General features: G+C 73.8%; 43 protein-coding genes (1 of these 43 only partly in view). 18 read left to right on the top strand and 25 right to left on the bottom strand.

Annotated features, from left to right (window positions below; genetic code table 11):
- Positions 1-1,029 (top strand): M4 family metallopeptidase (locus tag K7G60_RS13625; RefSeq protein WP_225801132.1); only part of this gene is annotated, 1,029 nt, incomplete at its 5' end.
- 97 nt (positions 1,030-1,126) lie between these two features.
- Here K7G60_RS13625 and K7G60_RS13620 read toward each other — a convergent pair.
- Entirely contained in the window at positions 1,127-1,726 is a 600-nt protein-coding gene (locus tag K7G60_RS13620; RefSeq protein WP_225801131.1) for a TetR/AcrR family transcriptional regulator, read from the bottom strand.
- On the bottom strand, positions 1,714-2,442 hold the full coding sequence (locus tag K7G60_RS13615) for an enoyl-CoA hydratase family protein (protein WP_225801142.1): 729 nt from the start codon (positions 2,440-2,442) through the stop codon (positions 1,714-1,716). The genes K7G60_RS13620 and K7G60_RS13615 overlap by 13 nt, the downstream gene beginning before the upstream one ends.
- Positions 2,443-2,718: 276 nt before the next feature.
- Between K7G60_RS13615 and K7G60_RS13610 the strand changes: the two genes are divergently transcribed.
- Positions 2,719-3,039, top strand: a complete 321-nt coding sequence (locus K7G60_RS13610) for a hypothetical protein (protein ID WP_225801130.1) — start codon at positions 2,719-2,721, stop codon at positions 3,037-3,039.
- 258 nt (positions 3,040-3,297) lie between these two features.
- Here K7G60_RS13610 and K7G60_RS13605 read toward each other — a convergent pair whose 3' ends face one another.
- Entirely contained in the window at positions 3,298-3,750 is a 453-nt protein-coding gene (locus K7G60_RS13605) for a hypothetical protein (protein WP_225801129.1), read from the bottom strand.
- A 143-nt stretch (positions 3,751-3,893) separates the two neighbouring features.
- On the opposite strand from K7G60_RS13605, the gene K7G60_RS13600 reads away from it, so the two are divergent.
- On the top strand, positions 3,894-4,763 hold the full coding sequence (locus K7G60_RS13600; RefSeq protein WP_225801128.1) for a sporulation protein: 870 nt from the start codon (positions 3,894-3,896) through the stop codon (positions 4,761-4,763).
- On the opposite strand, the gene K7G60_RS13595 is transcribed toward K7G60_RS13600, so the two are convergent.
- From K7G60_RS13595 to K7G60_RS13560, 8 genes are all read right to left on the bottom strand, one after another.
- Entirely contained in the window at positions 4,721-5,854 is a 1,134-nt protein-coding gene (locus tag K7G60_RS13595; RefSeq protein ID WP_225801127.1) for an acyl-CoA dehydrogenase family protein, read from the bottom strand. The two genes, K7G60_RS13600 and K7G60_RS13595, sit on opposite strands and share 43 nt — an antisense overlap.
- Positions 5,851-7,830: a biotin carboxylase N-terminal domain-containing protein gene (locus K7G60_RS13590; RefSeq protein ID WP_225801126.1), complete on the bottom strand. Its 1,980-nt coding sequence runs from the start codon at positions 7,828-7,830 to the stop codon at positions 5,851-5,853. The genes K7G60_RS13595 and K7G60_RS13590 overlap by 4 nt, the downstream gene beginning before the upstream one ends.
- A 7-nt stretch (positions 7,831-7,837) precedes the next feature.
- Positions 7,838-9,436 carry a carboxyl transferase domain-containing protein gene (locus K7G60_RS13585; protein WP_225801125.1) on the bottom strand — a complete coding sequence of 533 codons (1,599 nt, stop codon included), beginning with the start codon at positions 9,434-9,436 and terminating at the stop codon, positions 7,838-7,840.
- Positions 9,433-11,133, bottom strand: a complete 1,701-nt coding sequence (locus K7G60_RS13580) for an acyclic terpene utilization AtuA family protein (protein ID WP_225801124.1) — start codon at positions 11,131-11,133, stop codon at positions 9,433-9,435. Before K7G60_RS13580 ends, K7G60_RS13585 begins: the two co-directional genes overlap by 4 nt.
- Positions 11,130-11,921: a TIGR03084 family metal-binding protein gene (locus K7G60_RS13575; protein ID WP_225801123.1), complete on the bottom strand. Its 792-nt coding sequence runs from the start codon at positions 11,919-11,921 to the stop codon at positions 11,130-11,132. The genes K7G60_RS13580 and K7G60_RS13575 overlap by 4 nt, the downstream gene beginning before the upstream one ends.
- Positions 11,922-12,706: 785 nt before the next feature.
- A complete protein-coding gene (locus K7G60_RS13570; RefSeq protein ID WP_225801122.1) occupies positions 12,707-13,078 on the bottom strand; it encodes a hypothetical protein in 372 nt (123 codons plus the stop codon).
- 11 nt (positions 13,079-13,089) lie between these two features.
- Entirely contained in the window at positions 13,090-13,272 is a 183-nt protein-coding gene (locus tag K7G60_RS13565; protein WP_225801141.1) for a DUF1272 domain-containing protein, read from the bottom strand.
- A gap of 135 nt (positions 13,273-13,407) precedes the next feature.
- The gene (locus K7G60_RS13560) at positions 13,408-13,785 is read right to left on the bottom strand and encodes a VOC family protein (protein WP_225801121.1); all 378 of its coding nucleotides are present in this window, start codon (positions 13,783-13,785) and stop codon (positions 13,408-13,410) included.
- A gap of 110 nt (positions 13,786-13,895) precedes the next feature.
- On the opposite strand from K7G60_RS13560, the gene K7G60_RS13555 reads away from it, so the two are divergent.
- Positions 13,896-15,806, top strand: a complete 1,911-nt coding sequence (locus K7G60_RS13555) for a serine/threonine-protein kinase (RefSeq protein WP_225801120.1) — start codon at positions 13,896-13,898, stop codon at positions 15,804-15,806.
- Here the strand turns inward: K7G60_RS13555 and K7G60_RS13550 are convergent.
- The gene (locus K7G60_RS13550; protein WP_374115628.1) at positions 15,803-16,720 is read right to left on the bottom strand and encodes a DMT family transporter; all 918 of its coding nucleotides are present in this window, start codon (positions 16,718-16,720) and stop codon (positions 15,803-15,805) included. The two genes, K7G60_RS13555 and K7G60_RS13550, sit on opposite strands and share 4 nt — an antisense overlap.
- A 232-nt stretch (positions 16,721-16,952) precedes the next feature.
- Here K7G60_RS13550 and K7G60_RS13545 point away from each other — a divergent pair, with 232 nt between their 5' ends.
- Positions 16,953-17,828: a LysR family transcriptional regulator gene (locus tag K7G60_RS13545; protein ID WP_225801119.1), complete on the top strand. Its 876-nt coding sequence runs from the start codon at positions 16,953-16,955 to the stop codon at positions 17,826-17,828.
- Positions 17,829-17,836: 8 nt separating this feature from the next.
- On the top strand, positions 17,837-18,268 hold the full coding sequence (locus K7G60_RS13540; protein ID WP_225801118.1) for a YfbM family protein: 432 nt from the start codon (positions 17,837-17,839) through the stop codon (positions 18,266-18,268).
- Between the two features lie 73 nt (positions 18,269-18,341).
- Here the strand turns inward: K7G60_RS13540 and K7G60_RS13535 are convergent, their stop codons facing one another.
- Together K7G60_RS13535 and K7G60_RS13530 are read right to left on the bottom strand one after the other, a co-directional pair.
- Positions 18,342-19,280: a DUF2199 domain-containing protein gene (locus tag K7G60_RS13535; RefSeq protein ID WP_225801117.1), complete on the bottom strand. Its 939-nt coding sequence runs from the start codon at positions 19,278-19,280 to the stop codon at positions 18,342-18,344.
- Positions 19,281-19,397: 117 nt separating this feature from the next.
- Positions 19,398-22,199 (bottom strand): FAD-binding and (Fe-S)-binding domain-containing protein, encoded by a 2,802-nt coding sequence (locus K7G60_RS13530; RefSeq protein ID WP_225801116.1) that lies wholly within the window; start codon positions 22,197-22,199, stop codon positions 19,398-19,400.
- Between the two features lie 51 nt (positions 22,200-22,250).
- Between K7G60_RS13530 and serC the strand changes: the two genes are divergently transcribed.
- Positions 22,251-23,369, top strand: coding sequence for a phosphoserine transaminase (gene serC / locus K7G60_RS13525; protein ID WP_225801115.1), 1,119 nt, complete (start codon positions 22,251-22,253; stop codon positions 23,367-23,369).
- A gap of 64 nt (positions 23,370-23,433) precedes the next feature.
- Here the strand turns inward: serC and K7G60_RS13520 are convergent, their stop codons facing one another.
- A complete protein-coding gene (locus K7G60_RS13520) occupies positions 23,434-24,432 on the bottom strand; it encodes an esterase-like activity of phytase family protein (protein ID WP_225801114.1) in 999 nt (332 codons plus the stop codon).
- A 71-nt stretch (positions 24,433-24,503) separates the two neighbouring features.
- On the opposite strand from K7G60_RS13520, the gene K7G60_RS13515 reads away from it, so the two are divergent.
- Together K7G60_RS13515 and K7G60_RS13510 are read left to right on the top strand one after the other, a co-directional pair.
- Entirely contained in the window at positions 24,504-25,349 is an 846-nt protein-coding gene (locus K7G60_RS13515) for an alpha/beta fold hydrolase (RefSeq protein ID WP_225801139.1), read from the top strand.
- A 71-nt stretch (positions 25,350-25,420) separates the two neighbouring features.
- The gene (locus K7G60_RS13510; RefSeq protein WP_225801113.1) at positions 25,421-26,101 is read left to right on the top strand and encodes a GDSL-type esterase/lipase family protein; all 681 of its coding nucleotides are present in this window, start codon (positions 25,421-25,423) and stop codon (positions 26,099-26,101) included.
- Between the two features lie 4 nt (positions 26,102-26,105).
- Here the strand turns inward: K7G60_RS13510 and K7G60_RS13505 are convergent, their stop codons facing one another.
- Positions 26,106-26,507 (bottom strand): carboxymuconolactone decarboxylase family protein, encoded by a 402-nt coding sequence (locus K7G60_RS13505; protein ID WP_225801138.1) that lies wholly within the window; start codon positions 26,505-26,507, stop codon positions 26,106-26,108.
- A 48-nt stretch (positions 26,508-26,555) separates the two neighbouring features.
- Here K7G60_RS13505 and K7G60_RS13500 point away from each other — a divergent pair, with 48 nt between their 5' ends.
- Positions 26,556-27,083 carry a MarR family winged helix-turn-helix transcriptional regulator gene (locus K7G60_RS13500; RefSeq protein WP_225801112.1) on the top strand — a complete coding sequence of 176 codons (528 nt, stop codon included), beginning with the start codon at positions 26,556-26,558 and terminating at the stop codon, positions 27,081-27,083.
- 90 nt (positions 27,084-27,173) lie between these two features.
- Here the strand turns inward: K7G60_RS13500 and K7G60_RS13495 are convergent, their stop codons facing one another.
- The 3 genes from K7G60_RS13495 to K7G60_RS13485 form a co-directional block, all read right to left on the bottom strand.
- Positions 27,174-28,163: an aldo/keto reductase gene (locus tag K7G60_RS13495; protein WP_225801111.1), complete on the bottom strand. Its 990-nt coding sequence runs from the start codon at positions 28,161-28,163 to the stop codon at positions 27,174-27,176.
- 176 nt (positions 28,164-28,339) lie between these two features.
- A complete protein-coding gene (gene thpR, locus K7G60_RS13490) occupies positions 28,340-28,924 on the bottom strand; it encodes an RNA 2',3'-cyclic phosphodiesterase (protein WP_225801110.1) in 585 nt (194 codons plus the stop codon).
- 67 nt (positions 28,925-28,991) lie between these two features.
- Positions 28,992-31,244 carry a VCBS repeat-containing protein gene (locus K7G60_RS13485; RefSeq protein WP_225801109.1) on the bottom strand — a complete coding sequence of 751 codons (2,253 nt, stop codon included), beginning with the start codon at positions 31,242-31,244 and terminating at the stop codon, positions 28,992-28,994.
- A gap of 83 nt (positions 31,245-31,327) precedes the next feature.
- Here K7G60_RS13485 and K7G60_RS13480 point away from each other — a divergent pair, with 83 nt between their 5' ends.
- Positions 31,328-31,828, top strand: coding sequence for a GNAT family N-acetyltransferase (locus K7G60_RS13480; RefSeq protein ID WP_225801108.1), 501 nt, complete (start codon positions 31,328-31,330; stop codon positions 31,826-31,828).
- Between the two features lie 74 nt (positions 31,829-31,902).
- Here the strand turns inward: K7G60_RS13480 and K7G60_RS13475 are convergent, their stop codons facing one another.
- The 3 genes from K7G60_RS13475 to K7G60_RS13465 all read right to left on the bottom strand — a co-directional run bounded on the left by K7G60_RS13475 (position 31,903) and on the right by K7G60_RS13465 (position 34,383).
- Positions 31,903-32,400 (bottom strand): lamin tail domain-containing protein, encoded by a 498-nt coding sequence (locus K7G60_RS13475; protein ID WP_225801107.1) that lies wholly within the window; start codon positions 32,398-32,400, stop codon positions 31,903-31,905.
- A 166-nt stretch (positions 32,401-32,566) separates the two neighbouring features.
- Positions 32,567-33,913, bottom strand: a complete 1,347-nt coding sequence (locus tag K7G60_RS13470) for an MFS transporter (RefSeq protein WP_225801106.1) — start codon at positions 33,911-33,913, stop codon at positions 32,567-32,569.
- Between the two features lie 26 nt (positions 33,914-33,939).
- Positions 33,940-34,383 carry a MarR family winged helix-turn-helix transcriptional regulator gene (locus K7G60_RS13465; RefSeq protein ID WP_225801105.1) on the bottom strand — a complete coding sequence of 148 codons (444 nt, stop codon included), beginning with the start codon at positions 34,381-34,383 and terminating at the stop codon, positions 33,940-33,942.
- A gap of 227 nt (positions 34,384-34,610) precedes the next feature.
- Here K7G60_RS13465 and K7G60_RS13460 point away from each other — a divergent pair, with 227 nt between their 5' ends.
- Entirely contained in the window at positions 34,611-34,838 is a 228-nt protein-coding gene (locus K7G60_RS13460; RefSeq protein WP_030693585.1) for a hypothetical protein, read from the top strand.
- Here K7G60_RS13460 and K7G60_RS13455 read toward each other — a convergent pair.
- Complete coding sequence (locus K7G60_RS13455) at positions 34,808-36,253, bottom strand: NCS2 family permease (RefSeq protein ID WP_225801104.1); 1,446 nt, start codon at positions 36,251-36,253, stop codon at positions 34,808-34,810. The genes K7G60_RS13460 and K7G60_RS13455 overlap by 31 nt on opposite strands.
- Before the next feature lie 151 nt (positions 36,254-36,404).
- Between K7G60_RS13455 and K7G60_RS13450 the strand changes: the two genes are divergently transcribed.
- Together K7G60_RS13450 and K7G60_RS13445 are read left to right on the top strand one after the other, a co-directional pair.
- Entirely contained in the window at positions 36,405-36,689 is a 285-nt protein-coding gene (locus K7G60_RS13450; RefSeq protein WP_225801103.1) for a DUF2530 domain-containing protein, read from the top strand.
- An 85-nt stretch (positions 36,690-36,774) separates the two neighbouring features.
- Entirely contained in the window at positions 36,775-39,195 is a 2,421-nt protein-coding gene (locus K7G60_RS13445; protein ID WP_225801102.1) for an HAD-IC family P-type ATPase, read from the top strand.
- Positions 39,196-39,271: 76 nt separating this feature from the next.
- Here the strand turns inward: K7G60_RS13445 and K7G60_RS13440 are convergent, their stop codons facing one another.
- Both K7G60_RS13440 and K7G60_RS13435 read right to left on the bottom strand, forming a co-directional pair.
- Positions 39,272-42,415: a sacsin N-terminal ATP-binding-like domain-containing protein gene (locus tag K7G60_RS13440; protein WP_225801137.1), complete on the bottom strand. Its 3,144-nt coding sequence runs from the start codon at positions 42,413-42,415 to the stop codon at positions 39,272-39,274.
- Between the two features lie 626 nt (positions 42,416-43,041).
- A complete protein-coding gene (locus K7G60_RS13435) occupies positions 43,042-43,971 on the bottom strand; it encodes a DUF3027 domain-containing protein (protein WP_190157628.1) in 930 nt (309 codons plus the stop codon).
- A gap of 382 nt (positions 43,972-44,353) precedes the next feature.
- On the opposite strand from K7G60_RS13435, the gene K7G60_RS13430 reads away from it, so the two are divergent.
- From K7G60_RS13430 to K7G60_RS13415, 4 genes are all read left to right on the top strand, one after another.
- Positions 44,354-45,751, top strand: coding sequence for an MFS transporter (locus K7G60_RS13430; protein ID WP_225801101.1), 1,398 nt, complete (start codon positions 44,354-44,356; stop codon positions 45,749-45,751).
- Between the two features lie 173 nt (positions 45,752-45,924).
- Positions 45,925-46,404, top strand: a complete 480-nt coding sequence (locus K7G60_RS13425) for a DUF2771 domain-containing protein (RefSeq protein WP_225801100.1) — start codon at positions 45,925-45,927, stop codon at positions 46,402-46,404.
- Positions 46,405-46,411: 7 nt separating this feature from the next.
- Positions 46,412-47,146 (top strand): futalosine hydrolase, encoded by a 735-nt coding sequence (locus K7G60_RS13420; RefSeq protein WP_225801099.1) that lies wholly within the window; start codon positions 46,412-46,414, stop codon positions 47,144-47,146.
- A protein-coding gene (locus K7G60_RS13415) for a 1,4-dihydroxy-6-naphthoate synthase (RefSeq protein WP_225801098.1) crosses the window boundary here: on the top strand, positions 47,143-47,594 show its 5' portion. It continues 403 nt past the right edge of the window; 452 of the gene's 855 nt are visible here — the first part of the coding sequence; its start codon is at positions 47,143-47,145; the stop codon falls past the right edge of the window. The genes K7G60_RS13420 and K7G60_RS13415 overlap by 4 nt, the downstream gene beginning before the upstream one ends.

Below are 47,594 nucleotides of genomic sequence, written 5' to 3'. Positions count from 1 at the left end.
ACCTCTCGTGGCCTGGCCGCCGCGGCCGCCGTCACCGTGGCCGCCGCCACCGCGGCGCTGCTCCCGTCCGCGGGAGCCTCCGCCGCCACCGCCGCGCCGCAGGCCCGCGTCTTCATGGTGAACCCGGTCCAGTCCTCGGGCGACCAGACCCTCACCGACCACAAGGACGCGGTGGGCGACGTCCCCGCCTCCGCGTACGCCACCGCCGCGCTGCGCAACCTCGACGCGAGCGGCGGCCTGTCCGGCAAGTGGGCCGTCGTCCGCTCGGAGACCGGCAATCCCGCGAAGGTCGCCGACGCCGCCTCGTACGACCGCTCCGACGACGAGTTCGAGCAGGTCATGGCGTACTTCTGGGTCAACGAGGCGCAGGAGTACCTCCAGGGCCTCGGCTTCGGCACCGAGCTGCGCGGGGCGAACGACCGGGTGCAGCCGGTCCGCCTCAACCAGTGGGGCGCCGACAACTCCTTCTTCACCGACAAGAAGGCCGAGATCCGCTTCGGCAAGGGCGGCGTGGACGACGCCGAGGACGCCGAGGTCATCGTCCACGAGTACGGCCACGCCGTGCACCACGCCCAGGTGCCCGGCTTCGGCACCTCCCCGGAGGCCGGCGCGATCGGCGAGGCCTTCGGCGACTACCTGGCCGTGGAGGTCGGCGCGCACGCGGACGCCAAGTACGGCTGGCCGCTCAAGGCCGACCTGGCCTGCGTCGCCGACTGGGACTCCACCGGCTACAGCGCGGCCCCGCACTGCCTGCGCCGCATCGACGGCACCAAGACCTACGCGGACCGCGAGGGCGAGGTCCACGCCGACGGCGAGATCTGGTCCCGGGCGCTCTTCGACATCCGGAACAAGCTCGGCGCCCGCACGGCCGACCGGATCATCGTGAACGCGCAGTTCGGCTTCGCCGCCGACACCAGCTTCAAGGACGCGGCGCTGACGACGGTCGCGACCGCGCAGAAGATGTACGGCACGGCGGCGGCGGACGCCGTGCGCGACGCCTTCCGGGCCCGCGAGATCCCGGGCGTCTGATCCCGGGCGGCCGAGGGCCCTGGGGTCCGGGACGGCCGAGGGCCCCCGAGGCCCCGGGCGACCGGGAACCCCTGAGGCCCCGGGCGGCCGAGGGCCCCTAAGGGCTCAGTGCCTCGCTCACCAGCCGCGCCCACTGGGACACCACGCGTTCCCGGCGGGCGCGGTCGTCCGTCAGGAGGGTGGCGAGGCCCAGGCCGCGGGCCATGTCCAGGAGGCCCTGGACGGTCTCGCGGACGCCGGGCCGGGACTCGTCGGCGCCCAGGACCTCGACGGCGACGCGGTGGGACTCGCGCCCGACGCGGGCCTCCAGCTCCGTGACCCGCTCGCGGAGCTGCTCCTCGCCGGAGGCCGCGACCCACAGGTGGAGCGCGGCCCGGAAGAGGGGGCCGGTGTAGAGGCCGACGAGGGCGGCGACGGCCTGTTCGCGGTCGTCCGTGCGGACCGCCCGCAGGGCCTGCGAGCGCTCCTCCGCGACGTACTCGACGGCGGCCGTGAAGAGGTCCTCGCGGGTCGGGAAGTGGTGCTGGGCGGCGCCCCGGGAGACGCCGGCCCGTTCGGCGACGACGGCGACCGTGGAGCCCGCCCAGCCGTGTTCGGCCAGGCAGGACACGGCCGCCTCCAGGAGCCGCTGCCGGGTGGCGCGGCTCCGGTCCTGCTTGGGGTTCCGGTCCGGTCTTGGTGCGGTCAGAGCCGCCATGCGGGGTCCCGTCGTTCGAGGAAGGCCGTCATCCCCTCGCGCGCCTCGGCGGAGGCGAAGAGCGTGGCCGATCTCCGCACCAGGTCCTCCGCGTCGCGTTCGAAGGTCTCCAGGACTCTAGCGGTGACCAGTCGTTTCGCCTCCCGCAGGCCCTGCGGGGAGGCGGCGCGCAGCGCGTCGAGGATGCCGGGCAGCTCCTGGTCGCCGGCGGTCACGAGGCCCATGCCGATCGCCTCGGGGACGCCGAACCTCTCTCCCGTCAGGTAGTACCGGGTGGCCGCGCGGGGTTCGAGGCGCGGCAGGAGGGTGAGGGAGACGACGGCGGGCGCGACCCCGATCCGCACCTCGGTGAGCGCGAAGTCCGCCCCCTCCCCCGCGAGGACGAGGTCGGCCGCGCCGAGCAGGCCGAGGCCGCCGGCGCGGGTGTGGCTGCCGGCGGTGACGTGGGCGACGACCGGTTTCGGCAGCTCGACGACCTGCCGGAGCAGGTCCACGAAGGCGTACGGACTGGGCGGCGCCTTCAGGTCGGCGCCCGCGCTGAACGTGGAGCCGGTGTGGGTGAGGACGACCGCCCGGACCGCCGGGTCCTTGCCGCAGGCGGTGAGCACGTCGGCGAGTTCGGCGACGAGCGGGGCGGAGAGGGCGTTGCGGGTGGCCGGGGAGTTCAGGGCGAGGGTGGTGATGCCCCGCTCCTCGGTGACGTCGATCAGGGGCATGGTCATGCGCGCTCCCTCGGTTCCCTTCGGAGGATTTCCCCGGACGCTGCCCGGGGGACGGTGTCGATGAACTCCACGGCGCGGACCTTCTTGCTCACGGGGAGACCCTGTCAGCACCCCGAAGAACAATCAAGCGCGCATGCATGGTTTTGGAGGGGTGGCTCGGGCTGACGACCAGCGGGCCGGTCAAAGGTTGTACGCGGGGGGATCTCTTTCCGCTCCCCGCCCTCCTCGGGATCCGGACGCCCACGGTCCACCCCCGTCCCGGGAGGGACTTTGCCCCGCACGCACCACCAGCACCACACGCACCACCGGCACCACACGCGCCACCGGCACCACACGCGCCGGCCGGCGGCCTGCACGACCTTCGCGCTCGCCATGGGTCTCGTGGCCGCCGGCCCGGTCTCCACGGCCGTCGCGGCACCCCTGGCCGCCGACGACCTGTGGGGCACCGGCGCCCCCGACCTGCTGACGCTCCGCTCCGACGGCACGCCGCGGCTGCACTCCACCACGAGCCCCACGGCCACCGACCCGGGGCTCGTCCGGCAGGGGAACGGCTGGCAGATCTACAACAAGGTCCTCGCCCCGGCGACCTGACCAAGGACGGATTCCAGGACCTGCCGGCCCGCGCCCCGGCCGGCACGCTCCACCTGTACGCCGGCAAGGGCACGACGTCTCACCGGCGACGGTCGCCCCGACCTGGTCTCCCGCTCGAACGACCGGCTGTACGTGCACCCGGGCACCGGCTCGGCCACCGGGCACGGCGGCGCCGCCACGTTCGCCGCCCGCGTCAAGGTCGCCACGGGCTGGAAGTACGAGCACGTGAGCTGAGACGGACCGGCGCCTCGCAGTGCGTCACGCGGCGAGGCGCCGGTCCAGGGCCCGCTGGCCCGCGGCGAGCGAGCGGACCGGCCAGCGGAGGAGGACGGCGAGGCACAGCAGCCAGCCGCCGGCGTGGACGGCCCAGACCCCGGCCATCGTCGGGCCGCCCCAGGCCTGGTGGTAGTCGGTGTCCAGGTACCAGATCGGGTAGCCGAAGTTCCGGACCGAGTTGAACAGCGCGTACCCGACCAGGACGAAGGCCGCCGCGTCCAGCGGCAGCCCCAGCACGGTCCGGCCGAGCACCCGGCCACCGGTCCAGGCCGCCGCCGGGCCGTCGCCGCCGGTGAGCCGGGCCCGCAGGCGGGCGGCCCGGCCCGGCTGCCCGGCCAGGGTCAGCACGACCGCCGCGAGGCCGGCCGGCAGCGCCAGGAACGCGCGGGCGGCGGTGTGGACGGTTCGGCGGATCGGGGTCATCGACGGAGACATCGACGGGCTCCTCGGCTCGTTCGGCGGATGCCCGTACCCTCACGGTCCGCCGGCGTCCCCGTCGTCACACCCCGGAGCCAATCTCCCTGTCATACCTGGGTACTGGCCCGTGCCAAGGGGGCACCAGTGGTTAGCCTGCGCCCATGGTGTTCAAGAGACTGTGGGGCAAGGGCGGGGACGGCGGCGGGATTCCGCTGCTGGTCGACACCGTCATACCGGACGAGCCGGTGCAGCCGGGAGGCCTGCTGCGCGGAGAGGTCGTGCTGCGCGCGACCGACCGTGACGTGAACGTGCGGCGCGTGAAGGTCAAGCTCGTCGCCAACGCGTCGCCCGCCCTCGGCAAGAACGCCGAGGTGGACACGGAGTCGGGCTACGTGTTCTCGCTCTTCCTGGGCACCGTCTCGCTCACCGTCGAGAAGGGCCGGGAGCGGCGGGTGTCGCTCGAGTACCGGCTGAAGTGGGAGACCCCGGTCTCCGAGGCGCGCGGGAAGCGGCTCGACGGGGTGCGGCTGGCCGCGTACACCGAGGTCGAGGCGGACGGGATCGAGGAGCGGACGGACAGCGACCCCCTCCGCGTCGGCGCGACGCCGCTGCACGAGGCCGTACTCGACGCCTTCGCCGCCGCGGGTTACGCCTGCGACAGCGCCCAGATCGACGAACTGGGGGACATTCCGCGCGCCGAGCGCCACTTCTCCCTGCGGCAGAGCTTCCGCCTCGTCGACACGCTGGCCGTGGACCGGCCGGACCGCCCGCAGCACCTGGAGGTCACCTTCCACACCAACGCGGTGGGCTGCGAGATCTTCGTCCGCAAGGCGGCCCTCTTCCAGAAGAAATGGAACGAGAAGCCGCCGTGCGAGTACTACACGGCCGCCCACCACGAGGTCGGCCGGGTCGACTTCGAGGCGAAGGTCCGGCAGTGGATCGACGAGGTCGCGGCCCTGCCCGAGGAGCGCGAGGACCCCCGGCTCGCTCAGTACGACTTGGGCAGGCCCAGCGTCTGGTGCGAGACGTAGTTCAGGATCATCTCCCGGCTGACGGGAGCGATCCTGGCCACGCGGGCGGCCGTGACCAGGCGGGCGAGGCCGAACTCCTTGGTGAGGCCGTTGCCGCCGAGGGTGTGGACGGCGGTGTCCACGGCCTTCACACAGGCCTCGGCCGCCGCGTACTTCGCCATGTTCGCGGCCTCGCCCGCCCCCATGTCGTCGCCCGCGTCGTACAGGTGCGCCGCCTTCGCCATCATCAGCCGGGCCAGTTCGAGCTCGATGTGCGCCTGCGCGAGCGGGTGCGCGATGGCCTGGTGGGCGCCGATGGGGGCCTTCCAGACCTGGCGCTCCTTCGCGTACTTCACCGCCTGCGCGAGGGCGTACCGGCCCATGCCGATCGCGAAGGCGGCCGTCATGATCCGCTCGGGGTTGAGGCCCGCGAAGAGCTGGAGCAGGCCCGCGTCCTCGTCGCCGACGAGCGCCTCGAAGGGGAGGTGGACGTCGTCCAGGGTCAGCTCGAACTGCTTCTCGTTCGCGTCGAGTTCCATCTCGATGTGCCGGCGCCCGAAGCCGGGCGCGTCGCGCGGGACGACGAACAGGCAGGGCTTCAGGCTCCCCGTGCGGGCGTCGGACGTGCGGCCCACGACGAGCGTCGCGTCGGCGATGTCGACGCCCGACACGAAGACCTTCCGGCCGTTCAGGACCCAGCCGTCCTCGGTGCGGGTGGCGGTGGTCGTGATGCGGTGCGAGTTGGAGCCCGCGTCGGGCTCGGTGATGCCGAAGGCCATCGTCTTCGACCCGTCCGCGAGCCCCGGCAGCCAGGTCCGCTTCTGCTCCTCGGTGCCGAAGCGGGCGATGACCGTGCCGCAGATCGCGGGCGAGACGACCATCATGAGCAGCGGCGCGCCGGCCGCGCCCGCCTCCTCCAGGACGACCGACAGCTCGGCCATGCCGCCGCCCCCGCCGCCGTACTCCTCGGGCAGGTTCACGCCCAGGTAGCCGAGCTTGCCCGCCTCGGCCCAGAGCTCGGCGCGGTCGAAGCCGGGGCCGTGGCGGTGTCCGAGCGCGGAGACGGCGGCGCGGAGCGCGGTGAGCTCTTCGGTCTCGATCATGGTGCTCATACGGTCTTGTCCTCCTGTGCTTCGGTCTGTACGACGGCGAGCAGGGCGCCGACCTCGACCTGGCGGCCGGGGGCGGCGTGGAGCGCGGTGAGCGTGCCGGAGGCGGGGGCGGTGACGCGGTGCTCCATCTTCATGGCCTCCAGCCAGAGGAGCGGCTGCCCGGCGGTGACCCGGTCGCCGACGACGAGGCCGTCCGCGACCCGGACGACGGTGCCGGGCATGGGGGCGAGCAGGGAGCCGGGCTCCCGGAGGCCGGCGGGGTCGGTGAAGCGGGGGCGGGCGGTGAGGCGGTGCCGGCCGACGTGGACGGTGTCCTCGTAGGCCGTGACGTCGAAGGTCCTGGCCACCCCCGCCACTTCGAGGCGTACGGCATCCGGGCCCGCCGCAAGCACCCGTACGCCCTCCGGGGACGCGACCTCGTAACCGCCGTCCCGGGTCGGCCGGTAGCGGACCTCGTGGTCGCCGTACGTCCTCGTCTCGTCCTGGGAGCGGACGTTGCGCCAGCCGCCGCCGAAGCGGCCTTCGCCGGCGGCCGCCGAGGCGAGGGCGGCGGCCACGGCCGCGTGCTCCCCGCCCGGCGGAGGCGTGATCAGGGCGGGCAGGTTCCGCTCGTAGAAGCCGGTGTCGAGGGCTGCCGGGTCGGTGTACTCCGGGTGGCGGAGGGACGCCACGAGCAGGTCCCGGTTGGTGACGGGGCCGTGGAGGACGGCCCGCTCCAGGGCGTGGGCGAGCTTCCGGAGCGCCGCCTCCCGGGTCGGGGCATGGACGATCACCTTGGCGAGCATCGGGTCGTAGTGGACGCCGACCGTGTCCCCGGAGACGTACCCCGTGTCGACGCGCAGGCGCCCGGGGGCGGTTCCGGCGCCGTCGCGCACGATCCCCGGGGCGGCTCCGGCGCCGTCGCGCACGATCCCGGGCACGTCGAAGCGGTGCAGGACGCCCGTCTGCGGGGCCCACTCGCGCGCCGGGTCCTCGGCGTAGAGCCGGGCCTCGACGGCGTGGCCGCGCGGGGCCGGCGGCTCGGGCGGCAGGGCGCGGCCCTCGGCGACGGCGAGCTGGAGCGCGACGAGGTCGACGCCGTACACCTCCTCGGTGACCGGGTGCTCGACCTGGAGGCGGGTGTTCATCTCCAGGAAGTGCGCCTTGGGGGTCCCCCCTGCTCGAGCGAAGCCGGGAGCTGGGGGGACATCGGCGACCAGGAACTCGACCGTGCCCGCGCCGACGTAGCCGACGGCCTTCGCGGCGGCCGCCGACCGCTCGTACAGCTCGTCGAGGAGCGGAGCGGGCAGGCCGGGCGCCGGGGCCTCCTCGATGACCTTCTGGTGCCGGCGCTGGAGGGAGCAGTCGCGGGTGCCGAGCGTCCAGACCGTGCCGTGGGTGTCGGCCAGGAGCTGCACCTCGACGTGCCGGCCGTTCTCCACGTACGGCTCGACGAACACCTCGCCGTCCCCGAACGCGCTCGCCGCCTCCGCCGACGCAGCCCGCAACTCCCCTTCCAGCGCGTCCAGTTCGCGCACGATCCGCATGCCCCGGCCGCCGCCGCCCGCCGCCGCCTTCACCAGGACGGGCAGGTCGGCCTCGGTGACGTCGCCCAAGGGCTCGATCCCCAGGAGCTGCTTCGCGCGGGTCTTCGAGGCCATGGCCTCGATCGCCTCGGGCGGCGGCCCGATCCACACCAGGCCGGCGTCGGTCACGGCCCGCGCGAAGGCGGCGTTCTCGGAGAGGAAGCCGTAGCCGGGGTGGACGGCGTCGGCGCCCGCCGCGAGGGCCGCCGCCACCACGAGGTCGCCGCGCAGGTACGTCTCCGACGGCGCGGCTCCCGGCAGCCGTACCGCCGCGTCGGCCTCCCGGACGTGCAGGGCGCCGGCGTCCGCGTCGGAGTACACGGCGACGGTGGAGATGCCCAGCTCACGGCAGGTGCGGAAGACCCGGCAGGCGATCTCGCCCCGGTTCGCGACCAGTACGGTCGAAATCATCAGTGCCTCACATTCGGAAGACGCCGAAGCCGCCGCGCGCGCCCTCGACCGGTGCCGTGTGGATCGCGGAGAGGCACAGTCCGAGGACCGTGCGGGTGTCGCGGGGGTCGATGACCCCGTCGTCGTAGAGCCGGCCGGAGAGGAACATCGGCAGCGACTCGGACTCGATCTGCGCCTCGACGAGGGCGCGCAGCCCGGCGTCGGCCTCGTCGTCGTACGGCTGCCCCTTCGCGGCGGCGCTCGCCCGCGCCACGATCGAGAGGACCCCGGCGAGCTGCTGCGGGCCCATGACGGCGGACTTCGCGCTCGGCCAGGCGAAGAGGAAGCGCGGGTCGTAGGCCCGGCCGCACATGCCGTAGTGCCCGGCGCCGTACGACGCCCCCATGAGGACGGAGAGGTGGGGGACCTTCGAGTTCGACACCGCGTTGATCATCATGGCGCCGTGCTTGATGATGCCGCCCTGCTCGTACTCCTTGCCGACCATGTAGCCGGTGGTGTTGTGGAGGAAGACCAGCGGGATGTCGCGCTGGTTGGCGAGCTGGATGAACTGGGCGGCCTTCTGCGACTCGGCGGAGAAGAGGACGCCCTGCGCGTTGGCGATCACGCCCACCGGGTAGCCGTGCAGCCGCGCCCAGCCGGTGACGAGGCTGGCCCCGTACAGCGGCTTGAACTCGTCGAAGTCCGAGCCGTCGACGATCCGGGCGATCACCTCGCGCGGGTCGAAGGGCGTCTTGAGGTCGCCGGGGACGATTCCGAGCAGCTCCTCGGGGTCGTACTTCGGGGGCTCCGCGAACTCCGGGTCGGGGTGGGCCTTGCGGTGGTTGAGACGGGCGACGATCCGGCGGGCCTGGCGGATCGCGTCGGCCTCGTCGACGGCGTAGTGGTCGGCGAGGCCGCTCGTCCGCGCGTGCATCTCGGCGCCGCCGAGGGACTCGTCGTCGCTCTCCTCCCCCGTCGCCATCTTCACCAGCGGCGGCCCGCCGAGGAACACCTTCGACCGCTCCCTGATCATCACGGCGTGGTCGGACATGCCGGGCACGTACGCGCCGCCCGCCGTCGAGTTCCCGAAGACGACGGCGACGGTCGGGATGCCGGCGGCGGAGAGACGGGTGAGGTCGCGGAAGAGCGCCCCGCCCGGGATGAAGATCTCCTTCTGGGAGGGCAGGTCGGCCCCGCCGGACTCGACGAGCGAGACGACGGGCAGCCGGTTGGCGTACGCGATCTCGTTGGCCCGCAGCGCCTTCTTCAGCGTCCACGGGTTGGAGGCTCCGCCGCGCACGGTCGGGTCGTTGGCGGTGATCAGGCACTCCACGCCCTCGACGACCCCGATGCCGGTGACGAGCGAGGCGCCCACGGTGTGATCGCTGCCCCAGGCGGCGAGCGGCGACAGTTCCAGGAAGGGGCTGTCGGGGTCGACGAGCAGCTCGATCCGCTCGCGGGCGAGGAGCTTGCCGCGCTTCTTGTGACGGGCGGTGTACTTCTCGCCGCCCCCGGCGAGTGCCTTGGCGTGCTCGGCGTCGAGGGCGGCGAGCTTGTCGAGCATGGCGGCGCGGTGGGCGGCGTAGTCGGGTCCGGCGGTGTCGAGGGCGGAGGCGAGGACGGTCACAGGAGTTCCTCCGGGAGGTCGGACAGGAGGGTGGCCGGAATGTCCACGTGGCGGGAGCGGAGCCATTCGCCGAGGGCCTTGGCCTGGGGGTCGAAGCGGGCCTGGGAGGCGACGCCCTCGCCGAGGATCCCGGCGATGGCGAAGTTGAGGGCGCGGAGGTTCGGGAGGAGGTGCCGCGTGACGGTCAGGCCGGCGGTCTCCGGGAGGAGTTCACGGACCTTCTCCACGGTCAGGGCGTGGGCGAGCCAGCGCCACTCCTCGTCCGTACGGACCCAGACGCCGACGTTCGCGTCGCCGCCCTTGTCGCCGCTGCGGGCCCCCGCGATCCGGCCGAGGGGCGCCCTCCGGGTGGGCCCCTCGGGGAGGGGCGGCGGAAGCTCCGGATCGGGTACGGGTGCCGGCTCGCGGGTCCTCGGGGGTGCGGGGATCTCCCGGCGGGTCCCGTCGGGGAGCACGGCCGTGTGCGGGACCTCGGCGGCCGGCACGTACGCGGTCTCGAAGACCCCGTAGGGGGCGCCCTTGCCGGGCGGGGCGGTGACGTGGAAGCCGGGGTAGCTCGCGAGGGCCAGTTCGACGGCGGCCCCGGTGACGGCGCGGCCGACCCTGTCGGGGTCCCGGTCGCGGACGACGAGGCGGAGCAGGGCGCTCGCGGTCTCCTCGGTGGGGGCGTCGGGGCGGTCGGTGCGGGCCAGTTCCCAGCGGACCTCGGCGGGCGGGTTCTTCGCCAGGGCGTCGTGGATCTGCTCCCGGAGGAGGGCGGCCTTGGCCTCGATGTCGAGGCCGGTGAGGACGAAGACGACCTCGTTGCGGAAGCCGCCGAGTCTGCTGAGCCCCACCTTGAGCGTCGGGGGCGGGGCCTCTCCCCGGACTCCCGAGATCCGGACCCGGTCGGGGCCCTCCCGGGTGAGCCGGACGGTGTCGAGCCGGGCCGTCACGTCGGGGCCGGGGTAGCGGGCGCCGGCCGTCTCGTAGAGGAGCTGGGCGGTGACCGTGCCGGTGTCGACGAGGCCGCCGGTGCCGGGGTGCTTGGTGACGACCGCGCTGCCGTCGGCGTGGAGTTCGGCGACCGGGAAGCCGGGGCGGCGCACGTCGTGGCCCCGGAAGAAGGAGTAGTTGCCGCCGGTGGCCTGGGTGCCGCACTCCAGGACGTGACCGGCGACGACCGCGCCCGCCAGTTCGTCGTACGCCTCGGGGCCCCAGCCGAAGTGCCACTGCGCGGGCCCGGTGACGAGGGCCGCGTCGGTGACGCGGCCGGTGACGACGACGTCGGCGCCGGCGGCGAGGCAGGCGGCGATGCCCGCGCCGCCGAGGTAGGCGTTGGCGGCGAGCGCGCCGTCCCGCGCGGGCAGCCGGTCGCCCTCGACGTGGGCGACACGGGTGGGCAGACCGAGCTTCGCGGCGAGGGCTCGCAGGGCGTCGGCGAGCCCGGCCGGGTTGAGGCCGCCCGCGTTGGCGACGATCCGGACCCCGCGCTCGTGGGCGAGGCCGAGGCCCTCCTCCATCTGGCGCAGGAAGGTCTTCGCGTAGCCGGCGGAGGGGTCCTTGAGCTGGTCGCGGCCGAGGATGAGCATGGTCAGCTCGGCGAGGTAGTCGCCGGTGAGGACGTCGAGCCCGCCGCCGGTGAGCATCTCGCGGACGGCGTCGAAGCGGTCGCCGTAGAAGCCGGAGGCGTTGCCGACGCGGAGGACGCCCGTCATGCCTCCCCCCTGGCGGCGCGGCCGCCGCCCGCCGGGCCCGCGAAGGCCTGGGCGATGCCGAGCCACCGCTCGGCGTCCTCGCCCTCGGCGACCAGGGCGGTGTCGTCGCGGTGGAGGCGCTGGGTGACGAGGAGGCAGAAGTCGAGGGCGGGGCCGGTGACCCGCTGGGCGGCGTCCTCGGGACCGTACGCCCACGACTCTCCGTCCGGCGCTTCCAGTTCGACGCGGAACGGCTCGGCGGGCGCCGGGAGGCCCCGCACCAGGAAGGCGTGGTCGCGGGCCCGGTGGCCGATCCAGGCGACGTGCCGGAGCCGGGCCGTGGGCGTGCGGACCGCCCCGAGGGCGTCGGCGACGTCCTGGCCGTGCGCCCAGGTCTCCATCAGCCGGGCGGTGGCCATGGCGGGGGCGCTCATCGGCGGCCCGTACCAGGGGAACCTGGCGCCGGGCGGGACCGCGCGCAGGGCCTCCTGGAGCCGCTCGCGGCCGGTGCGCCAGCGGGCGAGGAGCTCGGCGGGCGGCAGCTTCGCGCCCTCCTCGGCGCCCTCGTCGACGAAGCGGTCGGGAGCGGCGAGCGCCTTCTCGGTCTCGGCGGCGAAGGCGTCGGCGTCGGTGGCGGCGAGGAGGGCGGCCCGGTCGGTCCAGGCGAGGTGGGCGATCTGGTGGGCGATCGTCCAGCCGGGCGCGGGGGTGGGGGCGGCCCACTGCTCCTCGCTCAACTCTCCTACGAGACGGTCGAGTTCCGCACTCTCGTCGCGCAGGTCGTCGAGGACTTCGACGGGGTCGGACACGGGGCGCTCCCCTCGGGGGACGGGCGGTCACGGGCCTTCGCGGAGGAGCATGCCAGCGCGACCAGAAACAATCAAGCGTGCTTGCTTTACTTTCCGGAGAGCGGGGTGGGCGGCCGTCCCGTTGGACGGCGCCCACCCGCGCCCCGTTGCGGGCAGTCGCTCCGCAGGGGCGGTGCCCCCGCCGCCCCCGTTGTGGGCAGTCGCTCCGCAGGGGCAAGGGGGTCCCCCTGCTCGAGCGAAGCCGAGAGCTCGGGGGAGGGTGGGCACAACGGACGGCGCCCTTGCCGGCGCCCGAGACTCGCGCACCTGAACCCGCACCCCGTGCACAGCTCCCTGCCGGTGCGGGTCCAGGCGCGGAACGCGGAGGCCCCGCTGAAGGGCGCCGTCCCGTGCGCCCACCCGTCCCGCCCAGCGGGACGACCGCCCACACGGCGGTGGGCCGGGGCACCGCTCCGCAGGGCGCGGGCCCGCACGGGCGGGTGGGCCGGGGCACCGGCCTGGCGGACGCGGGCGCGGCGAAGAGGAGCGCGGCGACCAGCTGGTGCGGCGTCGGCGAGGGCGGTCCAGCCGCCCGGGTGGGCCCCGGGACGAGCCGGCCGTGTCGCCGCCTCCGGAGTGGAGCTGGTGGATGCGGTCATGGACCCAGGAGATGAAAAACCTTCGCGAAGGTATCGACTGTCACCAGCGACGCTGATGGACCCCTGCGGGGACACCCCCTTCGACCTGCGCGGGTGCCGGGGACCCCGCCGATACGGATCCCGGCACTCCGGCGCTGACCGCCCCGCCTACTTCATGAGGGTCTCGAAACCGGCCCGGTTGCAGGAGGACACGACGCGCCCCTCGGCCACCAGGTCGGCGCCCGTGACCGCGGCGACGGTGTCGTCGAGGACGCGGGCGCTGTCCTCGTCGTGTCCCTTCCGGTCGAGCACCTGGGCGGCGGAGATCACCGTGGGGGCGAGCACCCCGGCACCTCCGTCCGCGGGGCCGCCGGGCTTCTTCGGGAAGGCGTCCACGGAGTTCCTCGCCTCCTGCCAGGTGCCCAGCCTGGTGCAGTAGTCCTGCCAGTACGCCTTCGTCTCGTCGGCGTCGGACGACGAGCAGCCGCCCAGCAGGACGGCGGCGACCACCGCGGTCAGCGCCCGACTCCCCCTCCGCACGTCCCGGCCCCCTATCCGCGGGCGCGCCGCGGGCGCGCCACCAGCTCGCCGCCGCAGTTGGGGCAGACGTCGTTCATGGCGTCGGCGCAAGGGACGCAGAAGCTGCACTCGAACGAACAGATCCGGGCGGGCCCGTCCGGCGCCAGGGCCTCGGTCTCGCAGCGCTCGCACCGGTCACGCATCTCCAGGGCCACGATCGGCTCCCCCTCCTCGTACGACTGACGTCTGACGACTGACGACTCCTCCATGATCGACGCCCGCCCGGGCCCCCTCAACAGGCGGGCGGCCAAAGACCGACGGAATCGGGTCAGCCGGGCGGGGCCCGACGGTCAGTGCCTGACCAGGCAGAACGGATGCCCCGCCGGGTCCGCGTACACCCGCCAGCTCCGCGTGCCGGCCCCGTCGTCGAGCAGCGTCGCGCCCTGCGCGAGGACCTGCTCCTGGGCCGCGTCCAGGTCGGCGACGCCGAAGTCGAGGTGGAACTGCTGGGGGCGCTCCGGGTCCGGCCACGTCGGCGGGCGGTGGTCGGCGACGCCCTGGAAGCAGAGGACGAGTCCGCCGGGGGTGTGCAGCGTGGACCAGGCCTCGTCGAGGGACCAGCGCGGATCGGGCCGGTCGACGTCCCCGCCGAGCAACGCCCGGTAGAAGACGGCGAGTTCGCGGGGCGCGGAACAGTCGAGGACGACGCACTGCAGGTCGGCGATCATGCGCGGATCATAGACACCCCACCGGGCTCCGCTCCTCCCGAAACCCCCTCCCCGGCGCCTCGCACCGGGGAAGAATGGCCGTGACCGGAGCGACCAGGGGGGGAGCGGGCGTGCCACAGGCGGGGGACGTGCTGGACGGACGGTACAGGCTGGACGCGGAGCTGGGGGCCGGCGGCTTCGGCACCGTGTGGCGCGCCCGCGACCTGCGCATGAACCGCGAGGTCGCCGTGAAGACCGGGCTTCCCGCGACGGCGGACGAGGCCCGTCGCTTCGTGCGGGAGGCCGAGCTCGCGGGCTCCCTCAGCCACCCCAACATCGTGACCGTCCACGACTTCGCCCACATCACCGTCGGCGGGCGCGAAGTGATCTACCTGGTCATGGAGTTGGTACGGGGGGAGAGCCTGGCCACGGTCCTCGGCCGGGGCCTCCCCGACTTCCAGGCCTCCCTGGCCTGGGCCGAGCAGATCTGCGCGGCCCTCGGAGCGGCCCACGCGGCGGGCATCGTGCACCGCGACATCAAGCCGCCGAACGTGATCGTCGGGGAGTCGGGTCCCGTCAAGGTCCTCGACTTCGGCATCGCGAAGCACCGGCTCTCGCAGACCAACCTCACCGGCACGGGCAACCTCATCGGCAGCTTCGCCTACATGGCCCCCGAGCGCTGCCGGGGCGGCGCGGTGGACGGACGCTCGGACCTGTACGCGCTCGGCTGCCTCCTGATGGAACTGTGGACCGGGCGACTGCCGTTCCTCGGCCGCGAGTGGCCCGAGCTCTCCGTCCAGCACATGACCGCCCCGCCGCCCACGCCGAGCGCGTTCGCCCCCGCCCTCACCGCGACCGCCGACCGGCTGGTCCTCGACCTCCTCGCCAAGGACCCGGGCCGCCGGCCCCCGAGCGCGGCCGCCGTGGCCCAGCGGCTCGCCGTCATCGCCCGGGAAGCCCGGCAGACACGTGCGGCTCACGGGCTCCATGGCCCCCACGGGACCCACCGGGTCCAGGACGCCCCGCCGATCCCTGCGACCCCGGCGATCCCTGCGATCCCCACGGCCCGCGAGCCCCAGCCCCAATCACAACCGGACCCGCAACCGCGCGACCGTGCCGTCGAACCGCCGCCCCTCCCCCCGTACACGCCCACCGTCCTCGACGCGACCGCCGAACCGGTGCGCGCCGCGCTGCGCCGCCGCCTCGACCAGATCCTCGCCCTGCCGGACGACGCCGACACGGGCGAGTTCCAGGAGCTCCTCGACGCACTGGTCCCCGAGGCACAGCGCGAGCTGGGCCCGGACGATCCGCTGACCACCGAAGCCGTCCTCGTCCGCGCCCGGCACCTGTGGCGGCGCGACCCGGCCGACCCCGGCCTGTCCCGGGTCGTGCCGAAGCTCGTCAGGGTCTTCGGCGAGCGGGACCGGCGGACGATCGAGGCGCGGGCGCTGCTCCTCTCGTACGAGGCGAACGCCGAGCACCCCGGGCGCGAGGGCCGGGCGGCGGCGCGGGGCGAGCTGCGCGGACTCGTCGACGTCGCCCGGCTCGCCCTCGGCCCGTACGACCCGGTCACCCTGCACGCCCGGGCCGCGCTCGCGAGGAGCCTGTGCTGGAGCATGTCCCGGGACCGACAGGAGGACGTGAAGCGCCGCCGGGCCCTCGTGGAGCCCCTCCTGCCCGACCTCGCGGTCGGGCTCCCCGCCGACGATCCCGAGCGCCTCTACGCCCACGAGACCGTCGCGCACGACGCTTACCTGCTCGCGGACTACGCGGCGGCGGCGCGGTACTACGACGAGCTCGCGGCCTTCACGGGCGGCGACGACCGCGACTGGCTGGTCCAAGCCGTCCTCGCGCACGGCCGCAGCCTCGGCGAGTCCGGCGAGTTCACGCGCGCGGCCGAGACGCTGGCCCGGCTGAAGAAACGGCTCGCCGCCGAGCCCGGCCCCATGAGCCACCTCGTGGACGAGGTGCACCGCCTGGAGACCCGCTACCGCCGCAAGGCCCGCCGCCAGGACCGCCCGGCCCGCAGCTGGTTCCGCTAGCCGGTCACCCGCCGGGCCTTCCGGGACTGGGTGCGGACCGCGCCCATGCTCGCCCCGATGACGAGGGCGATCGCGAGGGCGTCGGTCGGGGAGAGGGCCTGGCTGAGGACGAGGAAGCCGGCCGTGGCGGCGATGGCCGGTTCCAGGCTCATCAGGATCGCGAAGGTGGGCGCGGGCAGCCGGCGCAGCGCGAGGAGTTCCAGGGTGTACGGGAGGACCGAGGACATCAGCGCGACTGCGAGGCCCAGTCCGATCGTCGACGGTACGAGGAGCTTGCCGCCTGCCTCCGCGATGCCGAACGGCAGGCTGAGGACGGCGCCGAAGGCCATGGCGAGCGCGAGCCCGTCGGCCTGCGGGAAGCGGCGTCCCGTACGCGCGCTGAAGACGATGTACGCGGCCCACATGGCGCCCGCCGCGAGCGCGAAGGCCGCGCCGAGCGGGTCGAGGCGGTCGAAGCCGCCGCCCCCGAGCAGGACGACGCCGCCGAGGGCGAGTCCGGCCCACAGGAGGTTCATCAGCCGGCGCGAGGCGGCCACGGAGAGGATCAGCGGGCCGAGGACCTCCAGGGTCACGGCGGCGCCCAGGGGGATCCGGTCGGCGGCCTGGTAGAAGAGGATGTTCATGCCGGCCATGGCGGTGCCGAAGGCGACGACCGTCCCCCAGTCGGCGCGGCCGTAGCCGCGGACCCTGGGCCGACAGGCGATCAGCAGGACGGCGGCGGCGAGCACGAGCCGCAGGGTGACGACCCCGAGCGCGCCCGCGCGGGGCATGAGCAGGACGGCGACGGCGGAGCCGAACTGCACGGACAGCCCGCCGGCGACGACGAGGGCGACGGGCCCGAGCCGGCGCCCGGCGACGGACCGGGCCGGCCCCGCCCCCGGCTCCGCCACGGGGCCCGCGGCCCGGGATCCCACGGGCGCTGCGGCCGGGGCCCCTGCGGGCGTCACTGCCGGGGCCACCTCCTTGACGGGACTGTCCACCGACGACTCCTTCACCCGCGCGACCCACGCGCTAGTCCACTGAACTGAACCCCCAGTCCAGAATATTGCACCCCCGTCCGGTCCACACCCGGAATTCCCCTCCCACGCTACGAGCCCCCGCGCCGCACCGGAAATGCCGATTGCGCTGCGGTTATGCTCCGGACGCATGAGCATCGAGCTGCGCCATCTCCGCTGCTTCCTCGCCGTCGCCGAGGAATCCAGCCTCACCAGGGCGGCCGCCCGGCTCCACCTCACCCAGCCCGCCGTCTCCCGCACGCTCGCCGCCCTGGAGCGGCACCTCGGCGCCCGGCTCGTCGACCGCTCCACGCACCACCTCGCGCTCACCGCCGAGGGCCGCGCGTTCCAGGACCGGGCGGCCGCCGCCCTCGCCGCCTTCGAAGCCGCCGTCGACCCCGCGCGGCTGCGCCACCGCCCGCTGCGCCTGGGGCACGCCTGGTCGGCCTTCGGCCCGTACACCACTCCCCTGCTCCGGCGCTGGCAGCGCGCCCACCCCGAGACCCCGCTGGAACTCCTGCGCATCGACGACCGCACCGCCGGCCTCGCCCGCGGCGAGGTGGACGCGGCGCTGCTGCGCGGGTCCGTGGAGGCACCCGGCCTGGTCACGGCGGAACTCACGACCGAGGAGCGGGTGGCCGCGCTGCCCTCCGACAGCCCGCTCGCGGACCGCCCCCGGCTCGCCCTCGACGACCTCGCGGGCGAGACGGTCGTCCTCAACACCGTCTCGGGCGCGACCACCCTCGCGCTCTGGCCCCCCACCGCCCGCCCGACCGCCACCCTCACCGTCGCCAACACCGACGACTGGCTCACGGCGATCGCCGCCGGCCGGGGCATCGGCGTCTCCTCCGCCTCCACGGCGGCCCTCCACCCCCACCCGGGCGTCGTCTACCGCCCGCTCCCCGACGCGCCCCCGCTCCCGGTGCTCCTCGCCTGGCGGGACGCCTTCCCGCACCCGGCGACGGAGGCACTGGTGGCGATGGCCCGGGAGATCGTCAGTGGGGACGGCCGGTCTCCGCGCCCATGAGCATGTGGATGTACCTGCAGGCCCTGCCGGCCTCCGCCGTCCCCGCCGACCAGACGGGCTGCGACGCCTTGTTCGACGTCGAGTTCGACGAGCTGCGCCGCCGGGTCCTGGCCGGCGAGGCGGTCTGGCTGACGCAGGGCTTCTTCCAGCTGAACGAGGTGTACTGGCCGCGGACCGACCACGGCGACTGCGAGCTGCCCGTCTTCAGCGGCCGGCACATCGAGGACCCGGGCGGCGGCCCCGGCCACACGGTGCTGGCGCCGGAGGAGGTGGCGCGGGCGGCGGCGTTCCTGGAGCGGGTCTCCTTCCCCGCCCTGTGGGGCGACCGCACGGACGCCGACCTGCGGGACCGCCTCGCGGCGGACCACGAGGAACTCCGCGCCTTCTACGGGCGGGCGGCGGCGCGCGGCCTGTCCGTCCTCAAGCACTTCTCCTTCTGACCCCCACGGCCGCGGCTCCCGCGCGCGGCCGGCAGGCCACCGGCGACCGGCCCCGCGGACGGGCCGGGCCCCCTCAACCGACCGGGGCCGCCGCGTCCCTCCGCAGCGAGCGCCAGACGTGCAGGGCCCAGGCGTGCTGCTCCGGTTCCTCGTACGAGCAGAACAGCCCGGCCGCCGAACCGTCCGGCTCCACCGCGTACGCCGTGAGCTCGTGGCGCGTCCGCCCCGTGTCCCGGGGCGTGAACCAGAAGGCGTACCGGACCCCGCCGTCCGGCAGGCGCTCGGTGTGCCGCTGCCCCTCCGGCACCTCGGGGGCGCGCTCGAGGAGCGCGGCGAGGAAGTCCTCGGCGGCACGGCCCGGCTCGGTGTCCCGGAAGAGCCCCACGGCCACGCTGCGGTCCTGCGCCGCGAACTGGTCGGCACCGTTCTCGAACCGCGCGGAGAAACCGGCGGTGCGCTCCACCGACCACCCCTCGTCGAGGTCGGTCCGCACGGCGACGGGCAGGGGGTGCGGGAAGCGGGCGAGGACGTGGTCCCGGTCCCAGACCTCTCCGAGCAGCCGTACGGCCTCCGGCCCGTGCCCCTCCACGAGGTACGGCAGTTCCTCGGGGTCGGAGATCCGCCCGGTGAACTCCGCCCCGAGCACCTCCTCGCCCCACGGACGCACGGCGTTCGCGAGCCGGCCGCGCACGACGAGCTCCGGGTAGGCGACCTCGTCGTCCCAGACCTCGGCGGTGCGCAGGAAGGTCTCCTCGTCGACCTCCACCCAGGCCCCGAGGACGAGTTCGGTGTCCCCGGTCAGCCGCACCGGCAGCAGGCACCGCACGAAGAACCCGGCCCCGTCGAGGGCGAGGAGCGCGCTCGGCCCGGGAGACCGCCGCGCCTCCTCGGGCAGCTCGAAGGCGACGTCCGGCAGCCCGAAGCGGACGTCGACGCGACGCTCGTCGGCGAGGGGCTCCCCACAGCAGGAGCAGGAGGCGGGCGCGGCGGAGGCGGGAGGGGGAGTGCTCATCCCCGCACCCTAAGCCGCCCCTCCGCACCCCCACGGAGCCGGGCCCCCGGCCTGCTCGGAAGAGGCGGTCGCAGGTGTTCCGGCCGCACCGGCCTTCACCCGCGCCCCGGCTCGGCGTCAAGGCACCGACGGGCCCGGCCCCGACCCCTCGTCCGGTCCCGCGCCCGCCCCCTCGTCCAGTCCCTCCGCCAGCACCTCCGCCAGGTGTCGCCCCCGCGAGGCCGTCAGCTCGGCGATCTGGGTCCTGCAGGAGAAGCCGTCCGCCAGGACCGTCGCGCCCCCGGCGGCACGCAGCGCCGGAAGGAGCTGGTCCTCCGCGCACGCGACCGAGACCTCGTAGTGGCCCGGTTCGAAGCCGAAGTTGCCCGCCAGGCCGCAGCAGCCGCCCGCGAGGTCGCCCGTGAGGCCGGCGCGGGAGCGGAGGCGGCGGTCGGCCGCGTCGCCCAGGACGGCGTGCTGGTGGCAGTGGGTCTGGCCGGTGACCGGGCGGTCCAGGCGGGGCGGGGTCCAGTCGGGGGCCAGCTCCTCCAGGGCCTCCGCGAAGGTGCGGACCGTCCCCGCCAGGCGCGCCGCGCGGGGGTCGTCCGCCATCAGCTCGGGCAGGTCGGTGCGGAGGGTCGCCGCGCAGGAGGGTTCGAGGACGACGACGGGCCCCGCCACCTCCCCCGTCACGTCCAGCGTCCGCCGCATCACCTTCCGGGCCGCCCCCAGCTGCCCCGTCGACACGTACGTCAGCCCGCAGCAGACCCGCCCCGGCGGCAGCTCCACCCCCAGGCCGGCGTCCTCCAGGACGCGGACGGCCGCCTCGCCGACCTCCGGGGCCAGGAAGTTCGTGAAGGTGTCCGGCCACAGGGTGAGGGACGGCGGGCGGTTCGAGGCGCGTTGGGCGAACCAGTACGCGAAGGACCGTTCCGCCACCCTCGGCATCGTCCGCTCCGGCGTCACCCCCGCGAGCCGCGCCGCGAACGGCAGCCCCATCGCCGCGTTCAGCCCCCGCCCGAAGTGCGCCAGCCATCCCGGCAGCCGGCCCATCGTCCAGTGCGAGCGCGGCCGGCGCAGCAGGCCGCCGGGGCCCGCGTAGTGCCGGTCGAGGAACTCCGCCTTGTACGCGGCCATGTCGACGCCCACCGGGCAGTCGCTGCGGCAGCCCTTGCACGACAGGCACAGGTCGAGCGCCTCCCGGACCTCCTCCGAGCGCCAGCCGTCGGTGATCACCTCGCCGAGCGCCATCTCGTGGAGGAGCCGCGCCCGGCCCCGGGTGGAGTGCTTCTCCTCCCCCGTCGCCCGGTACGAGGGACACATCACGCCCGGGCCCGTGCCCGGCCCGTCCACCCGGCACTTGGCCACCCCGACGCACCGGGCGGCGGCGCGCCCCACCCCCACCAGGGGCAGCCCCTCGAACCGCAGTCCCTCGTCGAGCGGGCGCGGCCGCACCAGCATCCCCGGGTTGAGGCCGCCGTCCGGGTCCCACACGTCCTTGACCGCGCCGAAGAGGCCGACCAGTTCCTCGCCGTACATCCTCGGCAGCAGTTCGGCCCGCGCCTGCCCGTCGCCGTGCTCGCCGGAGAGCGAGCCGCCGTGGGCGACCACGAGGTCGGCGACCGCCTCCGAGAACCGGCGGAAGTCCCGTACGCCCTTCCCCGTCCACAGGTCGAAGTCGATCCGCACGTGCACGCACCCGTCCCCGAAGTGCCCGTAGGGGACTCCCCGGAGGCCGAAGTCCGCCAGCAGGGCGCGGAATTCACGGAGGTACGCGCCGAGCCGCGCGGGCGGCACCGCGCAGTCCTCCCAGCCCGGCCAGGCGTCCCCGCCCCCCGTCATCCGGGTCGCCGTCCCCGCCGCGTCCTCCCGGATCCGCCACAGCGCCCGCTGCCCGGCCGCCTCCCGCACGACGGCCGCGTCGACGGCGTCCGCCGCCCGGACCAGCGCCCGGGCCGCCGTCTCCCCGTCCACCTCGCAGAACAGCCACGCACCGCCCTTCGGCAGCCCGGAAGCACCCCGTACGAGATCGGCCGCCATGCCCTCCACCGTCAGCGGGCCGTACGGGAGCAGCCCGGCGGCCGCGTCCGCCGCCGCGCCCTCGTCCGCGTACCCGAGGACCACGAGCACCGGCTCGGCGGGCAGCGGGACGAGCGCGACCGTCGCCTCCGTCACCACCCCGAGCGTGCCCTCGCTGCCGCAGAAGGAGCGGGCCACGTCGACGCCCCGCTCGGGGAGCAGCGCGTCGAGGGCGTAGCCGGAGATCCGGCGCGGCAGACCGGCCGGGTAGCCGGTCCGCAGGAGGGCGAGGTGTCGGTCGACGAGGTCGAGGAGTCCGGCGGGCGCGCCCCGTCCCCCCGTCCCCAGCGTCAACTCCTCACCCCGGTACGTCACCACTTCGAGCGAGCGCACGTTGTCCGCCGTGGTCCCCCAGGCGACCGAGTGCGCCCCGCACGCGTTGTTGCCGATCATGCCGCCGAGGGTGCAGCGGCTGTGCGTGGACGGGTCGGGTCCGAAGGTCAGCCCGTGGGGGCGGGCGGCGGCCCGCAGCCGGTCGAGGACGAGTCCCGGCCGGACGACGGCCGTCCGCTCCCCGGGGTCCAGCGAGACGATCCCGCCCATGTGCCGTGTGAGGTCGAGCACGACGCCGGTGCCGGTCGCCTGGCCCCCGATCGAGGTCCCGGCACCCCGCGCGACGACCGGCGTGGTGCCGTGCGCCCGGCACACCTCCAGGGCCGCGGCGACGTCGGCGGCGTCGCGCGGAGCGACCGTACCGGCCGGAACGCGGCGGTAGTTGGAGGCGTCCATCGTCGCCAGGGCCCTGGCGGTGACGGAGAAGTCGACCTCTCCGGCGACGGCGGCACGCAGGTCGGCGGCGAGTCCGGACGGGTCTTCCTCGTGTCTTCCCACAACGCCAGGATGTCCCACTTCTCGTCTCATCGGGCGGACATCCGGCGACCGGCGCCTCCGCGACCCGATACTCTCCGCCTCGTGGCTGAGATCCAGATTCCCGCTGACATCAAGCCCGCCGACGGCCGTTTCGGCGCGGGCCCCTCCAAGGTGCGTACGGAGGCGCTGGACGCCCTGGCCGCCACCGGCACCTCCCTCCTCGGCACGTCCCACCGCCAGGCTCCGGTCAAGAACCTGGTCGGCGAGGTACGTGCCGGCATCTCCGACCTCTTCTCGCTGCCCGAGGGCTACGAGGTGATCCTGGGCAACGGCGGCTCCACCGCCTTCTGGGACGTCGCGACCCACGGTCTCATCGAGAACAAGTCGCAGCACCTCACCTTCGGCGAGTTCTCCTCCAAGTTCGCGAAGGCCGCCAAGCTGGCTCCCTGGCTTGCCGAGCCGACCGTGATCTCCTCCGACCCGGGCACCCACCCGGAGCCGGTGGCCGAGGCGGGCGTCGACGTCTACGCGTACACCCACAACGAGACCTCCACCGGTGTCGCCGCCCCGATCAAGCGGGTCGCGGGCGCCGACGAGGGCGCGCTCGTCCTGGTCGACGCGACCTCGGGCGCGGGCGGCCTCCCGGTCGACATCACCGAGACGGACGTCTACTACTTCGCCCCGCAGAAGTCCTTCGCCGCCGAGGGCGGCCTGTGGCTCGCGGTCTTCTCCCCGGCCGCCCTGGAGCGGGCGCAGAAGGTCCACGGCTCGGGCCGGCACGTCCCCGAGTTCTTCTCCCTCCCGACGGCGATCGACAACTCGCTGAAGAACCAGACGTACAACACCCCGGCCCTTTCGACCCTCTTCCTGCTCAACGAGCAGCTGAAGTGGATCAACGGCCAGGGCGGTCTGGACTGGGCGGTGGCCCGGACGAAGGAGTCCTCGGACGCCCTGTACACCTGGGCCGAGGAGTCGAAGCACGCGACCCCGTTCGTCACCGACCCGGCGAAGCGCTCGCAGGTCATCGGCACGATCGACTTCGCGGACGAGATCGACGCGGCGGCGGTCGCCAAGGTGCTGCGCGCCAACGGCATCGTGGACACCGAGCCGTACCGCAAGCTGGGCCGCAACCAGCTGCGGATCGCGATGTTCCCGGCGATCGACCCGGCGGACGTGCGGGCCCTGACGGCCTGCGTCGACTACGTCATCGAGAAGCTCTGACCCCTGGTCGCGCGGAGGGCCCGGCATCGGACACGACCGACGCCGGGCCCTCCGGCGTTCCCGGCTACCCCTTCCGCAGGAGGCGCTTGACGCCGAGGACGAGGACGGTGGCCCCGGCGAGGACGAGGAAGCCGGTGGTGGCGCTCCCCTGGCCGCCCTCGCCCTGCGCCGTCGGGGACTTCGGCGCTCCCGGCGTCCGCGAGGCGGGCGGGTCCGAGGGGCCGCCCGAGGGTCCGGACGACCCCGTCCGCTCGACGCGCACCACCCGGCTGTTCCTCCCCTCCGAGCCGAACATGAAGGCCGAGCCGTCCGGGGTGTACGTCACCGACTCGGCCTGGCCCTGGAAGGGGGCCCCGACCGCCGTGCCCCCGTCGCCGAGGCGGCCGTCCTTCCAGGCGTACTCCTTGGCCGTGAAGTAGCCGCGCAGGACGAGCCGGTCGCCGTCCGGGGAGAAGGCGCCGTCCGTCACCCAGGGCACCTCGCCGACGCGCCGGAAGACGTTCGTGCCGGACGAGGAGAGCCGCTCGGGGCCCGCGTACAGGCCGCCGCCGTCCTCGTTCTTGCTCGCGATGTAGACCCGGCCGGTCTTCGGATGGACCATCAGGGCCTCGGCGTTGCGGGCCCCGTCGGCGTACTTCACCACGTACTGCTTCGCCCGGACGGTCTGGTCCCGCAGGGTCTCCGGCTCGGGGAAGCGGTAGATCCAGACGTGGTCCCAGGAGCCGTCGAGGTTGTCGCCGATGTCGCCGACGTAGATGTCGCCGTCCGGGCCGACGGCGATCGCCTCCATGTCGCGGGGGGTGCCGACGCCGGCCATGGTGAGGGTGGCGACGGTCTTTCCCGTGCGGGAGTCGATGCCGTAGATCAGGGGCGCGTCCTGGTCGTTGTGCGTCCAGTAGATCCCGGGGTGGGCCCGGCTCGCGGCGAGGCCGCTGGACTCGGTGATCCGGGCGTCCTCGATCGTGAAGTCCCGGTCGGGTTCCTGCCCTTGGGCACGGGCATGGCCGGCCGGGAGCAGTGCGAGGGCGGCGGCCGCGCCGAGGGCGCACAGAGCAGATCGCATGGGATCAAGCCTGCCACGACCGAACGGAAACCCGGTTGACCAGCACCGGGGCCCCTGCCATGGTCGCGGCCATGCCCACCTTCTCCGCTCCCGACGGGACCCCGCTCGCGTACCACGCGTCCGGTTCCGGCGCCCCGCTGCTCTGCCTGCCCGGCGGCCCCATGCAGGACTCCGCCTATCTGGGCGGCATCGGCGGGCCCGACGCCCGCCGCACCCCGGTCCGTCTCGACCTGCGGGGCACCGGCGCCTCCGCGGTGCCGGATGACCCGGCCTCGTACCGCTGCGACCGGCAGGTCGAGGACGTCGAGGCGCTGCGCGTGCACCTCGGGCTCGACACGATCGACCTCCTCGGGCACTCGGCGGGCGCGAACCTGGCCGCGCTGTACACGGCCCGCCACCCGGACCGGGTGGCCCGGCTCGTCCTCCTCGCGCCGGGCACTGCGGCGGTCGGACTGGAGACGAGCGGAGAGGAGCGGCTCGCGGCGGCGCGGCAGGCGTGGCGCGAGGAGGAGCCGTGGTTCGGTGCGGCGTACGCGGCCCTGGAGGAGTCGGCGGCGGGGCGCGGTTCCGCGGAGACCTTCCGGGCGGTGGCGCCGTTCTTCCACGGGACCTGGGACGAGGCGGCACGGGAGCGGCACGCCGAGAGCCACCTGCGGCGGAACGGGGAGGCCGCGGGGGTCTACGCGAGCGAGGGCGCCTTCGAACCGGAGGCCACGCGCGCGGTGTTCGCGGAGTTCGGGCGGCCGGTGCTGGTCGTGGCCGGGGAGGGCGACGCGAACACGCCGGTGCCGACGGCCACGGCGTACGCGGCGCTTTTCCCGAAGGCGGAGCTCGCGGTCCTGGCGGGAGCGGGGCACTTCCCGTGGCACGACGACGCGGAGTGGGTGGCGGGGACCGTGGACGGGTTCCTGGGGTAGGCGGCTGGATCCGGGATCCCGTGTCCCGGATCACGTCGCAGGCCCAGGACGCGGTCCGCGATGATACGACCATGCGTTTTCTGTTCGTCGGCGACAGCATGACCATCGGACGCGCCGGCGACTGGACCTGGCGTTACCGCATGTGGGAGCACCTGGAGGCGAAGCTCCCGGGCGGGTACGAGATCGTCGGTCCGCGCTCCGGCCTGTACGACCCCGCCGCCGACGCCCCGTCGTCGGAGGCGTACCCCGACCCCGCGTTCCCCGCGGCCGCCCGGCGCCATCTGGCGGGCTGGGGCGAGGGCTGGCTGCACATGGCCCCCGTGATCGGCGAGACGGTCGCGGCCACGGGGGCGGACGTGCTGCTGATCTCCCTCGGTCTGATCGACCTGGGCTTCTACACGAACAGCGACCAGACGGAGGAGAACGTCCGGGCGTTCGTGGCGGCCGCGCGGGCGGCGAACCCGCACGTCCGGGCCGCGCTCCTGCCGGTCATCCCGAACGTCCGCGCCGGGTACGACGCGCCGTTCGCCGCCGAGTGCGCCCGCTTCAACGAGCTCCTGGCGAAGGCGGTCGCCGACCTGGACACGGCCGCCTCGCCGCTGCTGCTCGCGACGGCCCCGGAGTCGTACGACCTGGGGACCGACACGTACGACGGCACCCACCCCGGCCCGAGCGGCGAGCGCAAGCTGGCCGCGGCCTTCGCCGAGGCGATGCACCAGGCGTGGGGCCTGGGCGGCCCGTACGGCTCCTGACGGCTCAGGCGGCTCGTGTGAGGCGGTTGGCGAAGGTCGACACCGTGTACGTGCCGATGCCGAGGACGACCTCCAGGGCGTTGCGGCGGGTGTAGCCGGCCTTCTCGAAGGCGGCGAGGTCCTCGCCGCTCACCGCGCCGGAGGAGGCGAGGACCCGGAGGGTGAACGTCCTGACGGCGGCGAGGCGTTCGGCGTCGGGGGCCGGCCCGAGGGCGGCCATCTTCGCCTCGTGCATGTCGACGCAGAGGTGGCACTGGTTGCGCTCGGCGACGGTCAGGATGACGGTCTCGCGGGAGTGCGGGTCGAGGGTGGTGGACTCGAAGACCGCGCCGAGCCTGAGGAAGCCGTCGAGGGTCTCCGGGGACTCCTTGAGGAGGGCGACGGCGGCGGCGGTGCGGGCGGACATGTCGACGGGTGCGGACAACTCGGTTCCCCCGGATCTAGAATGGACAACATGGTTGACCATGTCGTTGGAGAAAACGTAAACCAGGTTGTCGATTCGCGCAAGGGGGTGCCCGACACCCCCGGCTACGAGCTGCCCCTGCTCCTCTTCGGCGGCTTCCGCACCCTCATCGACCGGCTGCACGCCCGCCTCGCCGACGAGGGCCACCCCGACATGCGCCCCGCCCACGGCTTCGCCATGCAGGCCATCGGGGTCCACGGCGCCACCGCCAGCGACATCGGACGGCGCCTCGGCGTCTCCAAGCAGGCCGCCGGCAAGACCGTCGACCGCCTGCTCGCCGCCGGCTACGCCGAGCGCGCCGACGACCCCGCCGACGCCCGCCGCAAACTCGTCCGGCTCACCCCGCACGGGTACGACGCCCTCGCCCGCTCCGCCGCGATCTTCGACGACCTGCGGGCGGAATGGATCGCCGCCCTCGGCGGGGACCGCGTCCGGGACATGGAGGCGGCCCTGCGGAACGTCGTCCCCGCCGAGACGGCGTTCCGCCTGGACGCCACGAGCTGGCTGGGGGCCCCTTAGGGGCGGGGCCCCTCGGGAAAGGGGCTCCGCAGGAACAGGGCCCCGCAGGAACGGGTCACCCCCAGTGACAGGCGATCCCTCAGGCAGGGGTCACCAGGCGAAGGCCTCCGGGGACGGCCCCGGCCCGGGGAAGATCTCGTCGAGCCCGGCCAGCACCTCCTCGCTCAGCTCCAGCTCCAGGGCGGCCAGCGCGCCCGCCAGCTGCTCCGGAGTGCGGGGACCGACGATCGGGCCGGTCACACCGGGCCGGGTGAGCAGCCACGCCAGAGCCGTCTCGCCGGGCTGCAGGCCGTGCTTGTCCAGCAGGTCCTCGTACGCCTGGAGCTGCGCCCGCACCGCCGGGTCGGCCAGCGTGGCCGCCGCGCGCCCCTCCGTGCGCCGCTTGCCCTCGGTCTCCTTCTTCAGGACGCCGCCGAGCAGACCGCCGTGCAGCGGCGACCAGGGGATGACCCCGAGGCCGTACTCCTGCGCGGCCGGGATCACCTCCATCTCGGCGCGCCGCTCGAAGAGGTTGTAGAGGCACTGCTCGCTGACGAGCCCGACCGAGCCCCGCCGGGCGGCCGTCTCGTTGGCCTGGGCGATCTTGTACCCGGGGAAGTTCGAGGAGCCCGCGTACAGCACCTTGCCCTGCTGGATGAGGACGTCGACGGCCTGCCAGATCTCCTCGAAGGGAGTCGCGCGGTCGACGTGGTGGAACTGGTACACGTCGATGTAGTCCGTGCCGAGCCGCTTGAGGCTGGCCTCCACGGCCCTGCGGATGTTGAGCGCCGAGAGCTTGTCGTGGTTGGGCCAGGCCTCGCCGTCGGGGCCCATGTTCCCGTAGACCTTGGTGGCGAGGACGGTCTTGTCACGGCGGCCGTCGCCCTTGGCGAACCAGGAGCCGATGATCTCCTCCGTACGGCCCTTGTTCTCACCCCACCCATACACGTTGGCGGTGTCGAAGAAGTTGAGTCCCGCGTCGAGGGCGGTGTCCATGATGGCGTGACTGGTGGCTTCGTCCGTCTGCGGTCCGAAGTTCATCGTCCCGAGGACGAGTCGGCTGACCTTGAGTCCGGTGCGTCCGAGCTGCGTGTACTCCATGGTCGCCAAGCCAACTGCTTCGAGCGCACTCGAAGCAAGGCCCTTCCCACGGCGTGGCAGGGCCCGGTCACCAGGGGCTACCGGCCGAGCAGCGACGCCACCGCGACGATCGCGAACATCAGTACGAGCACACCGGCCATGATCCGGTTACGGGTCTTCGGGTCCACCCGACGAGGTTAACCCGAGCGCTCCTCGCGCCCCTCAAGGGGCCAGGAACCCACGACCTCGTACCGGGGCTGCTCCCCCGGCACCCCGCCCCCCGGCAGGTACGACCGCACGAGCACGAGCTCCGTCACGGACCACCGCCCGCCCTCGAAGGAGCCGAGCTCCTCCACGAAGGAACCGAGCCCCGCGCCCAGCCCCCGGGCCCGCCCGAGGGTCAGGTGCCCGTGGTAGCGCCGGTGCTCGTCCATCGCGACCCCGGCCCGGCGCGCGGCGGCGTCGGACCGCTCGGCGAGGAGCCGCAGCGCGTCCAGGTCCCCGGCGACCCCGGCCCACAGGGTGCGCCGCCCGAAGTGCCCGCCGCCGTGCAGCCGCAGCGGGAACGACGGCGTCCGGTGCGCGGCCCGTTCGAGCCGCGTCCGCAGCTCGGGCAGCAGCTCCTCGTCGACCTCGCCCATGAAGGCGAGGGTGAGATGCCAGCCGGGCCGCGAGGTCCAGCGGAGCCCGTCCGCGCCGGGCAGCCGGCGCAGCCGGTCGACGACGCTTCCGAGCTCGTCCAGCTGCTCCGGCGGGGGCACGACGGCGGCGAAAAGCCTCATGGGGGGAGTCTGGCAGGCCGACGGGCCCGGGGCCGCCCGTACGCCCCGGGCCCGTCGGCCGGACGGGTCAGAAGACCTGGTTGTACGTCGTCCCGGCCGGAGCGACCCCGACCTGAGTGGCCGCGCGCGGCGCGAAGGGCGCCCGCCAGTTGCCCGTACCGGCGTAGAAGTACGCCTTGTTCGTCCCGGCCGCACGGACGTAGAGGTCGGGGCGCCCGTCCTTGTTCGCGTCACCGATGCCGACCAGGTCGGTGTACTCGTTCCAGCCGGCGCCGATCTTGACGCGGGAGGCGTACGTGCCGTCCCCCTTGCCGAGGTGCAGCCAGAGCACGCCCGCCTTGTCCCGCGCGACCAGGTCTCCCGCGGGACCGCCGGCCACGTTGCCCACGGCCGTGATCTGGTTGTAGGTCTCCCAGCCCCAGCCGGTCTTCACCCGGGGGGCGAACGGCGCCGACGCCGACCCCGTCCCCTTGTAGAGGTAGAGGCCTCCCGCCTTGTCCACCGCGACCAGGTCCGCCCTGCCGTCGCCGGTCAGATCGCTGCCGCCGGCCAGCTGGTTGTAGATCCCCCAGCCCCAGCCGATCCGCGTGGGCGAGTGCTGCGTCGACACGTGGTCCCCCTGGTGCAGCCAGAGGACACCGGACTTGTCACGGGCGACGGTGTCGAAGACCTGGGTACCGGCGATGTCACCCGCGGACTCGATGCGGTCGTAGGTGTTCCAGTCGCCACCCCAGACCGCCGATGTGTACTTGTAGCCGGTGACGAGCCGTCCCGTGGCGTCGTCCCAGCGCGTGTCGAAGGCGTCGAGGTCACCGGTGGTCCGACGTGCGAACACGTCCGGCGAACCGTTGTCGCTGTCGTCGTGCAGCTGCGGCGAACGCTTCACCTCGAAGCTGCCGGTGGCCGTCACGGACGGCATCCCGTTCCAGGGCCTGGCCGTCACCTTCCAGTCGTACGCGCCGTTGCGGGCGGCCATCACGAAATTGCCGTCCCACCCCGTCTCCCCGGCCCAGTCGATGCCGAGCGAACCGTCGGGGTAGACGCCCGTGCCCGTCGCCCGGGGACGGACGGCCGTCCTGAAGAGCCTCCCGGAGGCCCGGTGCTTGAACTCGATGGTGAGATCGGCCTTGGTGGTGGAGAACTTCCAGCTCAGACGGGTCTTCGCGACACCGTCGAGGTCGAGGGCGGCCGGTACGGCCGCGCTCGTGAAGCTGATCGGGGTGGTGGGCGCGGGCGGCTCGCCGGTGGAGGCGATCAGCTCGGCGGCCGGCTTCCCGTCCGCGCCGACCGCGATCCGGTAGACGCCGGGCCCCCGGTCGGCGGTGGTCCCGAGGACCAGCAGCGTGCCGTCAGCCGACTTCTGGATGTCCTCGGCGTAGTCGAGGAGCTCGACCGGGGTCCCGTCCGCGAGGGGGTAGGCGCTGAGGCCGCCCGCGGCCCCGCCCCCGGTCTCGGGGTCGCCCGAGGCCACGAGCCAGTCGCCCATCAGACCGCCGTCGACCGGCGTGATGTGGTCGTAAGGCAGGGGCACCCGCGTCACGTCGGTCGAGCCTCGCCCGGCCGTGGCGAGGACGGTCTTCCCGTCCGCCTTCGCCTTCTCCACCCACACGACGCGGTCCTTCGTGAGCGAGGCTCCCGTCATGGTGACGCCGGCGCTCTCGGGGTACTTCTCGCTGACGCGGGCGCCGACGAGATCGACGACCAGCAGGCTCCTGCCGGTCGTCTCGTTGCCGGGGTGGAGGACGAGGGCGGTGTCCGGCAGGCTGTCGGAGACGGAGAACCAGGGGACCGGGTTCTCCAGCCCCGCGATGTCGCGGCTCCCGTCCTTGGTGACGAGCCGGATGTTGTTGTCCGTGTCCTCGTCGAAGAGGGCGGCGCCCACCCCGCCCCTGACGTATCCCTCGAACCCTCCGAACGTGACGGGAGCCGCGCCGGTCTCCATGTCGTACGCCGTCGCCGACTCGATGCCGTACCGCTGGAGCCGGGCCTTGGTCGTCACCACGATGTCCGAGGCCGAGCCGAGGACGCCGTAACCGTCTCCACCGACGACCTTCGAGACCCCGTCCGAGTACCGCGTCCAACGCTCGACACCGTCCGCGTCACGGGTGAGGAACCCGGTCTTCCCGGCACCGAGCACGTCTCCGCCCGATGCCAGGAACGGCACCTGGATCGGCGCGGTGGCGGTCTCGGCGGCCGGTGCCACCGCGGCCGTCGGCGTGGGAGCGGCCGTGGCCGCCGGTCCGAGGAACGGGGTGCTGGCGACCACCGCCAGGACGACCCCCACCGACATCGAGACACGGCGCGACAAAGCAGTACGCAAGGTGTGTTCCTCCCCTAACCCCATGGATACGCCCTTTACGACTCCCCACCCCGTCGAAAGGTTGTACGGCTAACCTCTCCGGCATGAAGATCCGGAAGGGCGGGGCGGAGGACCTCCCCGCGATGCTCGCGATACTCGACAGCGCGGTCGTCTGGCTGAACGGCAGGGGCATCACGGCCCAGTGGGGCACGGAGCCGTTCTCCACCCGCCCCAGGGCGGTCGAGCAGGTCGCGCGGACGATGTCCGAGGGCGACCCGTGGATCGCGGAGATCGACGGCGTTCCGGCGGGCACGATGACGCTGACGCCGCACCCCGGCCAGTACGTCGAACCCGCCGGCGAGCCGGAGGTGTACGTACGCCTCCTGGCCACGGACGCGGACTTCCACGGCCACGGGGTGGGGGCGGCGCTCCTGGCCCACGCGGCGGAGGAGACCCGGCGCCGGAGGGTCTCCCTCCTCAGGGTGGACTGCTTCGCGGGCAGCGAGGGCCGCCTGATCGAGTACTACGAGAAGCAGGGCTTCACCCGCACCACGGCGTTCGCGGTCGGCGACTGGCCGGGGCAGGTGTTGGAACGCCGCTTCTGAGGCCCGGCACCGCCACCGGCCGCGGCCGGTGGCGCGAGGTCCGGTCGCCGCGGACGGGCCCCGCGCCCGGCGGATCAGCTGTGGAAGCTGATGTAGCCGTTGCCGTCGGCGTCGTTGCCGCTCTTGGTGTACGAGTGCACGTCGGCGTAGGCGCCGCCCGGCTTGATCAGCTTGATGGTGTCGCGGTCGTTGTTCCAGATGAAGTTGCAGTTGTTGCGGTAGGCGACGTTGTTGGCGTCCGACTCGGTGCCGTAGTTGCCGCGCAGCCGGACGTAATCGCCCGGCTGGAGGTAGTGGTTGATCCGGAACGTGTACGAGTTCCCGACGGCGTCCCTCACGGTGTAGCCCTTGAGGTTCACCGTGGCCGTCGAGGAGTAGTTCTTGATGGTGACGTACTCGGCCGCGGTGTTGCCACCGGAGCAGCGGTTGGAGTCCGGGCCGGGGGCGTCGTACTGGACCGCCTTGATCTTCAGCGCCGAGGAGTATTCGGTGGCCTGGGCCGGAGCGGCGGTGACGAGGGCGGCCAGGGTGCCGGCGGCGAGGGCCGCGGCTATGGCGGAGCGCTTGCGCAAGTGGAGCCTCCTGTGGCTGTCGAACGCTTGAGCGGCGCTCAACATACACAGGATCTTCACCGCCGGTCAGGCGAACGGCCGGATCGGCGGTGCCGCACATGCGTGCGATCCGGATCCCGCGCGACGGCGCCGCGCTCGTGAGCGCCGTCGCGTGCGGGAAGCGGGGTCAGGCCGCCGTCGCCAGGGCTCCGCGACGCTCGTTCGGGACGAAGCGGAGGGTCGGGTGCCCCCGGCGCCAGCCCATCGCGACCTTGAGGCCGCCGACCCGGGCCAGGACCAGCCCCACGAGGACCGCCGCGGCGAGCGAGATCGCTCCGCCCGCGGCGAAGCCGGTGCGGGCGCCGTACGTGTCGGTGACCCAGCCGAGCAGCGGGGCTCCGATCGGCGTGCCGCCGGCGAAGACCATCATGTACAGGCTCATGACCCGCCCGCGCATGGCGGGGTCGGTGGCCATCTGGACGGCCGAGTTCGCGGTGATGTTCACCGTGAGGCCGAGCAGGCCGATCGGCACGAGCAGCAGCGCGAACAGCCAGAACGCCGGCGACAGCGCGGCCGCGATCTCCAGGACGCCGAAGACGCCCGCGGCGACGACCAGCATCCGCAGCCGGGTCGAACCGCGGCGGGCCGCGGCGAGGGCTCCGACGAGGGAGCCGGCCGCCATCAGGGTGTTGAGGAAGCCGTACGAACCGGCGCCGACATGGAAGACGTCGCCGGAGAAGGCGGTGAGCCAGATCGGGAAGTTGAACCCGAAGGTCCCGATGAAGCCGACGAGCACGATCGGCCAGATCAGATCGGGCCGCCCGGCCACGTACCGCAGCCCCTCGCGCAGCTGCCCCTTGCCGCGCGGGGCGCGCTCCACCTTGTGGAGCTCGCTCGTCCGCATGAGCAGGAGGCTCGCGAGCGGGGCGAGGAAGGAGAGGCCGTTGAGGAGGAAGGCCCAACCGCTGCCGACCCCGGCGATGAGGACGCCGGCGACGGCGGGGCCGATGAGCCGGGCGGACTGGAAGTTCGCCGAGTTCAGGGAGACGGCGTTGCGCAGCTGCCGGGGGCCGACCATCTCGGAGACGAAGGTCTGCCGGGCGGGGTTGTCGACGACCGTGACCATGCCCAGCAGGAAGGCGATCAGGTAGACGTGCCAGACCTGGACGGAGCCGGAAAGGGTGAGGACGGCGAGCGCGAGCCCGCACAGCCCGAGGGCGGCCTGGCTGACGAGGAGCAGGCGCCGCTTGGGGTAGCGGTCGGCGATGACGCCGCCGTACAGCCCGAAGAGCAGCATCGGCAGGAACTGGAGGGCCGTCGTGATGCCGACGGCGGCGGCCGAGCCGGTGAGGCTCAGGACCAGCCAGTCCTGGGTGATCCGGGCCATCCACGTGCCGGTGTTGGAGACGATGGCTCCGGCGAAGAACAGCCGGTAGTTCCGGATCCTGAGCGAGGAGAAGGTTCCTCCCCGCCCACGGGTGTCGGGGGTGGGTTTATGGACGGGTGCGGAGTCTGCTCCGGGTCCCGTGCTCAAAGTGCGTCGCCTCCTTGGCGCCTCGGTTACAGGTGGGCGAGCTTCTCCAGGACCGGGGCGGCCGCGCGCAGCTTGGCCCACTCGTCCTCGTCCAGACCCTCGGCGAGGGAGGCCAGCCAGGCGTTCCGCTTGCGGCGGGACTCCTCGAGCATGGCTTCGGCCCGCTCGGTCTGGCTGACCACCTTCTGCCGGCGGTCGTCGGGGTGCGGCTCGAGCCGGACCAGTCCCTTGGCTTCGAGCAGCGCGACGATGCGGGTCATCGACGGCGGCTGGACGTGCTCCTTGCGGGCCAGCTCACCGGGAGTGGCGGAGCCGCAGAGCGACAGGGTGCCGAGCACCGACATCTCGGTGGGGCTCAGCGACTCGTCGACGCGCTGGTGCTTGAGGCGTCGGCCCAGTCGCATGACGGAGGAGCGGAGCGCGTTCACGGCCGCGGCGTCGTCGGCGGTGCCGTGGGACAGGTCAGGCATGTTCATTAGACTAACTCATTACTCTGTCTAAGTACCAACGGAAACGCGCGAACGTCGCACGGATCACACCCGCGGACTCCGTGACGCTCCTGAGGCCCGTGGGACCCCTGAGCGCGGCAGCACGGCGCACGCCAGATCACGCTTCGGCATCCATGTATCACCCAAATGAGTGAGTCGGATCCAGAAAGTGACGCAAAGAAGCCCCGGCTGCCCCGACCCTGAACGGCATGGGATCGACAGTGCTCAGCCTGCGCATCGACGGTGAGCTGCTCGACCGGCTCAGGAGCCACGCCGCGAAAAGAGGAATGAGCGTCCAGGACTATGTGGCCCGGACGCTCATTCGCGAGGATTTCGACGAGCGGTTCAAGACCGCGGTCGACGAGACGGAGAAGTTCTACGGCTCACCCGGAGCCGGAACCGGTGATCACGTGAGGCCGAGCGCCGGCATCGCGTAGTAGAAGACGAAGACCGCCGACACGACGTACATGGCCACCGGGACCTCACGGCCCCGGCCGGCCGCGAGCCGCAGCACGCTGAACGCGATGAAGCCGATGCCGATGCCGTTCGTGATCGAGTACGTGAACGGCATCATCAGCATGGCCAGGAACGCCGGCACCGCGATGGTGAAGTCGCTCCAGTCGATGTCCTTGATCGAACCGGCCAGGATCAGGAAGCCGACCGCGAGCAGCGCGGGCGTGGCCGCCTGCGACGGGACCATCGTGGCGAGCGGCGTGAGGAACAGCGCCACCGAGAACAGACCGCCGGTCACGACCGAGGCGAGGCCCGTACGGGCGCCCTCGCCGACGCCCGCCGTGGACTCCACGAAGCAGGTGGTGGCCGAGGAGGAGGTCGCACCGCCGGAGGCGACGGCCAGGCCGTCGACGAGGAGGACCTTGTTGATGCCGGGGAAGTTGCCGTCCTTGTCGATCAGCTTGGCCTCGTCGCCGACGCCGAGGATCGTGCCCATCGCGTCGAAGAAGCAGGACAGCAGGACGGTGAAGACGAAGAGGACGCCGGTCAGGAGGCCGACCTTGTCGAAGCCGCCGAAGAGGCTGACCTTGCCGACCAGGCCGAAGTCGGGCGAGGCGACCGGGTTGCCCGGCCACTCCGGGGTGGTGAGGCCCCAGGAGGGGACCTTCGCGACCGCGTTGATCACCATGGCCACGATCGTCATGACGACGATCGAGATCAGGATCGCGCCCGGCACCTTGCGGATGATCAGGGCGAGGGTGAGGAGCGTGCCCAGGATGAAGACGAGGACCGGCCAGCCGGTGAGGTGACCGTCGCCGCCGAGCTGGAGCGGGACGGTGGTGTGCGCGACGTCGGGGATGCGGGAGACGAAGCCCGAGTCGACGAGGCCGATCAGCATGATGAAGAGGCCGATGCCGATCGCGATGCCCTTGCGCAGGCCGACCGGGACGGCGTTCATGACGCGCTCGCGCAGGCCGGTCGCGACGAGCAGCATCACGACGATGCCGGCGAGGACGACCATGCCCATGGCGTCCGGCCAGGACATCTTGGGCGCGAGCTGGAGCGCGACGACCGTGTTGACGCCGAGGCCGGCGGCGAGGGCGATCGGGACGTTGCCGATGACGCCCATGAGGAGGGTCGTGAACGCCGCCGTGAGGACGGTGGCGGTGACGAGCTGGCCGCTGTCGAGCTGGTGCCCGTACATGTCCTTGGCGCTGCCGAGGATGATCGGGTTCAGCACGATGATGTAGGCCATCGCGAAGAAGGTGGCGAAGCCGCCGCGGACCTCGCGGGCGACGGTGGAGCCTCGCTCGGAGATCCGGAAGTAGCGGTCGAGGCCGGAGACGGGCTTCTCGGGGGTCTCCGGGGGCGTGGCCGTGGCGGTGGCCGTGGAGCTCATGGGGTTCCTCTTCGGAGTGCAGAAAGTCCTTTTTTGGCGGTTCATACGAATGGAACCCGCCAGAGGCAAACCGTTTCAGTATGAACACATGAACGAGCGGGCGTCTATCTCCGCGCGTAGATGAGAAAACGGGCGGCCTAGACTGAGGCCCATGGCGAAGTGGACACCGAAGCACGAGGCACCCGAGCCCCTCGAAGGGCCCGTCGTCGCCACCATCACCGGCGGAACGATCCTCTGGTTCGTCCTCTTCGTCGTCCAGGTCCCCTTCTACGGCTGGTTCGACGACCGGGGCCTCACCTCCTGGGTGTGGACCTGCCTGGCCGGAGCGGGCCTCGGCCTGATCGGCATCTGGTACGTACGGAAGCGGGACGCGGCGATCAAGCGGCACGCGGCGGCCCGGGCGGCGGAATCCCCGGAGGCCCACCCCGGCGCCTGACTCCGGTTCGCCCCGCACCGGCGCCTGACTCCGGTTCGCCCCGCTCGGCAGGTGAACGGCCGGATCCGGTCGTACCGTCGAAAACATGACTCAGCGGGCGAAGATCGACACGGACGGCGGCCGGGCCGGCGCCGGGACCACGCCGGCGGAGCCGCCCGTCGTGCACCGCGTCGCCGGACTCACCTCCGCCGAGGTCGCCGAGCGCGTCGCGCGCGGGGAGGTCAACGACGTCCCCCTGCGCAGCTCCCGCTCGGCCACCGACATCGTCCGCGCGAACGTCTTCACCCGCTTCAACGCGATCATCGGCGTGCTGTGGGTGATCATGCTGATCGTCGCGCCGATCCAGGACAGCCTCTTCGGCTTCGTGATCGTCGCCAACACCGGCATCGGCATCATCCAGGAGCTCCGCGCCAAGAAGACCCTCGACGGGCTCGCCGTCATCGGCGAGGCGAAACCCACCGTCCGGCGCGACGGCGTGACCGCCGAGCTCTCCACCTCCGAGATCGTCCTGGGCGACCTCATCGAGCTCGGACCGGGCGACAAGGTCGTCGTCGACGGCGAGGTGGCCGAGGCCGACAGCCTGGAGATCGACGAGTCGCTGCTCACGGGCGAGGCCGACCCGGTGGTGAAGAGACCCGGCGACCCGATGATGTCCGGCTCGTTCGTGGTCGCCGGCGGCGGCGCCTTCACCGCCACCAAGGTCGGCCGCGAGGCGTACGCCGCCCAGCTCGCCGAGGAGGCGTCCCGCTTCACCCTGGTCCACTCGGAGCTGCGCACGGGCATCTCCACGATCCTCAAGTACGTGACGTGGATGATGGTCCCGACCGCGATCGGGCTCGTCATCAGCCAGCTCGTCGTCAAGGACGACGCCTTCAAGCAGGCGGTCGCCCGCACGGTCGGCGGCATCGTCCCGATGATCCCCGAGGGTCTCGTCCTCCTCACCTCCGTCGCCTTCGCGGTCGGGGTGATCCGGCTCGGCCGCAGACAGTGCCTCGTCCAGGAGCTGCCCGCGATCGAGGGCCTGGCCCGGGTCGACGTCGTCTGCCTCGACAAGACGGGCACGCTCACCGAAGGCGGCATGGACGTCACGGAACTGCGCCCCCTCGACGGCAGCGACGAGGGATACGTACGGAAGGTGCTCGGCGCCCTCGGCGAGTCCGACCCGCGCCCGAACGCCTCCCTCCAGGCCATCAAGGACGCCTACCCGGACACCGTCGAATGGCGCTGCACGGAGAGCCTGCCGTTCTCCTCGGCCCGCAAGTACAGCGGCGCGTCGTTCAGCGAGGGCGACGGCGAGGACTCGACCTGGCTCCTGGGCGCCCCCGACGTCCTCCTGCGCCCGGACGATCCGGCCCTCACCGAGATCGACCGCCTCAACGAACAGGGCCTGCGGGTCCTCCTCCTCGTCCGCACGGTCCACGAGCTCGACTCCCCCGAGGTCACCGCCGACGCCCGCCCCACCGCCCTCGTCGTCCTGGAACAGCGGCTGCGCCCCGACGCCGCCGACACCCTCGCCTACTTCGCCGACCAGCAGGTCGCCACCAAGGTCGTCTCCGGCGACAACGCGGTCTCCGTGGGCGCGGTGGCCGCGAAGCTCGACATGCCGGGCGCGGAGCACACCGTGGACGCCCGGAAGCTCCCCGCCGACCGGGAGGACATGGCGAAGGTCCTGGACGAGAACGCGGTCTTCGGCCGGGTCTCGCCGCAGCAGAAACGGGACATGGTGGCGGCGCTGCAGTCCCACGGCCACACCGTCGCCATGACGGGGGACGGCGTCAACGACGTCCTCGCGCTGAAGGACGCGGACATCGGCGTCTCGATGGGCTCGGGCTCGGAGGCGACGAGGGCGGTGGCCCAGATCGTCCTGCTGAACAACAGCTTCGCGACGCTCCCGTCGGTGGTGGCGGAGGGCCGCCGGGTCATCGGCAACATCACGCGCGTGGCGACCCTCTTCCTCACGAAGACGGTCTACTCGGTCCTCCTGGCGATCCTGGTGGTCTGCTCCCAGGTGGAGTACCCGTTCCTCCCCCGGCACCTGACCCTGCTCTCCACCCTCACGATCGGCGTGCCGGCCTTCTTCCTCGCGCTGGCCCCCAACAAGGAACGCGCCAGGCCGAACTTCGTACGCCGGGTCATGCGGTACGCGGTCCCCGGCGGCGTCATCGCGGCGGCGGCCACCTTCACGACGTACCTCCTGGCCCGCCACCACTACACGGGCACGGACGCCCTGGGCGCCGAGACCAGCGCGGCCACCCTCACGCTCTTCCTGGTCTCCATGTGGGTCCTCGCGATCATCGCCCGCCCCTACACCTGGTGGCGCCTCGCCCTGGTCGCCGCCATGGGAGGCGCCTTCCTCCTGGTCCTCGCCGTCCCCTGGCTCCAGGACTTCTTCGCCCTGAGACTGGTGGGCGTGACGATGCCGTGGACGGCGGTGGCCGTCGCGGCGGCGGGCGCGGCGCTGCTGGAGTTCGCGTGGCGGTGGGTGGACCGGAGGTTCCCGGCGTAGGCGGGGCCGGGCGCTGCCGCCTTCCGCGAGCCGCCGCCGGCGAAAGGCCCCGCCCCGCCCTCCCTCCGGACGGGGCCTAGTCGAACCAGCGGTCCCTCGCCAGTTCCGCCGTCCTCGACGGGTCCTCCAGGAGGGCCGCCACCTCGAAGCGGCGGGGCCACTGGCCGGCCGCCCAGGCGAGGCCGGCCGCCACGCCTTCCAGGGTGGCGGCGTGGACGACGCCGTCGGGGGTGCGGCGCCAGTCGAGCTCGGTGCCGCCGGCGTGGAGCTCCTCGTGCTCGATGTACGAGGCGGGGGTGGCCGGACCCAGGAGGGCGTGGACCGAGGGCGGGACCTCGTGCTCCTCGCCGACCGTCGTCACCTCGGCCTCGACGGCCTCGCTCAGGCGGCGGACCTGGAAGAGGTCGGCCAGGTCCGCGGCGCGGGACGGGGAGACCGGGAGGAGGGGGAGGCCGCCGGCCAGCGGGAGCAGGTCGGGGGCGTCCGCCACCAGGGCCTCCGAGGCGTCGACCACGACCAGGGCGCCGTCCACGACCGCCCGCAGCTCGTCGGGGAGCGTCACCTGCTCGGGGTCCAGGTCCGCCAGGGCCGTGTAGAGGGCGTGCAGCTGGACGGCCGTCACCTCGCGCGACGGGTCCGCCAGACGGGTCAGCAGCTCCGCCGCGCCGCCCGGCTCGTCGAGGAGCGCCGCGACCGAGGTGCGGACGCCCAGGGCCCGGAGGACCTGCTCGTCCTCGAAGCCGGTCGCGTCGGCGGAGTCGTACAGGCCGGAGAGCAGGGGGTCCGAGCCCTCCGCGCGGAGGCCCGCCGGGTGACGGCCGTCCAGGACCGGGTGGTCGCGCAGCCACCAGGCGGTGTACGAGCGGACGGTCTCCGTCGTGCCGTCCGGGAGGAGGACCCGTACGGGCTGGGTCAGGGCGTCCCGGAGCGGCGGCTGCGCGAGGAGGGCGAGCGCCATGGGCCAGCAGTCGTCGTCGACCAGGTCCAGGTCCCGTACGGCCACGATCTCCGTCGCCACGGGCGGCACGGGGGTCATCGGGAGGCGGTCCAGGACGTCCTCGCACCAGACGTCGACCGCGTCGAGCAGGCCCGCGTCGTCCGGCTCCGGATAGTCGCCCTCGCGCGGCTCGATCTCGTCCGGGTCGAGGACCAGATCGGTCGCGCGGATCAGGGCGAAGTTCGCCAGGACCCCGCACGCGGCGAGCGGCTGCTCGCCCCAGCGGGCGGCCAGGCCGCCGTCGACGAAGGCGAGTTCGTCCTCGCGCATCACGGCCGCGAAGGGCGAGCCGGGCAGGACGAGTTCGCCCGCCGGGGCGAGCTCGCCGTCCTCGTCGGGGAGCGCGAGCGCACCGAGCCAGGGCTCGTCGCCCGGTTCGAGTTCCGCGTCCCTGACGAGCGCGAGGACGGTCTCGGCCAGCTCCTCCGCGTCGAGGGTGTCGGCGTCCTCGTCCCAGATCTCCCCCGCGTCGAGGGAGGCCGCGACCGCCGCCCGCACCTGCGGGGTCGTCAGGACCGCGCGGGGCGTGGCGGGCAGGGCCCCCAGCTTCTCCAGGAGCGGGTGCGCCGCCTCCGGGTGCGCCACCTTCAGGCCGAGCCGGGTCAACTCGGCGGGGGTGCGGTCCTGCGGGAGGAGGACCTGGCGGGGGCCGATCGTCGTACGGATCCGGCTGCCCTCGGCGGTCTCCGCGAGCGGCACGGGCAGGCCCGTCAGGCGGTCCGGGTCGACGCCGGCGAGCGAGTCGTACAGCCGCCACCACCACGTCGGCGCCCTGTCCACCCCCGCCAGGCGGTCGATCGCCTCCGTCAGCGGTACGCGGCCGATGCCGAGGGTGCGCAGCTCGGGACGCCGCTCCAGGCCGGCCGGCAGGAGCGTCGGGAACACCTCGGCGAGGACCTCGACGGTCTCCGCGCCCGCGCCCTCCACGACCTCCGCCTCGATCGGGCGGAGCGCGGGCAACTCCTCGGACGGCGCGGCGGGCGCCAGGAACGCCACCCTGGGCAGCCGGTCCAGGATCGCCTCCCGCAGCGCCCCGTCGAGCGGGCCCTTGCCGAGCGGCCCGGGCACGAGGTCGAGGGTGGCGGTCGTCACCGGGTCCCAGTCGGAGAGCAGTTCGGCGTACGCGTCGGCCGCGCGCTGCACCAGGAAGTCGGTGAGCGGCCCCGGCGCCGGGTGCCGCCGGGCGGTGTCCAGCGGGAGGGACGCGATGAGGAGCGCCGGGATGCCGAGCGGCTCGTCGGTGGGCGTGGGGGCGTGCACGACCGGGGTCGTACGCGGGTAGCGGGGGGCGCCCTCGGCGTCCACGGGCACGGCCCAGGTGACGGACCAGTGCGGGCGCAGGCGCTCCTCGACCGGGCGGTCCTTGAGGAGCTCGGGCTCGATCGGGCCGCCGTGGGTGACGGTCCGCCAGCGGTGGCCGCCGGTCGCGGAGTCGTCGATGCGGACGTAGCCGTCGTCCTCGGAGCGGCGGAGGGTCCGTACCCCTTCGGTCGTCTCCACGACGATCTCGGCGAGACCCGGAAGGGTGAGGAGCAGGGCGTCGTCGACGGAGGCGAGGAGGCGCTCGGCCAGGTCCTCGGCGGCCGCGTCGCGCATCGGGAGGACGACGACGGTGTCGTAGCCCTCCGGGGCGGTGCCCTCGGCGGGCAGCGGCAGTCGCAGCAGCGGTACGTGGCCGTCTCGGCGGCGCAGTTCGTCGCCGAGGCCCGGGCTGTACCGGGCGGCCTCGGCGGCCAGTTCCCGCGCCTCCGCGAGGGACCAGCGGACGCCGCCGTGACGGCCCAGAATGGCGGGCTCGTCGGAGACGGCGAGGACGGCGGCGAAGCCGACGCCGAAGCGGCCGACGGCACCGTGCGCCTGCTCCCTCTTGGCGGAGGCGCGGAGGGTGGACAGCGACTCGGCGCCGGCGGCGTCCAGCGGGGCGCCGGTGTTCGCCGCGGCGAGGACGGCGGGGCCCTCGGGGTCGGCGGGGTGCAGGGTCAGCCGGAGGCGGCCCGTGACGCCGGCGCGGTGGGCGGCGTCGGCGGCGTTCTGGGCCAGCTCGACGACGAGGCGGTCGCGGTAGCCGCCGAGCGCGAGGTCCTCCTCGGCGTTGGCGTCCTCCCGGAACCGGGCGGGGCTGGCGCCCCAGGCGTCGAGCACTCCCCGCCGCAGCCGTGCGGTGCCGAAGGGATCGGTTCCGTCGGTCGTCGTCCGGACGCTGACGCTCACGTCTGACTCCAGTCTGCGGTTCTGCGGGGCGGTCGTTCCCGGACCATTGAGCCCGGGGCCCGAAGGTACCGTGCGGCGCGGGGTGGGGAGCGCGGGGGCACGGTCACGGCCGGGGGCGCGCGGGGTCGCCGACGCTCCCCTGCCGAGCGCCGCGCTCCCGGTGCCCGGGGCACCCGCCGAGCACCGCGCCCTCGCCGGGCCGGGGCCGTCCGCCGGGCGCCACGCCTCTGGTGGCCCGGGGGCGCTCCGTTGTGGGCCGCGCCCCGTTGTGGGCGGTCGTTCCGCCGGGGCGGCGCCCACCCGCGCCCCGTTGTGGGCAGTCGTTCCGCTGGGGCAAGGGGGTCCCCCCTGCTCGAGCGGAGCCGAGAGCTTGGGGGAGGGTGGGCACAACGGAACGGCGCCCTTGCCGGCGCCCGAGGCTCATGGGCCTGGACCCGCGCCCCGTGCACGGCTCCCTGGTGGTGCGGGTCCAGGCGCGGAACGCGGAGGCGCCGCTGAAGGGCGCCGTCCCGTGTGCCCACCCGTCCCGCCCAGCGGGACGATTGCCCACACGGGCGGGGGGCGGGGGCACCGCCCAGCCGGGCGCGAGTCCGCGCGGCGGGGCGCCGCCCAGCAGGGGCGTGCCCGCGGGCGGGGTGTTACGAGTGGCCCAGGTCTTCCGACGCCGCGTCCGGTTCCGTCGTGGAGCCCGAGTCCTTCGCCGGCCGGAGGGGGAACTCGTCCGCGGCCATGGAGTCCAGCACCGGCGGCGCCGGCCGCGGCGGCTTCGGCATGACCGCGGCCTCCGAGTGCCCCCCGCAGCCGTACGCGAGGGACACGACCCGCCCGTCCGCCGGCGAGAACTCGTTCGCGCAGATGCCGAAGGCCTGCTTCAGGGAGCCCGCCAGCGGCACCAGGAACGCGCAGGACTCGCACGAGGCGGGCGCCGCCTGCGCCATCGGGGTCTTCGCTCCGAACGCCTCGTCCCAGCGGTCCGCCGCCACGTGCAGCCCGTACCGCGAGAGGACCCGCGCCCGGCGCATGCCGAGCTCCTCGGCGACCGCGGCGATGGCCCCGCGCGACGGGGTGCGCGACGTGAGCTCCGCGTCCTCCTCGTCGAGGTGCTCCTCCATCTCCTCCGAGACGACGGAGTTCGGCGGCGGCGCGTCCTCGCCCGAGTAGCCGGGCTCCAGGCGCAGGTCGTCCTGCTCCGTGGGGAGGAGGTCGCCGGGGCCCATGTCGCCGGGCCGCAGCCGCTCGCTCCACGGCACCCACTCCGGGGCGAGGAGCGCGTCCGCGCCGGGCAGCAGGACGGTTTCGTCAAGCGTGACGTTCTTGGCGCGGGAGGCGCGGGTGACGGTCACCGCCCAGCGCCAGCCCCGGTAGCCGGGCTCCTTGGACTCGAAGAAGTGCGTGACGACCCGGTCGCCCTCCGCGACGACCTCGACGTGCGCGCCCACGATCCCTGGCGCGGCCGCCTCCTCGGCGGCCTCCCGCGCGAGGTCTACGGCCTCCGCGCACAGGCGGTCGGGGGTACGCGTGGCTCGCGGGGTACGCGGGGTACCGCTTCGCGTCGTCGCAGCACTCACAGGTCTCGCTTCTCTCCTACGCCGTCTCACGGGTGCGCCGGCCGAGGGGCGGGAGCGAAGGCACGGGCGGCGGGCGGAGCGGACCAGGGGGCCGCATCGACGTCCGCACCCGACTTGTCTCGCGCGTCTCGGGCACACCTAACGTCATCCATTCTGCGGGATGCCGAAGAGGCGCGCGGCCGAGAGCTTCCGCCGGTGACGCGCTACGCACGCTACCCCGTTCGCGGGCCTCCGCCCACCTGCCCGTCCCAAGTGGCCGGGATCGCGGGCGACGGAAGTTGCCCCGGGCGCCGCCGGGCGGGCGGTCGTCCCGCGCCACGTCCGCCCGCGACGGGCCCTCTCGCGGGGTCCCCCGTCGTGCCACGGTTCGTCGGACGCGCCCGTGGGGCACTATGACGGAGTGGCAGCCGCGCGGTCCCCCGTACGATCGCATGATCCCGCCGGGCCGCTCCGCCGAGCGGGCCGGAAGGTCGGGCGTGCCCTGCACCTGCCGTTCACCGGCACCGCGAGGGGCATCCGGAAGGCCACTCACGCGCACGGCGCGGGTGAGTCGGGGCTCGGGAAGCTGATCGAGCTGCACGCCGTGAACGGCGCCGGCGACGTCATGATCACCGTCGCCCTCGCCTCCACCGTCTTCTTCTCCGTGCCGACCGACGAGGCCCGCGGCCGCGTCGCGCTCTACCTCGCCATCACGATGGCCCCCTTCACCCTCCTCGCCCCCGTGATCGGTCCCCTCCTGGACCGGATCCCGCACGGGCGGCGCGCGGCGATGGCGGGCGCGATGCTGACCCGCGCGGTCCTCGCGATCATGATGTCGGGGGCGGTGGCGACGGGCGGTCTGGAGCTGTATCCCGCGGCGCTCGGCGTCCTCGTGGCCTCCAAGGCGTACGGGGTGGTCCGCAGCGCCGTCGTGCCCCGGCTCCTGCCGCCGGACTTCTCGCTCGTGAAGGCGAACTCCCGGGTCACGCTCGCCGGGCTGCTCGCCACCGGCATCGCCGCGCCCGTGGGGGCGGGGCTGCAGATGGTCGGGCCGGGCTGGCCGCTGTACGGGGCGTGCTGCCTGTTCCTGCTGGGGACGTTCTGGGCGCTGCGGATGCCGCACAAGGTGGACTCCGCGAAGGGCGAGCGGCGGGCGCACCTGCTGACCCACGGCGAGAAGAAGCCGAGCCTGCGGACGGTGGGGCCGTCGGTGCTGAACGGTCTGGAGGCGAACGCCGCGCAGCGCATGCTGTCCGGTTTCCTGATCTTCTTCCTGGCGTTCCTGCTGCGCGAGCATCCGCTGTCGGGGCAGAGCGCCGCCGTCTCCCTGGGGATCGTGGGCGTGGCGGCGGGCACGGGGAACGCCTGCGGTACGGCCGTCGGCTCGCTGCTGCGGGACCGGGGCCACGGGCCAGAGGTGATCATCGCCACGATGATCAGCGTGGTGTTCGGGACGGCCGTCTGCACGGCCGTCTTCTTCGGCGGGCTCATGGTCGCCGTCCTCGGCGCGGTCGCGGGGCTCACCCAGGCCCTGTCGAAGCTGTCGCTGGACGCGCTGATCCAGCGGGACGTGCCGGAGCTGGTGCGGACCTCGGCGTTCGCCCGTTCCGAGACGGCCCTGCAGATGGCGTGGGTGGTGGGCGGCGGGATCGGCATCGCCCTGCCCCTGAACGGCACCCTCGGCATGTCCGTCGCCGCCGCGATCCTGGGCCTGGGCGCGCTCCTCTCCGTCCGCGGCCTCCTCACCGCGGCCCGCAGCCGCCCGGGCCCCAAGGGCCGCCCCAGGGCGAAAGTGCCCTAGGACGGCCCCGTACCAAGCCCAGGACGCCCCGCGCCGAGCTCCCGGACGGCCCCGTGCCGAGCCCCGGACGCCCCCGCACCCGGCCCCGGGACACTCCGTACGAAGCGGTACGCCGTGGCGGCACGCCGTACCCCCGCGTGGCGCGGGCGCGGCGGCCCGATAGCCTTCGGCCCATGACCGTTGCGTTCTTCTCCGGCTCGCGCCGCCGGGCCGCCGTCGCCCTCGGGGCCGTCTCCGCCGGGCTCCTCGTACTCTCCGCCTGCGACAAGCCGACTCCGCTCGCGACCCTGACGGTCGGGACCGACTCGGTGAACTCCGAGGCCGCCTGCTACAACGACGGCGACGCCATCAAGGAGTCGCAGATCCAGCAGTGCCTCAACAAGAAGGCCGAGAAGACCATCACGGTCTCCACGGACGACAAGATCCGCTTCGGCGTGGACCCGGAGATCGCGGACCACGGCTGGACGATCTTCCTCGGCGGCCAGCAGGCCGAGCCCGAGCCGTACAAGAAGACGTACCGGACCATCCCGGCCAGCGCCTTCTTCTCCAGCCAGACCGGCGAGTCCACCGACAAGACCCAGGTGACCATCGTCGAGAACACCGGCAAGAAGCTGACCGGCATCTGGCACTTCCAGCTGAAGAAGGAATCCTGATCCGCCGGTGGTCCACCGGATCCTGATCGTGACGGCCGTGGCGGCGGAGGCGGACTCCGTCACCGCCGGCCTCGGCCCCGGCCGTCCCGATCTCCTCCCGCTGCCGGGCGGGCTCGGTCTGCGCCGTCACGAGGGCCGCGTCGACGTCCTCGTCGGCGGGGTCGGCCCCGCGGCCGTCGCCGCCGCGACGGCGACGGCCCTGGCGTACGGGTCCCTGGCCGGGAGCGGCTACGACCTCGTCGTCTCCGCCGGGATCGCCGGCGGGTTCCGGCCCGTCGCACCGGTCGGGTCCGTCGTCGTCTCCTCGGCGATCGTCGCCGCCGACCTCGGGGCCGAGACCCCGGACGGGTACCTCGCCGTCGAGGAGCTCGGCTTCGGCCGCTCCGTCCACCCCGTGCCCGAGGGGCCGGCCAAGCGGATCGCCGCCGCCCTGGACGCCGGGGGCCCGCCGTGCGTCCTCGCCCCCGTCCTCACCGTCTCCACCGTCACCGGCACCGCCCGTCGCGCCGCCGAGCTCGCGGAGCGCCACCCGACGGCCGCCGCCGAGGCGATGGAGGGCTTCGGCGTCGCCGAGGCCGCCGCCGCGTACGGCGTGCCGGCCGTCGAGATCCGGGCCGTGTCGAACGCCGTCGGTCCGCGCGACCGCGCCGCCTGGCGCATCGGGGAGGCCCTGGGCGCCCTCGAGGTCACCTTCGGGCTGCTCAGCAGAACCGTCTTCGTGGAGCCGTGGGAGCCGTCGTGACCAAGCTGAAGATCGCCTACTCGCCCTGCCCGAACGACACCTTCGTCTTCGACGCCTGGGCGCACGGCCGGGTCCCGGGCGCGCCCCGGCTCGACGTGACCTTCGCGGACATCGACGTCACCAACGGCTGGGCGGAGGGCGGCACCGACACGCACGACGTCCTGAAGGTGTCGTACGCCGTGCTGCCGTGGATCCTCGACGAGTACGCCCTGCTGCCCTGCGGCGGCGCCCTGGGCCGCGGCTGCGGCCCGCTGGTGCTCACCCGGGACGCCGCGTCCGGCACCGATCTGGCCGGGAGGACCGTCGCGGTGCCGAGCGAGCGGTCCACCGCGTACCTGCTGTTCCGGCTGTGGGCGGCCGAGACGGTGCCCGGCGGCGTCGGCGAGGTCGTCGTGATGCCGTTCCACGAGATCATGCCCGCCGTGCGGGACGGGAAGGTGGACGCGGG

Source organism: Streptomyces sp. NK15101 (assembly GCF_020400725.1).
In the GTDB taxonomy this organism is placed as follows: domain Bacteria; phylum Actinomycetota; class Actinomycetes; order Streptomycetales; family Streptomycetaceae; genus Streptomyces.
This window is presented reverse-complemented; position numbering and strand designations above follow the sequence as displayed.

What these genes read in the sequence shown, in the direction of transcription:
- K7G60_RS13510 (WP_225801113.1), top strand. Translation starts at nt 25,421, where the DNA reads ATGCGTTTTCTGTTCGTCGGCGACAGCATGACCATCGGACGCGCCGGC.
- K7G60_RS13605 (WP_225801129.1), bottom strand. Translation starts at nt 3,750, where the DNA reads ATGTCTCCGTCGATGACCCCGATCCGCCGAACCGTCCACACCGCCGCC.
- K7G60_RS13495 (WP_225801111.1), bottom strand. Translation starts at nt 28,163, where the DNA reads ATGGAGTACACGCAGCTCGGACGCACCGGACTCAAGGTCAGCCGACTC.
- K7G60_RS13620 (WP_225801131.1), bottom strand. Translation starts at nt 1,726, where the DNA reads ATGGCGGCTCTGACCGCACCAAGACCGGACCGGAACCCCAAGCAGGAC.
- K7G60_RS13560 (WP_225801121.1), bottom strand. Translation starts at nt 13,785, where the DNA reads ATGATCGCCGACCTGCAGTGCGTCGTCCTCGACTGTTCCGCGCCCCGC.
- K7G60_RS13445 (WP_225801102.1), top strand. Translation starts at nt 36,775, where the DNA reads ATGACTCAGCGGGCGAAGATCGACACGGACGGCGGCCGGGCCGGCGCC.
- K7G60_RS13590 (WP_225801126.1), bottom strand. Translation starts at nt 7,830, where the DNA reads ATGATTTCGACCGTACTGGTCGCGAACCGGGGCGAGATCGCCTGCCGG.
- K7G60_RS13480 (WP_225801108.1), top strand. Translation starts at nt 31,328, where the DNA reads ATGAAGATCCGGAAGGGCGGGGCGGAGGACCTCCCCGCGATGCTCGCG.
- K7G60_RS13540 (WP_225801118.1), top strand. Translation starts at nt 17,837, where the DNA reads ATGTACCTGCAGGCCCTGCCGGCCTCCGCCGTCCCCGCCGACCAGACG.
- K7G60_RS13545 (WP_225801119.1), top strand. Translation starts at nt 16,953, where the DNA reads ATGAGCATCGAGCTGCGCCATCTCCGCTGCTTCCTCGCCGTCGCCGAG.
- K7G60_RS13515 (WP_225801139.1), top strand. Translation starts at nt 24,504, where the DNA reads ATGCCCACCTTCTCCGCTCCCGACGGGACCCCGCTCGCGTACCACGCG.
- K7G60_RS13450 (WP_225801103.1), top strand. Translation starts at nt 36,405, where the DNA reads ATGGCGAAGTGGACACCGAAGCACGAGGCACCCGAGCCCCTCGAAGGG.
- K7G60_RS13530 (WP_225801116.1), bottom strand. Translation starts at nt 22,199, where the DNA reads ATGAGACGAGAAGTGGGACATCCTGGCGTTGTGGGAAGACACGAGGAA.
- K7G60_RS13465 (WP_225801105.1), bottom strand. Translation starts at nt 34,383, where the DNA reads ATGCCTGACCTGTCCCACGGCACCGCCGACGACGCCGCGGCCGTGAAC.
- K7G60_RS13580 (WP_225801124.1), bottom strand. Translation starts at nt 11,133, where the DNA reads ATGACGGGCGTCCTCCGCGTCGGCAACGCCTCCGGCTTCTACGGCGAC.
- K7G60_RS13595 (WP_225801127.1), bottom strand. Translation starts at nt 5,854, where the DNA reads ATGAGCACCATGATCGAGACCGAAGAGCTCACCGCGCTCCGCGCCGCC.
- K7G60_RS13615 (WP_225801142.1), bottom strand. Translation starts at nt 2,442, where the DNA reads ATGCCCCTGATCGACGTCACCGAGGAGCGGGGCATCACCACCCTCGCC.
- K7G60_RS13535 (WP_225801117.1), bottom strand. Translation starts at nt 19,280, where the DNA reads ATGAGCACTCCCCCTCCCGCCTCCGCCGCGCCCGCCTCCTGCTCCTGC.
- K7G60_RS13600 (WP_225801128.1), top strand. Translation starts at nt 3,894, where the DNA reads ATGGTGTTCAAGAGACTGTGGGGCAAGGGCGGGGACGGCGGCGGGATT.
- K7G60_RS13425 (WP_225801100.1), top strand. Translation starts at nt 45,925, where the DNA reads ATGACCGTTGCGTTCTTCTCCGGCTCGCGCCGCCGGGCCGCCGTCGCC.
- K7G60_RS13455 (WP_225801104.1), bottom strand. Translation starts at nt 36,253, where the DNA reads ATGAGCTCCACGGCCACCGCCACGGCCACGCCCCCGGAGACCCCCGAG.
- K7G60_RS13520 (WP_225801114.1), bottom strand. Translation starts at nt 24,432, where the DNA reads ATGCGATCTGCTCTGTGCGCCCTCGGCGCGGCCGCCGCCCTCGCACTG.
- K7G60_RS13460 (WP_030693585.1), top strand. Translation starts at nt 34,611, where the DNA reads ATGGGATCGACAGTGCTCAGCCTGCGCATCGACGGTGAGCTGCTCGAC.
- K7G60_RS13500 (WP_225801112.1), top strand. Translation starts at nt 26,556, where the DNA reads ATGGTTGACCATGTCGTTGGAGAAAACGTAAACCAGGTTGTCGATTCG.
- thpR (WP_225801110.1), bottom strand. Translation starts at nt 28,924, where the DNA reads ATGAGGCTTTTCGCCGCCGTCGTGCCCCCGCCGGAGCAGCTGGACGAG.
- K7G60_RS13505 (WP_225801138.1), bottom strand. Translation starts at nt 26,507, where the DNA reads ATGTCCGCCCGCACCGCCGCCGCCGTCGCCCTCCTCAAGGAGTCCCCG.